A 55,393-nucleotide genomic window follows, 5' to 3' on the forward strand; every position below is an offset into this window, starting at 1 on the left:
CTACGTGGTCGCCGGGAACTTCAGCCTCCAGGAGATCGTGCAGGCACGCGCCAACGGCTCGCTGCACATGGCGACGAACACCGAACGCTGGCTGTTCCTCGGCTTCTTCTTCGCCTTCGCGGTGAAGGCGCCGCTGTGGCCGCTGCACACCTGGCTGCCCAACGCCATGCAGGAGGCCACCGCCCCGGTCGCCGTCCTCATCACCGCGGTCGTCGACAAGGTGGGCACCTTCGCGATGCTCCGCTTCTGCCTCCAGCTGTTCCCGGAGGCCAGCAAGTGGGCGACGCCCGTCATCCTCGTACTGGCGCTCATCAGCATCGTCTACGGCGCCCTGCTCGCCGTCGGGCAGCGGGACATCAAGCGGCTGGTCGCCTACGCGTCGATCTCGCACTTCGGCTTCATCATCATGGGCATCTTCGCGATGACCACCCAGGGCCAGTCCGGCGCCACGCTCTACATGGTCAACCACGGCATCTCCACGGCCGCGCTGATGCTGGTCGCCGGATTCCTGATCTCCCGGCGCGGCTCGCGCCTCATCGCCGACTACGGCGGTGTGCAGAAGGTCGCCCCGGTGCTCGCAGGCACCTTCCTCATCGGCGGCCTCGCCACTCTCTCGCTGCCCGGACTCGCGCCGTTCGTGAGCGAGTTCCTGGTCCTGGTCGGCACGTTCACGCGGTACCCGGCGATCGGCATCATCGCCACCTTCGGCATCGTGCTCGCCGCGCTCTACACCCTCGTGCTGTACCAGCGCACGATGACGGGCCCGGTCAAGCCCGAGGTCTCGGCGATGCCCGACCTCCGCGCGCGCGAGCTGGTGGTCGTCGCCCCGCTGATCGTGCTGCTGATCTTCCTGGGCGTCTACCCGAAGCCCGTCACGGACATCGTCAACCCGGCGGTCAAGCAGACCATGTCCGACGTACACAAGACCGATCCCAAGCCCTCGGTGGAGGCGGCCAAGTGAGCGCAACAGCCGTCCACAGCCTGTGGACAAACGCGGCCGAGCCGATCTCGAAGATCCCCACGCCGAAGATCGAGTACGGGCAATTGTCGCCGACCTTGATCGTCGTCGGTGCGGCACTGGTCGGCGTGCTGATCGAGGCGTTCGTCCCGCGCAGGTCCCGCTACTACGCCCAGGTGTTCGTGTCCGTCGTGGCCCTCTGTGCCGCGTTCGCCGCGGTGGTCGCCCTGGCGGCCGACGGCTACGGCACCACCAAGGCGCACGTCGCGGCCATGGGAGCGATCGCGGTCGACGGTCCGGCCCTGTTCCTGCAGGGCACGATCCTGCTGGCCGGTCTGGTCGCCCTGTTCACCTTCGCCGAACGGCGTCTGGACCCGGCGGCGCACGGCAACCGGGTCGACTCGTTCGCGGCGCAGGCCGCGTCCGTGCCGGGAAGCGACAGCGAGAAGGCCGCCGTGAAGGCCGGGTTCACCACCACCGAGGTCTTCCCGCTGCTGCTCTTCGCGATCGCCGGCATGTTGATCTTCCCCTCGGCCAACGACCTGCTGACGCTGTTCGTGGCCCTGGAGGTCTTCTCCCTGCCGCTGTACCTGCTGTGCGCGCTGGCCCGCCGCAAGCGGCTCATGTCGCAGGAGGCCGCGGTCAAGTACTTCCTGCTCGGCGCGTTCGCCTCGGCGTTCACGCTGTTCGGCATCGCCCTGCTGTACGGCTACGCGGGCTCGGTGTCGTACGCGCGCATCGCGCAGGTCGTCGACGGCACGGTCACCAACGTCGACCCGGCGCTCGCGGGCACCATGGGCAACGACGCGCTGCTGCTGCTCGGCAGCGCCCTGATCGTGATGGGCCTGCTCTTCAAGGTGGGCGCGGTGCCGTTCCACATGTGGACGCCCGACGTCTACCAGGGCGCGCCGACCCCGGTGACCGGCTTCATGGCGGCGGCGACGAAGGTGGCGGCGTTCGGCGCGCTGCTGCGCCTGCTGTACGTCGTCCTGCCCGGCATGCGCTGGGACTGGCGGCCGGTCATGTGGGCGGTGGCGGTCGTCACCATGCTGGGCGGCGCGATCATCGCGATCACGCAGACCGACATCAAGCGGCTGCTGGCGTACTCGTCGATCGCGCACGCCGGATTCATCCTCGCGGGTGTCATCGCGACCTCGAAGGACGGCGTGTCGTCCGTGCTGTTCTACCTGGCCGGGTACTCGTTCGTGACGATCGGTGCCTTCGCGGTGGTCACGCTGGTGCGCGACGCGGGCGGCGAGGCGACGCACCTGTCCAAGTGGGCCGGGCTCGGACGCCGGTCGCCGCTGGTGGCGGCCGTGTTCGCGGTGTTCCTGCTGGCCTTCGCCGGTATCCCGCTGACCTCCGGTTTCGCCGGGAAGTTCGCCGTGTTCAAGGCGGCGGCGGACGGCGGTGCGGCCCCGCTGGTCGTGATCGGTGTGATCTCCTCGGCGATTGCCGCCTTCTTCTACATCCGGGTGATCGTGCTGATGTTCTTCAGTGAGCCGAGGCCCGAGGGTCCGACCGTGGCCGTGCCGTCACCGCTGACCATGGCGGCGATCGGGGTGGGTGTGGCGGTCACGGTGGTGCTCGGTGTGGCGCCGCAGTACTTCCTGAACCTGGCGAGCCAGGCGGGAGTGTTCGTGCGCTGAGGCCCGCGCCACGCCCCTGCGGCCCCGGTTCCTCCGAGCGAGGAGCCGGGGCCGTCGTCTGTCAGTGGCCCGGCATTTTCGACATGCCCGGTGTTGCCGACGAAGGGCACTTCACGGTCGGGTTCCACTGGGAGAAGAGACCGCGGGGGTTCTTCTTGTAGAGCCACACGTGCAGGTCGTAGTGGGTGGGCATGCCCGGGTAGTGGCCGGCCATCGGGCCCTGGAAGTCCTGCCCGAACAGGCGGGGCCGCTTCATGTTCTTGCCGGTGACCGGGACCACCCACTCCACACCCACGAGCCGGCGCCCGCCGTTGGCGTTCTCGTAGAGCAGGCCGGCCGGCTTCTCCGGGTCGAGGGAGCCGAAGCGGGACTCGTTGAAGTAGTGGAAGCCCATGGCGCCCTCGGCGCGGGCGAGACACACGTGCGGCTCGTAGCCGGCGGCGGTCGCGAACGGCTCGTAGCGGTACAGCGCCGTCGCCGTGTACGCCGCGGTCAGCTGCGGGTCGGTGAAAGTGTCCTGGTCGGCGGCGTGGGCGGGCACGGAGGCGGGCACGGCGAGGGCCGAGACAAGGGCGAGCGCGGTTCCGGCGAGGCGAGCGATCATGAGGCGGGGCTCCTAGGGGCAGACGCGGGTGTACCGGGTGGGAAGCGTGATCCGGCGGCGAGCGGGCCTCCCCGGCCCGCTCCAGCAGCCTGTCCTCGGGCGAGGGGAGCGGCCATCCAGAGGCGCCCAATGGGTTGAGCGGTGGCCTTTCGGCGGTATCCGGCGCACCCGATGGGGTGCGGGATCGGCTGTCCGGAAACAGTCGGTGGGTTGATATGACAAGTCACTCGCACCTGTGGACAACTTCCGACGCTGCCGGCGCGGGCGCCTATCGTGGACGCAGTGGTCGAGGGACGACGCACGGGGGACGGACTCGGGGGACAGGACGATGGGCGCGACGGGCGGGATCAGCGAGATGCCAAGGACGACCGAGGGGCCGGGCGCGGCCGCGAGCGAGGCGCTGGCCACGCTGCACCGGGTCTTCGGATACGAGGCCTTCCGCGGTGAGCAGGAAGCGATCATCGAGCATGTGGTGGCGGGCGGAGACGCCCTCGTCCTCATGCCGACCGGCGGCGGCAAGTCGCTGTGCTACCAGATCCCGGCCCTGGTCAGACCCGGTACGGGCGTGGTGATTTCGCCGCTGATCGCGCTGATGCAGGACCAGGTGGACGCCCTGCGAGCCCTCGGCGTGCGGGCCGGCTTCATCAACTCCACGCAGGACTTCGACGAGCGGCGCGTGGTCGAGGCCGAGTTCCTCGCCGGTGAACTGGACCTGCTGTACCTGGCCCCGGAGCGGTTGCGGGTCGAGGCCACACGCGACCTGCTCTCCCGCGGCAAGATCTCCGTCTTCGCCATCGACGAGGCGCACTGTGTGTCCCAGTGGGGCCACGACTTCCGCCCCGACTACCTGGCCCTCTCCCTGCTCGGCGAGCGCTGGCCGGACGTCCCGCGGATCGCCCTCACCGCCACGGCCACACGCGCCACCCACCAGGAGATCACCCAGCGGCTGGACCTGCCGAGGGCCCGGCACTTCGTCGCCAGCTTCGACCGGCCCAACATCCAGTACCGGATCGTGCCCAAGGCCGACCCCAGGAAGCAGCTGCTCGCCTTCCTCAGGGAGGAGCACGCGGGCGACGCCGGCATCGTGTACTGCCTCTCCCGCAACTCGGTGGAGCGGACGGCCGAGTTCCTGAGCAGCAACGGCATCGAGGCGGTGCCCTACCACGCGGGCCTGGACGCGGGCATGCGCGCGGCCCACCAGTCCCGGTTCCTGCGCGAGGAGGGCCTGGTCGTGGTCGCGACCATCGCCTTCGGCATGGGCATCGACAAGCCGGACGTGCGCTTCGTCGCCCACCTGGACCTGCCCAAGTCGATCGAGGGCTACTACCAGGAGACGGGCCGTGCGGGCCGCGACGGACTGTCCTCCACCGCCTGGATGGCCTACGGCCTCAACGACGTCATCCAGCAGCGCAAACTGATCCAGTCCGGCGAGGGCGACGAGGCGTTCCGCCGCCGGGCCTCCGCTCACCTCGACGCCATGCTCGCCCTGTGCGAGACCGCCCAGTGCCGGCGCGGCCAGCTGCTGGCCTACTTCGGCCAGGAGCCCTCCGCCACGGGGTGCGGCAACTGCGACACCTGCCTGTTCCCGCCGGAGACCTGGGACGGCACGATCGCCGCGCAGAAGGTGCTGTCGACGGTGGTGCGGCTGCAGCGGGAGCGTGGGCAGAAGTTCGGCGCGGTCCAGATCGTCGACATCCTGCTCGGCAAGCGCACCGGCAAGGTGATCCAGTTCGACCACGACCAGCTGTCCGTGTTCGGCATCGGCCAGGACCTCGCCGAGGCCGAGTGGCGGGGTGTCGTCCGGCAGCTGCTGGCGCAGGGGCTGCTCGCGGTCGAGGGGGAGTACGGCACGCTGGTGCTCACCGAGGCGAGCGGTTCGGTGCTGCGACGGGACCGGGAGGTGCCGCTGCGCAAGGAGCCGAAGAAGCCGGCCACGTCGCGGTCGGGTTCGGGCGCCTCCTCCGGCCGGGGCGACCGCAAGGCCAAGGCCGCCGCGGTCGAGCTGCCCGACTCGCTGCTCCCCGCCTTCGAGGCCCTGCGCGCCTGGCGCGCCGAACAGGCCCGCGAGCAGGGCGTCCCGGCGTACGTCATCTTCCACGACGCCACCCTCCGGGAGATCGTCATCTCTTGGCCCGGCTCGGTGCGGGAGTTGGGCACGGTGAGCGGGGTCGGCGAGAAGAAGCTGGCGACGTACGGGGAAGGAGTGCTCGAGGTGCTGAACTCCCTGGACGCACCGGGCACGGCTGCCGGTGGCACGGCCGCGGGCGGTGCCACCCCTGCGAGCGGCGCTTCGCCGGCGCCCGGCGACTCCCCGGACGACTACTGGCCCGAGCCGGGGGACGAGCCGGAACCGGACGACTGGATATAGCGCGCCGGATGCCCTGGGAGGCCGTCCTTCTCTTCGGTACTGCCTCTTCGGAACTGCGCCCGAGACGAAGCCAGGGATTCACAACCCCCGTGCCGCGTACGCCCTGACATCCGCGTCCGAATCGGTCGTGGCGGTGGCCAGAGCCGCGCGGGCCTGCTCGGTGGCGTTGTGCCGGGTCAGGGCCAGGACCGCCGCCTTGCGCACATCGGGGTTCGGGTCGGCCAGGGCCTTGGCGAGGGCGGGGACAGCGGAGTCGGCGGGTGCGACCGACAGCGCGGTGGCGGCACCGGAGCGGACCTGCCAGGCCGGGTCGGAAAGGGCGGCCACGGCACGTGCGACGAGCGGCGCCGGGCAGCCAGGAGTGGCCAGCGCACCCAGCGCGGCACCGCGCACCAGCGGGTCGGCGTCCTCGGTGAGCCGGTCCAGGGCGCCGGTGAGCAACTCCCGGGCCTGCCGGTCCAAGGGCGCCGGGCTGACGGCGGCCAGCGCCTTGGCCACGGTCACGCGGACCTCCCGGGAGGGATCGTTCGCGGCGCCCGCCAGTGGTTCGGCCGCGTCGACCGAGACGAGGGCACGCACGGCCTCGATACGGACCGGGATGTCGGGGTCGTCCAGCGCGGCGGCGAACACGGCGGCTTCGCCCAGCCTCAGGGCGCGCAGGACATCGAGGGCTGCGGCGCGGACCACGGGGTCCGCCTCGGCGAGCGCGCCGATGAGGGCGGTGCCGAGGGCGGGTTCGGACGGCAGGGTCTCGACGAGTTCGCGCATCGAGGCCGCGGCGGCCGCACGGACCTCGGCGTCGGGGTCGGCGAGGGCACCGGCCAGGGCCTGCCCGGTACCGGTCGGCACGGTCTCGGTGAGGACGGAGACGGCCGTACGCCGGACCGCGCGATCGGGGTCGGACAAGTAGGGCTCCAGGGAAGCGAGTTCGGGCCCTTCCTCGGCCAGCCGCAGCAGCTCCAGGAGCCGGGGCGAGGCGGTGGCGGGGGCGCCGCTCGGGTCCGCTGACCCGGTGGCGCGGGTGGACGCCGGTCCGGTGGCGACCGGTGCTGCATCGCGCGGTCCGGCCGTGGCGATGTCCTCGGGCCGGACCTCGCCCAGATGCCGGGAGGGGCCGCCGACCGGGGCGAAACCCTCGACCGGGACCAGATACGGAGCCACGGGTCGGGCCGTGAACTCCATCGCACCAGAGGGGGACTTGTGCAGATCGAGGTGGTGGAACCAGGAGGCGTCGTCGCGCCGGGGGTGGTCGATCCGGTCGTGATAGAGCCCCCAGCGGGACTCGGTACGGGCGAGGGAGGCGCGGGCGGCCATCTCCGCGCAGTCGCGGATGAAGGCGACCTCGGCGCAGCGCATCAGCTCGTGCGGGGTGCGGGCGCCCAACGCGGCGATGTCGGCGCGCATCCGCTCGAAGGCGTCCAGGGCGAGGGAGAGGCGGACGCCGGACTTGGGCGGTGCCACGTAGTCGTTCACGAAGCGGCGCAGCTTGTACTCGACCTGGGTCTGCGGCGGGCCGTCCGGGTTGCGCAGCGGGCGGTAGATCAGCTCGTGCGCCTCGCGGACCTGGTCCGCGGGAAGCTCTCCCGCGTACGCCGTGTACTGGGCGGCGTCCGCACCCGCGAGGTCGCCGAAGACGAAAGCGCCGATCATGTAGTTGTGCGGGACGCAGGCGAGGTCGCCCGCGGCGTACAGGCGGGGGACGGTCGTACGGGCGTGGTCGTCGACGCGGACGCCGGAGGCGGAGTGGCCGCCGCACAGGCCGATCTCGGAGATGTGCATCTCGACGTCGTGGGTGCGGTAGTCGTGCCCGCGCCCGGCGTGGAAGGTGCCGCGGGTGGGCCGCTCGGTGGAGTGCAGGATGGACTCCAGGGCGGAGATCGACTCCTCGGGCAGATGGCTCAGCTTCAGGTAGACCGGGCCGCGATCACTGGCGACCTCCGCCGCGAACTCGGCCATCATCTGCCCCGACCAGTAGTCGGAGTCGACGAACCGCTCGCCGTGCCGGTTGACCTGGTAGCCGCCGAAGGGGTTGGCGACGTAGGCGCAGGCCGGACCGTTGTAGTCCTTGATCAGCGGGTTGATCTGGAAGCACTCGATCCCGGTCAGCTCGGCGCCCGCGTGGTAGGCCATGGCGTAGCCGTCGCCGGCGTTGGTGGGGTTCTCGTAGGTGCCGTAGAGGTAGCCGGAGGCGGGCAGACCGAGACGGCCGCAGGCGCCGGTGGCGAGGATCACCGCGCCCGCGCGGACGGTGACGAAGGCACCGGTGCGGGTGTGGAAGCCGACGGCGCCGATGGCCCGCCCGTCGTCCGGCGCGGTCAGCACACGGACCGGCATCAACCGGTTCTCGATGCGGATCCGCTCCCGCATCTCCCGCCGTCGCAACTGCCGGTACAGGACCTTCTTGACGTCCTTGCCCTCCGGCATCGGCAGCACGTACGAGCCCGAGCGGTGAACCTGCCGGACCGCGTAGTCCCCGTGCTCGTCCTTCTCGAACTTGACTCCGTACGACTCCAGCCGCTGGACCATCGCGAAGCCGCGGGTGGCGGTCTGGCGGACGCTGGACTGGTCGACGATGCCGTCGTTGGCGCGGGTGATCTCGGCGACGTAGTCGTCGGGCTCGGCGCGGCCGGGGACGACCGCGTTGTTGACGCCGTCCATGCCCATGGCGAGCGCGCCGGAGTGGCGGACGTGGGCCTTCTCCAGGAGCAGGACGTCCGCGCCGCGCTCGGCGGCGGTCAGGGCGGCCATGGTGCCGGCGGTGCCGCCGCCGATGACGAGGACATCGCAGGTCAGCTCCTCGGCGTCGGTGACGGCGGGGATCTCCATGGGGGTCTGCGCGGGGGCGTTGGCGGGGGTGGTCACCGGGGTGCCTTTCAGGTGCCGAGCGAGGAGAGGACGGCGCGGCGCAGGATCGCGCGGGCCGGGTCGTCGAGGGCGCCGCGGTCGCGCGGATGCGGCACGTCGCGTACGGAGGCCGCGCGACCGGCCCCGAGGAGGGCGACGCGGTCGCCGAGGAAGAGCGCCTCGTCCACGTCGTGCGTGACGAAGACGACGGTCGCACCCGTGCCGCGCAAGACCTCCACCAGCAGGTCCTGCATGCCCGAGCGGTTCTGGGCGTCGAGGGCTCCGAAGGGTTCGTCCATGAGGACCGCGCGCGGGCTGTCGGCCAGGGCGCGGGCCAACTGGGCACGCTGGCGCTGCCCGCCGGAGACGCGGTGCGGCAACTGCCCCGCCTGTGCGCTGAGTCCGACGCGTCCGAGCCAGGACTCGGCCCGGGAACGGCGCTCGGTGCGCGGTACGCCGCTGATGGCGAGGGGGAGTTCGACGTTTCCACGCAGGGTGCGCCAGGGCAGCAGCGCGTCCTCCTGGAAGACCAGTGCACGGTCGGCGGACGGCCCGGTGAGCGGGCTGCCGTCCTGCTCCACCGCCCCGGCCAGCGGTGACAGCAGCCCGGCGAGCGTGCGCAGCAGCGTCGACTTGCCGCAGCCGGAGGGGCCGACGACGGTGAGGATCTCGCCTGGCGCGACGTCCAGGTCGACGTCGTGCAGGACCGGGGCATCCGGTCGGCCGAGGACGGCGGCACGGAAGGTGAGCCGGGTGCCGCGTATGGCCTCCCGTGAGGTCGCCGCAGGAGCGGCGCCGGTCACGACCGTCTCAGACGAGGTGCTCATCGCGCGCCCCCTGCTCGCGTTCGTCGTGGCCCTGGTGCTGGGCCTCGGGCTGGTTCTCGGGGTTGCCCTCTGCCTTCACTGCGACCGGGGCGGCGAAGCGGGGCACCGGAGTGCGGGCCCGGCCGCCGGGGACGTACGAGGTGCGGGGCAGCCAGCGGGTCAGGCGCCGGCCCAGGAGTTCCACGGCCGTGGAGGTGACCCAGCCGAGGAGGCCGATCGTGACCATGCCGACGAAGACGCCCGGGTAGTTCACGACCGTGTAGTCCTGCCAGGTGCGGTAACCGACGCCGTACTGGCCGGAGATCATCTCGGCGGAGATCACGCAGATCCACGAGACGCCGATGCCGACCGACAGGCCGCCGAAGATGCCGGGCAGCGCGCCTGGCAGCACGACCGAGCCGAGGATCCGCAGCCGGCCGCCGCCGAGGGTGCGCACCGCCTCCTCCCAGACGGGGGTGAGCGCACGGACCGCGTGCCGGGTGGAGACCAGCACAGGGAAGAAGGCGGCGGTGCACGTGATGAAGACGATTCCCTGTTCGTTCGAGGGGAAGAGGAGGATCGCGACGGGGACGAGAGCGATGGCCGGGATCGGGCGGACGACTTCCAGGACCGGGCCGAGCAGGTCCTCGGCGAGGCGCGAGCGGGCCACGAGCACGCCCGTCGCCACGCCCAGGACGGCTGCCAGCGCGAAGCCGGTGAGGATGCGGGTGAGGCTGTCGGTGAGATCGGTCCAGTAGTCGGCGCCGGAGACCCGGTCGGCGAAGGCCCGGGCCACGTCGGTGACTGTCGGGAACTGCGAGAAGCGCAGCCACAGGTCGACGTCCAGGCTGGTCAGCAGCTGCCAGAGCCCGAGGGCGGAGGCCAGGGACACCGCCCGCAACGCATAGCGGGCGAGCGGCCGCCGGGTCATGAGGACCGTCCGAGTGCGGCGGTGTACGAGACGGTACGGGCGCCGCCGTGAGCCGTGATGTACGCCTGCGCTGTCGCCGGGGCCACGAACGGCAGCAGCTGGTCACCGTCGGCCACCCAGACCGCCTTGTCGGCGAACCAGAGGGTGCCGGTGGTGGCGTCGGGGACGTAGGCAGCGCGGATGCCGTCCCGATGCCCGGCCACGTAGGCCAGCAGCTCCTTCGGTGACTTGAAGGAGACGGTCTTCTCGCTGCCCTTGGGCCATGCCTCGCTCGCGGCCGGTGCGGGTGTGGCGGCGAGCCGCTCGGCGTAGGAGGCGCCGAGTGCCTTCTTCACGTACCGGTCGTCGATGAAGGAGTCCACGTCTATGTCGCCGGTGAGCTTGGCGGCCTTGAGGACGGAGACGTCCTGCTTCAGCGCGGAGACGAGCTGGGGTTTGACGGCCGGATCGAAGGTGGCGATGCCGTGGGCGCCGTTGTAGAGGTAGACGACCTCGGCGGGCAGACCGGTGGCTCCGGCGACATTCTCCGCGGCGGTCACCGGGTGGTCGTCGAGATAGTCCGAGGCCTGTGCCTGGGCCCTCAGAAAGGCCTCCAGAACGGCCGGGTGCTGTTTGGCGAAGTCCTCGCGGGCGGTGACACCGTGGAAGGTCGGGAGGTTCAGCTCGGCGCCGTCGTACAGGGCCTTCGCCTTGCCCTGGTAGGTGAGCAGGCCCGGCCATGCGACGAACTGTGACAGTGCGTCCACGCTGCCGGCGGAGAGGGCCGACGCGCCTACGGCGGGCTGCTGGTTGAGCTTCGAGACACCGGTGTTCGGATCGATGCCTGCGCGCTGCAGGGCCCGTACGAGGGTGCCGTCGGCCGCGGAGCCGACGCTCGTGGAGACCTTCTTGCCCCTGAGGTCCTTCAGGGAGGCGAGCTTGGAGTCCGGGGCGGTGACCACGGTGTTGAGGCCGCCGCGCAGGTTGTAGCCGGTGACCGACACCAGGTGTGTGGGGCGGCCGAGCTGCTTGCCGCGGGCCGCGTTGAGCAGCAGGGGGAAGTCGCCCATCGACCCGATGTCGATCTTCCCGGCGGTCATCTGGGCGGTGATCGGGGCGCCGGTGGCGTAGTCCTGCCAGTCGACCTTGTAGGTGTGGCCGTCGTGCAGGGCGTTCAGCTGCTTCTCGAAGTAGCCGAGGGAGCGGAGCAGGGTCCCTGCGGTGACGGTGTTGATGGTCTTGGACTGGTAGCCGACGGTCACGGTGATCGTGGAGCCGCTGCCCGCTTCGGCGCTGCCGGCACATCCGGACAGGGGCAGGAGGAGCACGACGGCTGACAGGGCGACTGCCTTGCGTTTCATGGTTGTTCGGCCTCTCGCCGGAGCGGGTCGGAAGGGTCAGCGGAGCAGGTAGGGCATGTTGACCGTGACGGCTCCGGTGGGGCAGCGGGCCGCGCACGGGCCGCAGTACCAGCACTCGTCGACGTGCATGTACGCCTTGCCGTTGCTCTCGTCGATGGCGAGGGAGTCCAGCGGGCACATGTCCACGCAGAGCGTGCAGCCGTCGATGCACTTCGACTCGTCGATGGTCACGGGCACGTCGGCCCGCTGGGGCGCCAAGGGCATGGCTGTCTCCAGGGAACGGGTCAGGCAGGGTGGTTACAGCGACCGGTGGAGCAGGCCGCTCATGGTGATGCGGTCGCCGCGGAAGCGGATGAACTCCAGGTCGACGGGGCGGCCGTCGGCGAGGTGCGTGAGGCGTTCCAGCATCAGCACGGCTGCGCCGCGCGGGGCCTGGAGCACGGCGGCGGAGTGGGCGTCCGCGTTCACCGCCTCCAGGGTGATCTCGGCGTGGCCGAGGCGCTGGCCGGTGATGGCTTCCAGCAGGCGGAAGACATCGGTGTTCTCCAGGTCGGCGCCGAGCAGGGCGGTTCCGATGTCGAGCGGGATGTAGGTGAGGTCGAGGGAGAGAGGGAGGCCGTTCAAACGGCGGAGGCGTTCGATGTAGAGGACGTCGGCGCCGGCCGGGACACGGAGGCGTTCGGCCACCGGGGCGGGCGCGGGGGCGGGGCCCAGGGTGCGGACCTCGTTGGTGACGCGGCCGTGTTCGCGCAGGGTTTCCGCGAGGCCCATCAGGCGGTCGAGGCCGTGCGGGTACTTCTCGGCGACGACGACGGTGCCGACCCCGGGCAACCGCTCCACCAGGCCTTCCGCCCGAAGCAGGTCCAGGGCCTGGCGGACGGTGTTGCGGGAGGCGCGGTAGTCGGTGGCGAGGGTGGACTCGTGGGGGAGGGTGCCGTCCTCGAAGGCGCCGGTGAGGAGCTGGTGGCGCAGGAGGTCGGCGAGCTGCCGGGCCCGGTCCGCGCGCAGCCGGCGACGCACGCGGTGGGCGGCGACGGTGGTCGCGGCGCCCTGACCGGTGTGGTCTCGGGAGCGGTCGGTGGGTGGCATGGCTGGAACCATACCGAGGGGGTAGGGAATGAGGTGTTTCTGGAGTGTTGCGCCAGGTGAGGACGCGTCGGATGGGCCGCTGAGCTGCGGTTTTCCGAGTAGACGGGCCAGAACTGCCACTCGGCTGCTCTTCGGTTCACGTTGACCAGGGCCGGGTGGGGCGCACCCCCGCACCGGCGGGGGGGCTCGCCGGATGTATGACGGTCCAGGGGTGGAAGCCGAAAGCCCCCAGTGGGGTCAGGACAGTGCCGTGAGCCCCGGTGCGAACATGATCAGCAGCGGCAGCAGCGGGACCAGTGCCGCGACCGTCGTCGTCAGGGCCCGGTGTCGGCGGAGCAGGCGCGGCGGGGGCTCCAGGAGGCGGTCCACGCGTTCGCCCAGGAGACGGCGGCTGGAGGCGCAGGACAGGACGCCGCGGTGCTGGTTCAGCTCGATCAGGGCCAGGGCGGTGGTGAGGTGGCCGCAGCGGCGGGATGCCGTGTCGTCGGCGGCCAGTTCGACCAGCCGGTGCGTCTGGTCGCAGAAGTGGGCGAAGAGCGGGACGTGCGGAAAGCCGGTGGCGAGCGCGGTGGACAGGTGGAGCAGCCAGTCGTGGTGGGCTCGGGCGTGGCCGCGCTCGTGGGTGAGGACCGCGTCCAGCTGATGGTCGGTCAGGCGGTGCAGCGCCCCGGTGGTCACGACCAGCTGGGGCGGATGGCCCGGCATCCACCAGGCGTCCGGGTACTCGTCCTCCAGCACCAGCATCGGTCCGCGTGCCGCCGGTAGTCCCGCGGGCAGGTCGGGGGCGCGTTCGCGCAGGTGCGCCCGGGTCTGGCCGCGGCGGCGGCGGGCCTCGGCGATCTCCCGGCCGAGCATCGCGGTCGTCCAAGCGGCCCCGCAGGCCAGCAGCAGGGTGAGGGCGACGGCCCAGACCGGGGCGGTGGAGAGGTCGTACGCGGCGGTGACGGCGGGCGGCGCGGGGGCGAAGACATGGTCGCGGACGGTGTGGAAGACGGCCGCCGCGCCCAGCACGAGCGCGGTCAGACAACACAGCAGGACCGTGGCGACCAGGCACTGCCACACCCACAACGCGACCACGGGTTCCCGCTCGGGCCAGGCGGCCCGGGTCAGCGCGCGCGGCGCCGGTACGGCGGCCGTCAGGGCGACGACGCTCAGCAGGAGCAGGCAGACGGTCATGCCGGGGCTCCGGTTCCTGGTCGGAGACGGGTGCGGGTGCCGGGTGGTGCGGGGCGGTGCACGGGAGCGCATCGCCGGGTGCGTGTCCCGTCAGTATGACGGGACAGGCGGCACGAGTGTCAGGGTCGAGCAGCGATCGTCTCTTCCCCGGCGCTAGTGGCGTGCTCCCGCCGGGCCTTTTCCCGGCCCCCGAACGCACCTCCTACTCCCGGAACGCCGCCCGGACCGCCGCGGTCACCTGCTCCTCCGTCGCCCCGAGCGCCCGCGCCTGTCCCACGAACCCACGGGCCAGTGCTGCGAGTTCGGCTGCCGGGTCCGGGCGGTCGGCCCGGGCCGGCACCGGGGCCACGCGGGTGCCCGCGCCGCGCCGTGTCCGGATCAGGGAGGCCGCCTCCAGCTCGCGGTAGGCGCGGGCCACCGTCCCCGCCGCCAGGCCCAGGTCGGCCGCCAGCTGCCGTACCGTCGGCAGCCGTTCGCCCTCGGGCAGGCGGCCGGCGGTGATCAGGGCGGCGAGCTGGGCGCGGATCTGTTCGTACGGCGGGACGGGACTGGTGGTGTCGACCCGCACGACCGCGCCGCTCACCGGCGTTCACCCGAGGCCGGCCGGCGAACCGCCCACCGGCGGTCGCCGGAGGCGGACCGGCGCCCCCACGACGCCCGCGGCGAGCACACGGTGACCAGCGTCCACGGCACGATCACGAGCGCGAGCGCGGCCAGTGGCCACAGCACCGCGTCGGCCACCGTCCCGGCGGTCCCGTCGCAGCTGATGTCCATCAGCGCGCCGGACGCCGTCGAGGCCGCGCCCAGCAGGGAGGCAGACACGACCAGCCCCCAGACGGCGACGACGGCCAGGCTGCGGTCGCGGCGGGACTGCTCGTCGCCGGGCCGTGCCGCGATCCGCCGCAGGGACCAGCCGCAGGCGGCGGTGGCGACGGCCAGGGAGGCCAGCATCGGCAGGCCGTAATGGAAGCCGGGCCAGGGTGTGGCCGACTGGGTCTCGCCCCGGCAGGTGGCGGTGAGGGCGCGCCCCGCATGCCCCAGGTCGTCCGGTGAGGCGATCGCGCCCGCCACCACGAGCAGCACCTCCAGCGCTCCCGCGAGGGCCAGGAGCAGCCAGGTCATGCGCGGTGGCACGTAGGCCCGGACGCGGCGCGGAGCGAGCCCCGCCGTGCGGACGGCGCCCTGCGCCGGTGGGGTCAGCGCGTCGCCCGCCAGGACGCCGGCCACCGCGCACAGCCCGAACGCCGGGATGGCGTACAGGATCCCGTCGCCGTGGTCGAGCGAGGACACCCAGCGTCCGGCGAGCGCGCCGATGATCAGGCCCGTCCAGCGGGCGTAGCGGTCGACGGGCGCGCGGGACGCCGGAGCGGTCCTATCAAGGTCCGTGTCAGCCATGACAAACCCCCGTGAAAAGCGAGCATCTTGTACTCACCGCTTGTATCAAGCGGTGAGTACAAGATGGCGTCACGGCGGGCTTGTGTCAAATGCTTGCTACAAGCCTGGACCTGTCCGACGCAAGGCTCAGCCCGACACGACGCGCCCGCTGACCTCCCCCAGTCCCACTCGGCCCCCGTCCGCGCCCGGCGCCCACGCCGACAGCGTCACGACGTCGCCGTCCTCCAGGAACGTCCGCTTGCCGTCCGGGAGTTCGAGCGGGTCGCGGCCGTTCCAGGTCAGCTCCAGCAGTGAGCCGCGCTGGTTCTCCGCGGGGCCGCTCACCGTGCCCGAGCCGTACAGGTCGCCGGTGCGCAGGGAGGCCCCGTTCACCGTCATGTGGGCGAGTTGCTGGGCCGCGGTCCAGTACATGCTGGAGAACGGCGGCTCGGACACCACATGGCCGTTGATCGCGACGGAGATCCGCAGGTCGTAGCCGCCGGGCTCGATGTCCGGCGCGGAGTCGTCCAGGTAGGGCAGCAGCGGGTGCGTGCGCTCCGGAGGGGCCACGCGCGCGTGCTCCAGCGCCTCCAGCGGGGTGATCCACGCCGACACCGAGGTCGCGAAGGACTTGCCGAGGAACGGGCCGAGCGGGACGTACTCCCAGGCCTGGACGTCCCGCGCCGACCAGTCGTTCAGCAGGCACAGTCCGAAGACGTGCTCCCGGAAGTCGCCGAGCGCGACCGGCCTGCCCAGCTCGGAGGGCACACCCACCACGAAGCCGACCTCGGCCTCGATGTCCAGCCGGATCGAGGGGCCGAAGACGGGTGCCGGGTCGGCGGGGCCCTTGCGCTGCCCGGACGGACGTACGACGTCCGTGTCCGACACCACCACCGTGCCGGAGCGGCCGTGGTAGCCGATCGGCAGGTGCTTCCAGTTGGGGGTCAGGGAGTCCTCGGCGTCCGGGCGGAAGATCTGGCCGACGTTCCGGGCGTGGTTCTCGGAGGCGTAGAAGTCGACGTAGTCCGCGACCTCGAAGGGCAGGTGGAGGGTCACCGACGACAGGGGGTGGAACAGCGGTTCGATCGTGGACCGGTGCGAGGGCACGGTCACCCACGCCGTCAGCGCGCGCCGCACGTCCGACCAGGCCGTGCGCCCGGCCGCCAGCAGGGGGGTGAGGGTGGGCTGCGCGAGCAGGGAGACATACGGCGAGCCGAGGGCGGCGGCCGCGGCGCCCGCGTCGAGGACGTGGTCACCGAGCCGGACGCCGACCCTCCGCTCCGTGCTGCCGGAGGGCGAAAACACGCCATAGGGAAGGTTGTGCGGACCGAAGGGGTCGCCCTCGGGGACGTCGAAGGGGGGCATGGGGTACTGCCTCGCTCTCATCCGGGCCATGCATGGCGGTGCGTTCCATGTGGTCGCGGCACACGTTACGGCTGAGTCGCGCGTCTTGGGCAGTGCCCCATGCGTTGCTCGAAAGGTTGCTCGGACAGTGTCTAAAGAGTTCGTAATGCCCGAAAAGGTCTTGTGGGAGGGGGCAATTCCGGCTTAGCGTCCTTTGGGGGACACGGACGGGGTGGGTCCGGTCCGTAGGGGGGACACGTGGGGGGACCCGTGGCCAGAAGCACCGTCGGCGTGCCTTTCGACGCGGACCGTGACGTGCCGGGACTGATCGTCAAGTTCGGCGACTACCCGCTGCACCACGGCGGTGTCGGCGCGATCCGCAGCCTGGGCCGCCTCGGCGTCCCGATGTATGCGATCACCGAGGACGCCTACACGCCCGCGTCCGCGTCTCGCTATCTCAAACGGGCGTTCGTGTGGCCGACGACCGGCGCCGAGGACCCGGGCCGGCTGGTCGAGGGCCTGCTGCGCATCGGCCGCCGGATCGGCCGTCCGACCGTCCTGGTTCCGACGGACGAGGAGGCCGCCGTCCTGATCGCCGAGCACCAGGACGATCTGGCCGGTCCTTTTCTCTTCCCACGCGTCGACCCCGCGCTGCCGCGCCGGCTGGCCAGCAAGCAGGGCCTGCACGAGCTGTGCGTGGAACACGGCATCGCGAGCCCGTCGGCCGCGTTCCCGGAGTCGTACGACGAGATCGTCGCCTTCGCCGACACGGCCCGCTTCCCGGTGGTGGCCAAGAACCGCGAGGCGTTCGTACGGCGCAGCCACCCCGCCGTCAACGGCACCACGAGGATCGCCACCCGCGAGGGCCTGCTCGCCCTCGCCCGGGACTGGGGCGAGCAGCCCGGCGTGATCCTCCAGGAGTACCTGCCGAGGGAGGAGGCCGAGGACTGGATCGTGCACGCCTGCTTCGACGCCGACTCCAACCCGCTCGCGCTCTTCACCGGCGTCAAGGTCCGCTCCTGGCCGCCGCACGCGGGCATGACGGCGAACGCGTACGTCGTGGACAACCCGGAGCTCGCCGACCTCGCCGCGCGCTTCGTCAAACAGATCGGCTTCACCGGCATCATCGACCTCGACCTGCGCTTCGACCGGCGCGACGGACAGTACAAGCTCCTCGACTTCAACCCGCGCATGGGCGCCCAGTTCCGGCTCTTCGAGAACGAGTCGGGCGTGGACGTCGTACGCGCGATGCACCTGAATCTGACCGGCCGTGCCGTACCGGAGGGGGAACAGCGCGCCGGTCACCGTCTCGTCGTGGAGAACATCGACCTGCCCGCCCTCCTCGCCTACCGCCGCAGCGGCTACACGACGCCGCACGTGCCGGCGAAGGCGAGCGGGACGGAGCTGGCCTGGCTCGCGGGTGACGACCCGATGCCGTTCCTCACGATGCTCGCCCGCTTCGTGCGCCCGGGCGCGAAGCACCTGTATCAGCTGTGGCGCACCAATCGCCGCGGCAGCAGCACCACTCCCACCACGAAGTAGGCAAGGCCACGAAGGTGGCGCACCGCGTCCTGGGGAGGGACTTCGTGATTCGACCGGTTGCAGTCATCGGGGCCGGGCCGTACGGCCTGTCCACCGCCGCCCACCTGCGGGCGCGCGGCATCCCCGTCCGCGTCTTCGGCGACCCCATGGTCAGCTGGCGCGCCCACATGCCCGAGGGCATGCTCCTCAAGTCGACCCCCGCCGCCTCCAACCTCGACTGCCCGCAGCCCGGCCACACCCTCGCCGACTACTGCGATGCGGCCGGTGTCCGCCGGCTGGTGACCGACGAGGACATCGTCCCGGTGGAGACCTTCATCGCCTACGGCGAGTGGTTCCAGGAGAAGCTGCTGCCCGACCTGGAGCAGGTCCGGGTGGTCTCCGTGGACCGCGACAAGAGCGGCGGGTTCGAACTCAAGCTGGACTCGGGGGAGATGTTCACCGCCCGCGCGGTCGTGGTCGCCACCGGCCTGTCCGGGCTCGCCCACCTCCCGGCGGAGCTGGCGCCGGCGGCGGCCGACGGCCCGGCGCCCACGGGTCCGGTCTCCCACAGCTCCCAGCACCACGACCTCACCCGCTTCGCCGGCAAGGAGCTGATCGTCGTCGGCGCCGGCCAGTCCGCGCTGGAGACGGCCGCCCTCGCGGCCGAGGCCGGCGCCCAGGTGCGTGTGGTCTCGCGCGGCCGCGGCCGGGTCGCCTTCGGCGCCCCGCCCTGGGGCCAGCCGAGGCTGCGCCCCGAGTCGCCCTTCGGCCGTGCCTGGTCCCTGTGGGCGCTCAGCCACTACCCCCACCCGTACCGCTTCCTGCCCGCCCGCACCCGCCACTACCTGGTCCGCCGGGTCCTCGGCCCGCTCGGTGCCTGGTGGCTGCGTGACCGCTTCGAGGGCAAGGTGCAGGTCCAGGAGGTCGAGCGGGTGGTGGGCGCCGAGGCCCCGGACGGCAGCCCGGTCCTCACCGTCAGCACCCACGGCAAGCGCACCGAGCGGTTCTCGGCCGACCACGTCATCGCGGCCACCGGCTACCGCGTGAACATCGCCGCGATGGACTTCCTCGGTCATGAGCTGCGCACCCGGCTGGCGGTGAGCCGGGGCACGCCCAGGCTCGGACCGGGGTACGTCTCCTCCGTCCCCGGCCTGTACTTCACCGGCCTCCCGGCGGCGTCCTCGTACGGCCCGGTGATGCGCTTCGTCTGCGGCACGGAGTTCGCCTCGCCGCGCCTGGCCGGGCACCTGGCGGCGGCACACGGCTGAGCCGTGCAGGACGCCGTCTCGCTCACCGGCATGTCCGATCACGTCGACGCCACCACCATCAGGTGGCCCGCAGGCGCCAATTGGAGTCGAGGAGCACACAAGTCCGGCAACTTCAGGGTGAGTCGGCGGGGCGTGCGATCCGTATTCTCTGATCATGGCCGCACCCCCCGCATACTCACTGATCGCCACCGACCTGGACGGGACGCTGCTGCGCGGCGACGACACCGTCTCCGACCGGTCGCGCGCCGCGCTCGAGCGGGTGGCGCGGGCCGGCGCCCGGCACCTGGTGGTGACGGGCCGCCCGGCTCCTCGGGTACGGCCCCTCCTGGAGGGCCTCGGCAGCACGGGGCTCGCGGTGTGCGGGCAGGGCGCGCAGGTCTACGACGCCGGCGCCGACCGTCTGCTGTGGTCGGTCCGGCTGGACCGGGAACTGGCCGAGACCGCGCTCGGCAAGATCGAGGCCGAGGTGGGGCAGGTCTACGCGGCCGTCGACCAGGACGGTGTGGAAGGGCTCACCCTGATCGAACCCGGGTATCTGATGCCGCACCCGACCCTGCCCGCCGTGCAGGTCGGCCGCCGCGACGACCTGTGGTGCGAGCCCATCAGCAAGGTGCTGCTGCGCCACCACACGCTGTCCGACGACGAGTTGGCGGCGATCGCTCGCTCGGCGGTGGGCTCGCTGGCGACGGTCACGATGTCGGGGCCCGGGACCGTGGAACTGCAGCCGTGCGGGGTCACCAAGGCGACGGGGCTGGCGCTGGCCGCCGAGTACCTGGGGATCGCCGCCGACCGGGCGCTCGCCTTCGGCGACATGCCCAACGACATCCCCATGTTCGACTGGGCCGGACGGGGTGTCGCCATGGCCAACGCCCACCCCGAACTCAAGGCCGTCGCCGATGAGATCACCACGTCGAACGAGGACGACGGCATCGCCGTCGTCCTCGAAAGACTGTTCCCGACCGACTGACCGGGATATCAGTAGTGGCCCGCCGTGGGCGCCGGTCAGTAGGCGCCGAAGACGTTGTCGATCGACCCGTAGCGCGCGGCCGCGTAGTTGCAGGCGGCCGTGATGTTCGCGACCGGGTCGTAGATGTCGTAGGACGTTCCGGCCACGTGGTACGCGTTGAACGTCGGGTCGATGACCTGGAGCAGGCCCTTGGACGGGATGCCCTTGGCCGCGTTGGAGTCCCAGAGGTTGATGGCCGCCGGGTTGCCCGACGACTCGCGGATGACGTTGCGGTAGATGCCGTTGTACGTCCCCGGGATGCCCTTCTGAGCCATGATCGCGAGCGACTCACGGATCCAGCCGTCGAGGTTGTTCGGGTACCCGGCGAGCGTGGTGGACGCCGTGGCGGCCGTGGGGGTGGCGGCGGAGGCGCTGGTCGCGCCGATGAGCGGAAGGGCGAGCACGGCGGCGCCGGTGCCGATGACGGCGAACTTGCGGACGAGGCGGTTGGTGCGGGTGCGGCGGGGCTGAGCGGCAACAGGCATGGGGACGTTCCTCTCCGTCGCCTGCGAGGTGAGCTGTCGGGTTCGGGCGGGGAGGTGCCCGGCCGTTCCTCTGGGGGGAGGCACGACTTCACCCCTAGCCGTCCCGGCGCGACGTGCGTCGTCCGGTCAGGCGGCTTACCTGGGTCCCCCGCTCCTGCCGTACGAATGAGTTCGTCGATGGGTGGTGTCAGACGCGGCAGGATTCGGCGTTCGTCTGACTGGCCCGGAAGCTATGCGACAGCACATGTCAGGAACAAGTACTGGATTCACCCAAAGAGGCATTTGACCTTGATCTGTTCCGAATGGGGCACTTGATCCTTTGCGGTTGCCAACGCTCAACTGGCCAATGCGGCAAGGGGAGAACGGGGGTGGTGCCGAGTGGCCGATTCATGGGCGCGCGTGACCCAATTCACGAAATGGCAAAGAGTATCAAATCAGACATGGGGGATTCGGGAGATTCGCCGGGTGTGGCGCAAAAGGAGTACCTCGCCCGCCGCGCGGTTCGCGACAAATCGGGCGAGATCCTGTTAAGTCGTTGTGTACCCACACTTATCAGATGATCAAAAACATACCGGCCGTGATCCGATACCGCCCGGGCTGGACCGGTGGGCGCTATCGGTGATCGAAACAGGACCGGATACGCTGACTTGAGTGATGGCAACGACCTATCGACAAACCGTGTAATCGCCAGCAGACACCAGCAGACAGGAGACCCCTCGTGACCGTCGTCGGGCCGTTCGGGCTGAGCGTGCGGGACCAGGCTCTGGAAGCCGATGTCCAGGCCGGATTGGCGGCTGTCGAGGAAGGCTTGCTCGAAGCCACCAAGAGCGAGGTCCCGTTCATCACGGAGGCCGCGCAGCACCTCGTACGGGCCGGTGGGAAGCGGTTCAGGCCGCTGCTCGTGATGCTCGCGGCGCAGTTCGGCGATCCGTACGCGCCGGGCGTCGTGCCGTCGGCCGTCGTCGTGGAGCTGACCCACCTCGCCACGCTGTACCACGACGACGTCATGGACGAGGCGTCCGTGCGGCGCGGCGTGGACAGCGCCAACACCCGCTGGGGCAACTCGGTCGCGGTCCTCACCGGCGACTTCCTCTTCGCCCGCGCCTCCCAGATCCTCGCCGACCTCGGCCCCGAGGCGGTCCGGGTCCAGGCCCTCGCGTTCGAGCGGCTGGTCACCGGGCAGATCCTGGAGACCGCGGGCCCCTCGGACGGCCGTGACCCGGTCGACCACTACCTGGACGTGCTCGGCGGCAAGACGGGCTCCCTGGTGGCCGTGTCGTGCCGGTTCGGCGCGATGATGTCCGGCGCCGACGAGACGGTCGTCGACGTCCTCACCCAGTACGGCGAACGGCTCGGAGTCGCCTTCCAGCTCGCGGACGACGTCCTGGACATCGCCTCCGACTCGCACGAGTCCGGCAAGACCCCGGGCACCGACCTGCGTGAGGGCATCCCGACGCTGCCCGTGCTCCGGCTGCGCGAGCGGGCCGCCCGCCTCGGCCTGGCCGAGGACATCGCGCTGTGCGAGCTGCTGGACTCCGACCTCAGCGACGACGCCCGGCACGCCGAGGCGCTGACCGCGCTGCGCGCGCACCCCGCGCTGGAGCAGGCCCGCCGGGACACCGTCCGGTACGCGGAGGAGGCGCGGGCGGCGCTGGCCCCGCTGCCGGACTGCGACGCCAAGGCGGCGCTGCTCGAGCTGTGCGACGCGGTGGTGCACCGGGCCGGCTGACCCGTCGCGCACCTGGCTCGACGGCGGTGTCTCCCGCACGACCCCTACGGGTCGGGGGAGGCACCGCCCTCGTGTGTCATACCGCAGGCGTACACGGAGTTGGCTCCGTGGTCTGACGCTTCCTCACGGCCGATTTGGTCAGATGGAAACCACGGAAATCACCACTCCTCACCGATTCGGGTGAGAATGGCGGCTCAGGTGGACCAGTGTGGGGACAGCCGCCGCCGACGACGGAGGTAAGGCACAGATGGCACCGTACGAATCCGACGAGGCAATGGGCGCCGGGCAGGGCGAGGACCTGCCCAACGGGCGCCGCAAAGCCGCCCGGTACGTGGTCCCGGTCGCGGTGGTGGGGGTGGCGGCGGCCACGATCGGGCTGGTCCCGGCTCTCGCCGACTCCGGTTCCCCCGATCTGCCGAAGATCACCGCGCAGCAGCTCATCGAGAAGATCGCCAAGTCGGACGTGCAGCAGCTGTCCGGCACGGTGAAGGTCAGCACCGACCTCGGCCTGCCGAACCTCGGCGGCCTGGAGAGCAGCCTGGCGTCCGGGGCGGCCCGGGGCGGCGACGGCTCCTCCGCCGACCCGAAGTCCAAGCTCACCGAGCTGGTCTCCGGGACGCACACCCTGCGTGTGGCGACCGACGGCCCGGACCGGCAGAAGCTGTCGCTGCTGGAGAGCGGTGCCGAGTACAGCCTCATCCACGAAGGCAAGGACGTCTGGGGCTACGACAGCAAGAGCAACGAGGTCTTCCACGGCACCGCCGCCGACTCCGGCAAGGGGCACCGGGCCGAGCCGCCGGCCACGCCCAAGGACTTCGCCGACGAGGCCCTGAAGTCGGTCGACGACACCACGTCCGTGACCGTCGACGGCACCGCGCAGGTCGCCGGACGCGATGCCTACAAGCTGGTGATCAAGCCCAAGCAGTCCGGCACCACGGTCGGCGCGATCAGCATCGCCGTGGACGCGAAGACGGGTATGCCGCTCAAGTTCACGCTCACCCCGAAGAGCGGCGGCGCCGCCGTGCTCGACGCGGGCTTCACCCAGGTCTCCTTCGCCAAGCCGGCCCCCTCCACCTTCGACTTCACCCCGCCCAAGGGCGCGAAGGTCACCGAGGAGAAGAAGGAGTCCAAGGCACCCGAGCACGCCCCGAAGTCCGGTGAGGACTTCGCCCAGGGCCTGAAGGGGGCCAACGTGCTGGGCAAGGGCTGGACGTCCGTCGCCACCTTCGACACCGGCGCCAAGGGCGGCATGCCGTCCGGCTCCGAGGGCGGCGCCTTCGGCGGCTTCCTCGGCTCGCTCGGCGACCATGTCTCCGGGAAGTTCGGCAAGGGCACGGTCTTCTCCACCCGCCTGGTCAACGCCCTGATCACCGACGACGGCAAGGTGTACGCCGGAGCGGTCACCAAGGACACGCTGGTCAAGGCGGCCAACGAAGGGAAGTAACCCTTCCGGGGTACGGGACACGACGAATCGAGGGAGCCGATGGACGAACCGTCCGCCACGGAGCAGGACTCGGGGGACGCGCCGGCGCACGTCATCGCGACGCGCGGCCTCACCAAGCGCTACCGCGGCGGACAGCTCGCCGTCGACGGTCTCGACCTGACCGTCCCGGCGGGCAGCGTCTTCGGCTTCCTCGGCCCCAACGGCTCGGGCAAGACCACCACCATCCGCATGCTGATGGGCCTGATCGAGCCGACCTCGGGCACGGCCCGCGTCCTGGGCCGCCCCATGCCCCGCGCCGGCCGAGCCGTCCTCCCGCAGGTCGGCGCGCTGATCGAGGGCCCCGCCCTGTACGGCTTCCTCTCCGGCCGGGACAACCTGCTGCGCTACGACGCCGCCGACCCCACCGCCGACCCGCGCACCCGGCGGACCCGTGTCGCGGGCGCCCTGGACCGGGTGGGCCTCACGGCCGCCGCGGGCAAGAAGGCCAGGGCGTACTCGCTCGGCATGAAGCAGCGCCTGGGCCTGGCCGCGGCCCTGCTCCAGCCGCGCAAGCTGCTCGTCCTGGACGAGCCCACCAACGGCCTCGACCCGCAGGGCATGCGGGAAATCCGCGCCCTGATCCGGGAGTTGGCGTCCGACGGCACGACCGTCTTCCTCTCCTCCCACCTCCTCGACGAGATCGAGCAGGTGTGCACGCACGCGGCGGTGATGGCACAGGGGCGCCTGATCACGCAGGGCGCGGTGGCCGACCTGGCGGCCGGGGCGCGCGGCCGGCTGGTGGTGACCACACCGGACGCCGGCGAGGCGGCCCGGCTGCTGAAGGAGCAGGGCGTCGGGGACGTCACCGTGGACGGCGACCGGGTGACCGGCGAGCCGCCCGAGCGGGACCTCGCCGAGGTCAACGCCGCACTGGTCACGGCGGGCGTCCGGGTCCGGGGCTTCACACTCGAACGGGCCTCCTTGGAGGACGCGTTCGTGGCACTGACGGGAGAGGGATTCGATGTCGCGGGCTGAGGCCGAGGCACTCCAGGCACCGGCCGCCGCGGCCGGCCCCGGCCGCCCGAACCCCCTGTGGACCTTCGGGCTGCTGCGCAGCGAGCTGGTCACCACCGTCCGCCGCTGGCGCACTCTCGCGCTGCTCGGGGTGCTGGCGGCGGTGCCGGTGCTGGTCGGGATCGCGGTGCGGATCGAGACGCGAGGCGGCTCGACGGCGGGCCCGGGCGGCGGCAACGGGCCGGCGTTCATCGCGCAGATCACCAACAACGGCCTGTTCCTGGTGTTCACGGCACTGGCCGCGACCCTGCCGTTCTTCCTGCCGATGGCGGTCGGCGTGATCGCGGGCGACGCGATAGCCGGCGAGGCGGGCGGCGGCACCCTGCGCTATCTGCTGGTCGCCCCGGCCGGCCGCACCCGACTGCTGCTCACCAAGTACACGACGGTCATGGCCTTCTGTGTGCTGGCCACCCTGGTCGTGGCCGTCTCCGCACTGATCGTCGGCGCGCTGCTGTTCCCGCTCGGTGACCTCACCACCATCTCCGGCACCCGGATCGGCTTCGCCGAGGGCCTCGGCCGGGCGCTGCTGATAGCCCTGGTCGTGGCCGCCTCGCTGGTCGGCGTCGCAGCCCTCGGCCTGTTCGTGTCGACGCTGACCAGCAGTGGCATCGCGGCGATGGCGACCACCGTGGGCCTGCTCATCACGGTCCAGATCCTCGATCAGATACCTCAGCTGCACGCGCTGCAGCCGTACTTCTTCTCCCACTACTGGCTGTCCTTCGCCGACCTGATGCGCGACCCCGTCTACTGGGACGACCTGGTCAGGAACCTCGGCCTCCAGGCGCTGTACGCGGCCGTGTTCGGCTCGGCGGCCTGGGCACGGTTCACGACGAAGGACATCAACACGTAGGCGCAGTGAGCCGCGCGGGACGGCTCAGGCGTCCTGGTGCGGGAAGCGGGCGAGGGGCGCCTCCTGCGCGAAGAACGTCTTGGCGCGCGTCAGCGCGTCGGTGTCCTTCCGTACGTCCCCGGGCGCGCTGCCGTTGCCGAGCAGCACCCCGCCGAAGTGCATCTTCAGATACGCGGCCGAGTTGTTGAGGGTGCCGACGAGGGGTTCGGCGACCGACGGCTCCAGGTCGGCGAGCGCCGCGACACCCCACAGCGTGCGCCCGGCCATGGCCGCCCTGAAGTCGATGCCCGGGGTGCGCAGCCAGCCCGACCAGTAGTCCAGGTACCGCTTGGTGAGACCGGAGACCGAGTACCAGTACAGCGGCGAGGCGATCACGATGTCCGTGGCCGCGAGCGTGGCGTCCAGCAGCAGGCCGGTCTCGGTGTCCGCGGGCGGTCGTACGTGGTCGCTGTCGTGCCGCACGTCCACGAAGTCGGGCAGCGGGTGCTCGGCCAGGCGGATCCACCGCTGCTCGACGTCTCCGGGCAGCTGCGCGGCGGCCTCGCGGGCCAGCAGTTCGGTGTTGCCGTCGAGGCGGGCACTGCCCAGGACGAACAGGAAGCGGCGGCTCATGGGTCCCCCAAAGCGAGATGTCAATCCGCGAATACCAGCGCCTGCATTATATGCATGCGCAAGCAGTCGGCTTCAAGGGGCGTCAGGGCTGCGGCTGGTGCGAGGCTGTGACGTCGCGGTGACGCGGGAACCGAGCTGAGCCGACAGACTGGTTGGTAGGACGCGTACGACCGGGGTGCGACGCCGGGGGAGTGAGGGAACCGATGTCTCGACTCAGCTTCGAGAAGAAGCGGGTGCAGCAGCCCGTGGCACACCCTGCGGTGGTGCAGGTCCGGGTGTCCGGCGCGGGCAGTGCCTCGGTGGGCGGGGCGCCGGTCGCCGCGGCACCGGGCGAGGAGATCCAGCACGCGGTGCTGAACCACCTCCAGCGCCTGGCCATCAGCCTGGGCACCCCCATACGAGCGATGATCCACGACGACCGCGCCGGCTGCGTGGTCCCCCTCGAGGTCTCGGCGGACGGCTCCAGCAGGGTGGCGGGAGACCCGGTCCGGGTCGCTCCGCGGGGCCCGCAGCCGGTTTCCGCGCAGCCGGTCTCCCGGGCCGCGTCGGGTGCGGTCCAGGCGCCCACCGGACAGTTCGGCCCGCCGCCGGTCATGGACGCGCCCTCGGCCCGCGTCGCCGTACCGGACGCCGTGGATGAGCTCCCCGTCCGGGCCGTCGTACCGGACACCGTGGACACACCCCCCGCCTCCGTCGCCGTACCCGAGAGCGCCTCCGCTCCGAAGTCCGACCTCGTGTCCGCGCCCGCTCCGAAGTCCGACCTCGTGTCCGCCCCCGCCCTGAAGCCCGCCCCCGTGACCGCGCTCACTCCTGCCGCCGTCCCGCTGCTCGACCCCGAGCCCGCCCCGGTCGCGTCCCCGACCCCAACCCCCGCCCGCGGCTTCGACGCCGTGGCCGAGGAGGTGCTCGGGGACGAGCCCGTGACCGAGACCGCGGAGGGAGCCGAGTTGCTGACCGAACCGATGGCGCGGATCAACGAGGCTGTCCGGAGCGGCCGTATCGAGGTCGCGGCGGAACTCGCCGACCGCACGGTCGTCGAGGCCTCCGGGGTGCTGGGCCCCCGCCACCCCGAGGTGCTGCACCTGCGCGAACTGACCGCCTACATCGCCTATCTGGCGGGCGACCCGGTCCGCTCCTTCGACCTCTCCCTGCACCTCGCCCGGATGCGCCGGCAGGCCGCGGACGCCGAGGGCGCCTACGGCAACGTGCGGAGCGCGGCCACCGCCTGGCGGGCCGTGCGGGACCCGGAGGAGGGCCTGCGCATGGGCCGCGACCTGATCGACCTGTGGACGGACCTCACGGCGGAGCCGGGCCCCGCGGCCGAGGACCCGCAGCCCCTGGAGTCGGCCCGCGCCCGCATGGTCCGCCTGACCGACCGCGCGGCCAAGGCGGCGCAGGCGCAGGCGTAACCGGCCGGCGCGCCCCCTGCTCGCACGCCCCCGGGCTACTGCATGCAGAACTCGTTGCCCTCCGGGTCCGCCATCACCGTCCACGCGCCGGCGGGCTCCTGTACCTCGCGAAGGACCTGTGCGCCGAGGGCCGTCAGTCGCGCCACCTCGTCCGCGCGCCGCTCGGTGCCGGGGTGCAGGTCGAGGTGGAGCCGGTTCTTGCCGGTCTTCGCCTCCGGGACGCGCTGGAACAGCAGCCGCCGCCCCAGCCCGGTGCCGGAGTCCGGGTCGTAGGGGTCGTCGGGGTGTCGTACCGCGATCAGGTCACGGAAGGCGGCGCGGCCGTGGTACTCGACGGTGGCCTCCTCGGGCAGCGCGCCGAGCGACAACAGCCGTTCGACGAGCGCGCTGTTGTCCTCGGCCGTGTAGTGCAGCGCGGCGGCCCAGAAGTCGGCCTGTGCGTGCGGGTCGGCCGCGTCGATGACGAGCTTCCAGTGCAGTGGTGCGGGCGTCTGCGTCGACATGGGCACCACTTATAGCGCCCGCCACTGACAGCCGGCCCCTGCGTCAGGCGTCCACCGCGGCGGAGCTGGGCTTCTCGGCGCGAGGCGGCACGACCATCGCCCGCGGCCTCCTCGCGGCACGCAGCGCGTCCGTGGTGAGCAGGATCAGCGCCAGCCAGACCAGCGCGAAGCCGGCCCAGCGCGCAACCGGCATCTCCTCGTGGAAGTAGAGGACGCCGAGCAGGAACTGGAAGACGGGGGCCAGGTACTGCAGCAGCCCCAGCGTGGACAGGGGCACGCGGATCGCCGCCGCGCCGAAGCAGACCAGCGGCAGCGCGGTGACGATGCCGGTCGAGGCGAGCAGGGCCGTGTGCCCCGCTCCCTCGCTCGCGAAGGTGGACCGGCCGTGCGCGGTCAGCCAGAGCAGAAAGGCGAGCGCGGGCAGGAACTGGATCGCGGTCTCGGCGGCCAGCGACTCGATGCCGCCGAGGGCGACCTTCTTCTTCACCAGTCCGTAGGTGGCGAACGAGAAGGCGAGACAGAGGGAGATCCACGGCGGACGGCCATAGCCGACCGTCAGGACGACCACGGCGGCGACGCCGACCCCGACCGCGGCCCACTGCACGGGCCGCAGCCGCTCCTTCAGGATCAGCACGCCCATCGCTATGGTCACCAGCGGGTTGATGAAGTACCCGAGGGATGTCTCGACCACATGGCCGGCGTTCACGGCCCAGATGTAGACGCCCCAGTTCACGGTGATGACGGCAGCGGCGAGCGCGATGAGGCCGAGACGGCGCGGCTGCCGCAGCAGTTCCCCGGCCCAGGCCCAGCGCCGTACGACGAGCAGGGCGACGGCGACGAAGACGAGGGACCACACCATCCGGTGAGCCAGGATCTCCAGGGCTCCGGCGGGCTTCATCAGCGGCCAGAACAGGGGGACCAGCCCCCACATGCCGTACGCGGCGAAGCCGTTCAGCAGGCCTGCCCGGTGTTCTCCCTTGGACGTCCCGGCCACGGGCCCCTCCTTCTCGCCTCACTCACGCACGCGAGAACGAAGGTAGCGCCGAGCACCCCCGTCTGTCATGCCCGTATCGGCATACGGTCATGACAGGCGCGGGTGCGGGTCGGGCTCCTGAGCCGTCAGCCCTTGAGTGCGGCGGCGACCGCCTCGGCGAGCGGGGTGCTCGGGCGGCCGGCCAGGCGGGACAGATCGCCGGTGGAGACGACGAGTTCGCCCTTCTCGATGGACGCGTCGACGCCGACGAGGATCCCGACGAACGGCGCGGGCACCCCGGCGCCCGCCAGGATGCCCTTCAGGACCTCACCGGTGACGGCGTTGTAGGCGATCTCCTTGCCGGTCTGCCGGCTCAGCTCGGCCGCGTACTCGGCGAAGCTCCACGCCACGTCGCCGCCCAGCTCGTACGTCGTGTTCTCGTGGCCCTCGCCGGTCAGTACGGCGACCGCGGCGGCCGCGTAGTCGGCGCGGGAGGCCGAGGAGACCCGGCCCTCGCCGGCCGCCGAGACGACCGCGTCGTGCTCCAGCACCGGTGCCAGGTTCTCGGTGTAGTTCTCGTGGTACCAGCCGTTGCGCAGCAGGCTGTAGGGCAGGCCGGAGGCGAGCAGGGCCTCCTCGGTGGCCCGGTGGTCGTCGGCGAGCGCGGCCTTGAGGCTGCCCGGGGCGCTGGTGTACGCGAGCAGCGCCACGCCGGCCGCCTTGGCGGCGTCGATGACGACCTGGTGCTGCCGGACCCGGCCCTTGTCGAACTCGTTGCCGGAGATCAGCAGGACCTTGTCACCGGCCGCGAACAGGCTGTCGAAGGTCTCGGGCGCGTTGTAGTCGGCGACCGCGAGCTTCACCCCGCGGGCCGCGAAGTCGGCGGCCTTCGCCCTGTCGCGGACGACGGCGGTGATCTGCTCCGCCGGAACCTTCTCCAGCAGCTGCTCCACGACGTGACGGCCGAGGTGTCCGGTGGCTCCGGTGACGACGATGCTCATGGTTCACAAACTCCTTGTGGGGTGGCTATGGCACTCACCCTAGGAGGTGCACTAACCAAGCGAAAGTACCAACTTTGAAGTAAGGTACTGGCATGGCAGTAAGTAACACGCGTGCGCGCACCGGAGCCGAGGCCGAGGCCATGTGCCCCTACCGGCTCGTCCTGGAGCACGTCACCAGCCGCTGGGGCGTGCTCGTCCTGATCGAGCTGATGGAGGGCTCGCGGCGGTTCAGCGAGCTGCGGCGGGCGATCGACCAGGTGGGCCGCATCAGCGAGAAGATGCTCACCCAGACCCTGCAGACCCTGGAGCGCGACGGCCTGGTCCACCGGGACGCCAAGCCGGTCATCCCGCCCCGCGTCGACTACTCGCTCACCGGCCTCGGCCGGGAGGCGGCGGAGCAGGTGCGGTCCCTGGCGCAGTGGACGCACGACCGCATGGGCGAGGTGGAGAAGGCCCGCCGGACGTACGACGAGGCCCGGGAACTCCGCTCCCGGGCCTCGTGATCACAGAGCGGCGAGATCAGCCGACGACCGTCCAGGTGTCCCCGCCGGCCAGCAGCGCGGCCAGGTCGCCCTTCCCGTGCTGCTCGATGGCCGTGTCCAGCTGCTCGGACATCTGGACGTCGTACACCGGCCGCTCGACGGAGCGGAACACACCGATCGGCGTGTGGTGCAGCGTGTCGGGGTCGGCCAGCCGGGAGAGGGCGAAGGCGGTGGTGGGGGACGCGGACTTCGCGTCGTGCACCAGGATGTCCGCCTCGTTCTCCGGAGTCACCGTCACCACCCTCAGGTCGCCGGTCTGCCGGTCCCGTACGACACCACGCGTGCCGTCGGTGCCGAACCGGATCGGCTGCCCGTGCTCCAGGCGGATCAGCGCCTCGTCCGCCTGCTGCTTGTCCTTGAGGGCGTCGAAGGCACCGTCGTTGAAGATGTTGCAGTTCTGGTAGATCTCGATCAGGGCCGTGCCCGGGTGGTCGGCGGCCGCGCGCAGCACCTCGGTCAGGTGCTTGCGGTCGGAGTCGATCGTGCGCGCGACGAAGGACGCCTCCGCGCCGATCGCCAGCGACACCGGGTTGAACGGCGCGTCCAGCGAGCCCATCGGGGTCGACTTGGTGATCTTGCCGACCTCGGAGGTCGGGCTGTACTGGCCCTTGGTCAGGCCGTAGATACGGTTGTTGAACAGCAGGATCTTGAGATTGACGTTGCGGCGCAGGGCGTGGATCAGATGGTTGCCGCCGATGGACAGGGCGTCGCCGTCACCGGTGACCACCCACACGCTCAGGTCCCGGCGGGAGGACGCCAGGCCCGTCGCGATGGCCGGGGCGCGGCCGTGGATGGAGTGCATCCCGTAGGTGTTCATGTAGTACGGGAAACGGGACGAGCAGCCGATGCCCGAGACGAAGACGATGTTCTCCTTCGCCAGGCCCAGCTCCGGCATGAACCCCTGGACGGCGGCCAGGATCGCGTAGTCACCGCAGCCCGGGCACCATCGCACCTCCTGGTCGGACTTGAAGTCCTTCATGGACTGCTTGGCCTCGGCCTTGGGGACCAGCTGCAGCAGCGAGTGGGTGGCGTCAGTCATCGATGGCCTCCTTCAGCGCGGCGGCGAGCTGTTCCGCCTTGAACGGCATGCCGTTGACCTGGTTGTGCGAGTGTGCGTCGACCAGGTACTTCGCCCGGATCAAGGTGGCGAGCTGCCCGAGGTTCATCTCGGGGATCACCACCTTGTCGTACGAGGTGACCACCGCTCCGAGATTGCGCGGGAACGGGTTGAGATGGCGCAGATGGGCCTGTGCGATCGACTCGCCGGCCTTGCGCAGCCGCCGTACCGCGGCCGTGATCGGCCCGTACGTCGAGCCCCAGCCCAGGACCAGCGTCTTCGCCCCGTGCGGGTCGTCGACCTCGATGTCCGGCACGTCGATGCCGTCGATCTTGGCCTGGCGGGTGCGGACCATGAATTCGTGGTTGGCCGGGTCGTAGGAGATGTTGCCCGTGCCGTCCTGCTTCTCGATGCCGCCGATGCGGTGCTCCAGGCCCGGTGTGCCCGGGATCGCCCACGGGCGGGCCAGGGACTGCGGGTCGCGCTTGTACGGCCAGAAGACCTCGGTGCCGTCCTCCAGCGTGTGGTTCGGGCCGGACGCGAACTGCACCCGCAGGTCCGGCAGCTCGTCCAGGTCCGGGATCCGCCACGGCTCGGAGCCGTTGGCCAGATAGCCGTCGGAGAGCAGGAACACCGGGGTGCGGTAGGTCAGCGCGATCCGGGCGGCCTCCAGGGCCGCGTCGAAGCAGTCGCCCGGGGTCTTCGGGGCGACGACCGGGACGGGGGCCTCGCCGTTGCGGCCGAACATCGCCTGCAGCAGGTCCGCCTGCTCGGTCTTGGTCGGCAGACCGGTCGAGGGGCCGCCGCGCTGGATGTCCACGATCAGCAGCGGCAGCTCCAGGGAGACCGCAAGGCCGATCGTCTCGCTCTTGAGCGACACACCGGGACCGCTCGTCGTCGTCACCGCGAGCGAGCCGCCGAAGGCCGCCCCCAGCGACGCGCCGATGCCGGCGATCTCGTCCTCCGCCTGGAAGGTCCGCACGCCGAAGTTCTTGTGCCGGCTCAGCTCGTGCAGGATGTCCGACGCCGGTGTGATCGGGTACGAGCCCAGGAACAGCGGCAGATCAGCCTGCTGCGACGCCGTGATCAGGCCGTAGGCCAGGGCCAGGTTGCCGGAGATGTTGCGGTAGGTGCCGACCGGGAAGGCCTCGGTGGCCGGGGCGACCTCGTAGGAGACCGCGAAGTCCTCGGTCGTCTCGCCGAAGTTCACGCCCGCCCGGAACGCGGCGATGTTGGCGGCCGCGATGTCGGGCTTCTTGGCGAACTTGGTCCGCAGGAACTTCTCGGTGCCCTCGGTGGGCCGGTGGTACATCCAGCTCAGCAGGCCGAGGGCGAACATGTTCTTGCTGCGTTCGGCCTCCTTGCGGGAGAGGTCGAACTCCTTCAGCGCCTCGACGGTGAGGGTGGTCAGCGGCACGGGGTGCAGGCTGTAGCCGTCCAGCGAGCCGTCCTCCAGCGGGGAGGCGGTGTAGCCGACCTTCTGCAGGGCACGCTTGGTGAACTCGTCCGTGTTGACGATGATCTCGGCGCCGCGCGGCAGGTCGCCGATGTTGGCCTTCAGCGCGGCCGGGTTCATCGCGACCAGCACGTTCGGCGCGTCACCCGGAGTGAGGATGTCGTGGTCGGCGAAGTGGAGCTGGAACGAGGAGACGCCGGGCAGGGTGCCGGCGGGGGCGCGGATCTCGGCGGGGAAGTTCGGCAGGGTGGAGAGGTCGTTACCGAAGGACGCGGTCTCCGAGGTGAACCGGTCACCGGTGAGCTGCATGCCGTCACCCGAGTCCCCCGCGAACCGGATGATCACCCGATCCAGGCGCCGCACGTCCTTGGCTCCGCCCGGTTTGCGCTGCTCTCCCACGACGGTTCCGTCGGCCTGCTCCGCTGGGCTGCTGACCTGGCTGGTCACTGAACTGGACCTCCTTCGAGGCGGCTGTCCGGGGATGGTCGTCCCAGGGACCATCCCGGTATCAACCCTACGTCGGTTAGGGTCGCCTTCCCGTGGCCATCCGCGGACGGGTGGCTTTTCGAGACGGCTGGTCGCGCTGACTTCTCATGATTTCCCGCATCGCTGGAGCATCGATCAAGACGCTTCCCGCGTGTTTCCCGGTTGTCTCCTGCGGCCTCCCACCCGGACGTCCGGTCTCCACAGAAGCCGGACGGACTGACACGCTGCTGACACAGTGTCAGCCCGTTACGAGTTCAGGTAGGTGAGAACGGCCAGAACACGCCGGTGATCGCCATCACTCTGGGAGAGCCCGAGCTTCAGGAAGATGTTGCTGACGTGCTTCTCCACGGCCCCGTCGCTGACCACCAGCTGCCGGGCGATCGCCGAGTTCGTCCGGCCCTCCGCCATCAGCCCCAGCACCTCGCGCTCACGCGGGGTGAGCCCCGCCAGCACGTCCTGCTTGCGGCTGCGCCCGAGCAGCTGCGCGACCACCTCCGGGTCCAGCGCCGTACCGCCCTCGGCCACCCGCACCACGGCGTCCACGAACTCCCGCACCTCGGCGACCCGGTCCTTGAGCAGATAGCCCACGCCCCGGCTGGAACCGGCCAGCAGTTCGGTGGCGTAGCGCTCCTCCACGTACTGCGACAGCACCAGCACCCCGAGCCCCGGGTGCGCCTTGCGCAGCCGTACGGCCGCCCGCACGCCCTCGTCGGTGTGCGTCGGCGGCATCCGTACGTCCGCCACCACCACATCGGGCAGCGTGCCCTGCGCGTCCAGGTCGGCGATGGTCTTGACCAACGCCTCCGCGTCCCCGACGCCCGCCACGACATCGTGCCCGCGGTCGGTCAGCAACCGGGTCAGGCCCTCCCTGAGCAGCACCGAGTCCTCGGCGATGACGACCCGCACCCTGTCCTCCACGATCTCCCGGCCCCCCACAGCCCGACCTTCCGACGGTGTCCTGTACGAAGGTCCAGCATTCCAGCATTCGGGCCGTCGTGCCCAGGAGCCGGGGAATCACAGGGGGTGTCGCAGGAGGCCGTACCGCGGTCGATGTGCGCCTTTCAGGCCCGCCAGGGCAGCTCGGCGATCACCCGGGTGGGGCCGCCGGCCGGTGAGTCCACCACCAGGACTCCGTCCACCGCGTCCAGGCGGCCGGCCAGGCCCGCCAGGCCCGAGCCGCGGGTCGCGTCCGCGCCGCCCACCCCGTCGTCCATGACCTGGAGCATCAGCCGGTCCTCCGCGTGCCAAACGTCGACCGAGGCGGAGCGCGCCTGGCTGTGCTTGCTGATGTTCTGCAGCAGTTCGGAGACGGTGAAGTAGGCGATGCCCTCGATGGCGGGGGCCGGCCGGGCCGGCAGGTCGACCTCCACCCGCACCGGGACTGTGCAGCGGGAGGCGACCGAGGAGAGGGCCGCGTCCAGGCCCCGGTCGGTCAGCACGGCCGGATGGATGCCCCGCGCGAGGTCGCGCAGCTCCTGCAGGGCAGTCTTCACCTCGCCGTGGGCCTCCGCCACCATCCGGGCCGCCGCCTGCGGGTCCTCCCGCAGCTTCTCCTTGGCCAGGCCGAGGCCCATGGCCAGGTTCACCAGCCGGGCCTGCGCCCCGTCGTGCAGGTCCCGCTCGATGCGGCGCAGATCGGCGGCCGCGGTGTCCACCACGACCCCGCGGTCCGACTCCAGCTCCACGACCCGCGCCGACAGCCGCGACGGCCCGAGCAGCCCGCGCACCAGCAGCCCGTCCACCGTGGTCAGGCCCCGCACGATCCAGGGCGTGGCCAGGGTGAACAGCAGGCCGACCAGCGCGGTCACGGTGATCTCGAAGGGGTTGTCCAGATAGACGCTGTGCTGCGCGTCGCCGTACAGCTGCAGGCCGCCCTGGCCGCCGTACATCGGGAACACCCAGAACCACAGCGGGTACGTCAGCAGCGCCCAGCCGTACGCCCAGAAGTTCACCGCCACGACGAACGAAAACAGCGACCAGGGGAACTGCAGCAGCGCGTACAACAGATGCCGCCACGACGTGCCGCTCTTCAGCACCGCACCCATCCACGCGAACGCGCCCGGCCGGCGTGCCCGCAGCGGCTCCGGGTCGGCCACCTCCAGGCGCAGCAGCGCACGCGCGCGCGTGCGCTCCAGCGCGCCGAAGCCGCGGCAGCTCGCGAGTGCTGCCGCCAGCACGGGGATCCCGAGGAAGGTCACCAGCAGGCCCGCGCCGAGCGCCACCATGGTGACCGTCCAGCTGAACAGCACGATCGCGATCGGCAGGCTCAGCAGCACGTAGCCGAACTCGCGCCAGCTGCGCGCCTCGAACGGCGCCCGCAGCGCGGCGGGCAGCAGGTGGCGCCGCTCCCCGTCGGGGGCGGGGAAGCCGGATCCGGCCGGGTGCCCGTGTCCCTGCCCGTACTCCTGTCCGTACTCCGTGGCCATGGGTGTCGTCCCGTTCTCCTCGTCCTGGCGGCGTGCTGCCGTGTCTCCCAGCCTGGTGCGCGGCGCCTTCCCGGGCCATGGAGGCCGTCGGCCTCTTGGGCCGGGGGTTTTCCCCACCCTCCGAGGGCGTGCGGGGTGCGCCGGGGGTGCGGCTACTCCTTGCGGTCCCGCCAGGGCAGCTCCGCCGTGACGACCGTCGGGCCGCCGACCGGCGAGTCGACCACGAACAGGCCGTCCACCGCGCCCAGCCGCTCCGCCAGCCCCCGCATCCCGCTGCCGCCCTCCAGGCCGGCGCCGCCGCGGCCGTCGTCCCGGACCTGGATGAGCAGCCGGTCGTCCGAGCGCCACACCTCCACCGAGGCGGAGCGCGCCTGGCTGTGCTTGCTGATGTTCTGCAGCAGTTCGGAGACGGTGAAGTAGGCGATGCCCTCGATGGCGGGGGCCGGCCGGGCCGGCAGGTCCGCCGTCACCTTCACCGGGACCGTGCAGCGGGAGGCGACCGAGGAGAGGGCCGCGTCCAGGCCCCGGTCGGTCAGCACGGCCGGATGGATGCCCCGGGCGAGATCCCGCAGCTCCTGCAGCGCGAGCTTCACCTCGCCGTGCGCCTCCGCCACCATCGCGGCGACGTACTCGTCGGCCTGGCCCTCCAGCAGCTTCTCCTTGGCCAGGCCGAGGCCCATGGCCAGGTTCACCAGCCGGGCCTGCGCCCCGTCGTGCAGGTCCCGCTCGATGCGGCGCAGATCGGCGGCCGCCGTGTCGACCACGACCCCGCGGTCCGACTCCAGCTCGGCGATGCGGCGTTCCAGCTCGTCGGAGGGCGACAGCAGCCCGCGCACCATCGCCCGGTCCACGTTGGAAAGTCCTCGCGTGATGAACGGCAGCACCGGCCACAGCACGAACAGCGAGGTGAGCACGAGGGCGAAGGTGAGGATCCCCCAGGGCAGCCGGATCAGGTCGTACAGCAGCGTCCGCCAGCCCACCGGGTCCTTCAGCGCCAGCCACAGCCGCTGCATCGGCCCCCCGCCCCTGGCGATCGGCAGCGGCGTCGGTTCCTCGACCCGCACCCCGAGCAGCGCCCGGGACCGGATCCGCTCCAGCTTGCCCAGTTGCCGGGCGCCCAGCAGGCAGACGGCCAGCAGCGGGAGCCCGATCACCGTGAGGGTGAGGACTCCGCTGACGAACACCACGGTGAACACGTAGGTGAAGCCGAGCAGCGCCACCGGCAGGTTCAGCAGGAGATGCGCGATCTCCTTCCAGGTGCAAGCGTCGAGGGCGAACCGGGCCGGAGGCAGACGGTCGGAGCCGTCGGTCCGGTCGGCGGCGGAGGCGGGAGCGGTCATACCGGCCAGCCTGCCGTGCCCGGCACCCCTTGCGCCATGCGGTCCACCGCCCCTGTTCCCGGGGGAAAACCCCACCCTCCGCACGGTCCCCACATCTCACGGTGTGACGGGCTGCTTACCGCGTCTTTATCAGGGCCTAGACTCCGGTGCGTACAGATCCTCGAATCACGTTGCATCACAGGGTTCACCAAGTCACGAGGTCAGGGAGCGAGGGCGGACGGTGCGGGAGACGTTGGGGCACTCGACGATCGCCGCGGCGGACGTCGCGGCCGGCTACTTCCGGTCCTACTCGGTCGTGGGACTGCTCGCCCTCATCGGCGTGCTCTTCGTCGCGGTCGCGTTCGGCGCCGGCCGGCTGCTGCGCCCGGTCGTGCCCACTCCCGAGAAACTCCTGACCTACGAGTGCGGCGTCGACCCCGTCGGCGAGGGCTGGGCCCACACCCAGGTCCGCTACTACGTCTACGCCTTCCTCTACGTGATCTTCGCGGTCGACTCGATCTTCCTGTTCCCCTGGGCGACGGTCTTCGCCGCCCCCGGCTACGGCGCGACGACCCTGGTGGAGATGTTCATCTTCCTCGGCTTCCTCGCCGTGGGCCTGCTGTACGCCTACAAGAAGGGGGTCCTGACATGGGCGTGAACCCGTCCGGTGACGTGAACCCGTCCGGTGCGGAGCCTCTCCTGCTTCCCGAGCCGAAGCGGCTGGGCGCGCTCGCCCGGCTGGCGCCCGAGCCCATGAAGGTGGTCCTGAACTGGGGCCGCCGCTACTCGCTGTGGGTGTTCAACTTCGGCCTCGCCTGCTGTGCGATCGAGTTCATCGCCGCGTCGATGGCCCGCCACGACTTCATCCGTCTCGGCGTCATCCCCTTCGCGCCGGGCCCCCGCCAGGCCGACCTGATGGTCGTCTCCGGCACGGTCACGGACAAGATGGCCCCGGCCGTGAAGCGCCTGTACGAGCAGATGCCGGAACCCAAGTACGTCATCTCCTTCGGCGCCTGCTCCAACTGCGGCGGCCCGTACTGGGACTCCTACTCCGTCACCAAGGGCGTCGACCAGATCATCCCGGTGGACGTGTACGTCCCCGGCTGCCCGCCGCGGCCCGAGGCGCTGCTCCAGGGCATCCTCAAGCTCCAGGAGAAGATCGCCCGCGAGTCGCTGGAGGAGCGGTACGCCTCCCACCGGCCGTCCGTCGCCGCTCTGCAGAGCGGCCTGGTGAAGCCTCCGGCGCCCGCCTCGGCTTCGGCCTCGGCCTCGCCCGAGGAGGACGCGCGATGAGCACGGCCGGCTGGCTGCCCGCCCCCGCCGAGGAACTCTTCGGTCCGCAGGCCACGGCCGAGGAGTCGTACGAGGTCCTGACGGTGGACGTCCCGCCGTCCTCCTGGCTCACCGCCCTGGAGACGGCCCGTACGACCCTGTCCTGCACCTACTTCGACTGGCTGAGCGCCGTCGACGAACCGGGCACGGGCTTCCGTGTCTGCGCCCACGTCGTCGCCCTCGCGCCGGTCCGCCGGCTGCTCCTGCGGACGACGGTCCCGCACGAGGCGCCGAAGCTGCCTTCCGCCGTCGGTGTCTATGCGGGCGCGGCCTGGCACGAGCGCGAGACCCACGAGATGTTCGGGGTCGACTTCGAGGACCACCCGGGCCTGGAGCACCTCCTCCTCCCGGAGAACTTCGAAGGCCACCCCCTGCGCAAGGACTTCGTCCTCGCCGCCCGCGTGGCCAAGGCCTGGCCCGGCGCCAAGGAGCCGGGCGAGTCCGAGCACGGCGGCCCCAAGCGCCGCCAGATGCTGCCGCCGGGCGTCCCGGACCCGAACGAATGGGGCCCGCTGAAGGGCCAGCTGCCCCCTGCCCCGGCCCGTCCGGCCCGTCCGGCCCGCGCGGCGGGGGAGCGGCCGGCGCGTGCCGCCGGGGAGCGCGCCGCGGCCGGCGAGCGTCCGGTACGGCGGACGCGTACTGCGGCGGAGGGCTCGGCCAGCCAGGCGGCCGGCCAGGCCGAGGAGACTGCGGCTGGAGCGGCTGGAGCGGCTGGAGCGGCTGGAGCGGCTGGAGCGGCTGGAGCGGCTGGAGCGGCTGGAGCGACCGGGGCGGCTGGAGCGGCCGGGACCGGCGGTGCTGCCGCGCGGCCGCGTCGGACGAGGAGTGCGAGCGAGGGCTCGGTGAGCCAGGCGGCTGCCGGGGGCGCGGCGGAGGCACCCGCAGGTCCGCGCCGCGCGCGCAGCGCCTCGGAAGGCTCGGCCTCCCAGCGCGCCCCGCGCAGCTCGGACGCCCCCTGGCACCACGCGCGCCCGGCGTTCGAGGAGCAACAGAAGCCGGAGCAGGCACCGGAGCGAGAGCAGGTGTCGGAGCCGCAGCAGACCCCGCAGCCGGAGCAGGCCCCGCAGCCGGAGCAGGCCCCGCAGCCGCAGCAGGCGGCGGAGCGCGAGCAGGCACCGGAGGAAAACCGGGCGCCCGAGCCGCAAGCCGAAGCACCCGAGGCACCTGAAGCACCCCAGGCCCCCGAAGCCCCCAAGGCGCCCGAGGACCAGAGCACCTCCGACAGTCCTGACAGCCCTGACAGCCCCGACAGCCCCGACAGCCCCGACAGCCCCGACGACCCCACAGGAGGCCCGCAGTGAACGACGCGCTGGACGTCGGCCTGCGACTCGTGGCCGTGTTCGTCGTCTTCCTGACCTTCCCCCTCATCGTCGGTCAGACCGAGCACAAGGTGATGGCCCACATGCAGGGCCGCCTCGGCCCGATGTACGCGGGCGGCTTCCACGGCTGGGCCCAGCTCATCGCCGACGGCGTGAAGTTCGCGCAGAAGGAGGACGTGGTCCCGGCGGGCGCCGACCGCCGCGTCTTCCAGCTGGCCCCCGCCGTGGCCCTGCTGCCGTACCTGCTCGTGCTGCTCGTCATCCCGATCGGGCCGAGCGAGGGAGCGGTCGGCCAGGTCCTGGACGCGGGCGTCTTCTTCGTGCTCGCGGTGATGGGCGTGGGTGTCCTCGGCTCGCTCATGGCCGGCTGGGCCAGCGCGAACAAGTTCTCCCTGCTCGGCGGCCTGCGCACGGCCGCCCAGCTGCTCGCCTACGAACTCCCGATGCTGCTCGCCGCGGCCTCCGTGGCCATGGCGGCCGGCACCGTCTCCCTGCCGGGCATCCTGCACGCCTTCCACTGGTGGTGGCTGCCCTGGCAGATCGTGGGCGCCGTGGTGTTCTTCGTGGCCGGCCTCGCCGAACTGCAGCGCCCGCCCTTCGACATGCCCGTCGCCGACTCGGAGATCATCTTCGGCGCGTACACCGAGTACACCGGCCTGCGCTTCGCGCTGTTCCTGCTCGCCGAGTACGCCGGAATCATCGTCCTGTGCGGTCTGACCACCGTCCTCTTCCTGGGCGGCTGGCACGGCCCCTGGGGCGCCGACGGCCTGGGCTGGCTGTGGACCCTGTTGAAGACCGCGATCCTCGCCTTCGTCGTCATCTGGCTCCGCGTCACCTACCCCCGCCTGCGCGAGGACCAGCTCCAGAAGCTCTCCTGGACCCTCCTCGTCCCCCTCTCCCTCGCCCAGATCGCCCTCACCGGCATCGTCAAGGTGGTGATCTCGTAATGTCCCGCCCGTCGCCCGACCACCGCCCCGCAACGACGCCCTCCGGGCGGCCCCGCCTGTCGATCCCTGGCTCCGGCCTCGCCAAGGGCCTGGCCGTCACCCTCCGCACGATGACGAGGAAGTCGGTCACCGAGCAGTACCCGGACGCCCTGCCCGAGCTGCCGCCCCGCACCCGCGGCGTGATCGGCCTGTTCGAGGAGAACTGCACGGTCTGCATGCTGTGCGCCCGTGAGTGCCCGGACTGGTGCATCTACATCGACTCCCACAAGGAGACGGTCCCGCCGGCCGCCCCCGGTGGCCGCGAGCGCAGCCGCAACGTCCTCGACCGGTTCGCCATCGACTTCTCCCTGTGCATGTACTGCGGCATCTGCATCGAGGTCTGTCCCTTCGACGCGCTGTTCTGGTCCCCGGAGTTCGAGTACGCCGAGACCGACATCCGCGAACTCACCCACGAGCGCGACAAGCTCCGCGAGTGGATGTGGACCGTCCCGGCCCCGCCCGCCCTGGACGCAGGCGCGGAGGAGCCGAAGGAGATCGCCGCCGCCCGCAAGACCGCCGAGAAGCTCGCCGCCGCGCAGGCCGAGCCGCAGGAGGGGGAGTCGTGAGCCTCGCCGCAGCCCAGCACGGCTTCCTGTCCCCGACCGGTGTCGAGATCGCCTTCCTGCTCGTCGGCCTGGTCACCTTCGGCGCGGCCCTCGTCACCGTCACCACCCGGCAACTGGTGCACGCCGCCCTGTGGCTGGTGGTCACGCTCGGCGGCCTCGCCGTCGAGTACCTCCTGCTCACCGCCGAGTTCATCGCCTGGGTGCAGGTCCTCATCTACGTCGGCTCCGTCGTCGTCCTCCTCCTGTTCGGTCTGATGCTCACCAAGGCCCCCATCGGCCGCTCCCCGGATGCCGACTCCGGCAACCGCTGGATCGCCCTCGCCGTCGCGGTGGCCGCCGCCGGCGCCCTGGTGTGGGTGGTCGTCGACGCGTTCCGCACGACCTGGATCGACCTGACCGGCCCGGCCGCCGGCACCACCCGGGTCACCGGCGAGAGCCTCTTCCAGAACTGGGTCCTGCCCTTCGAGGCCCTCTCCGTCCTCCTCCTCGCGGCCCTGGTCGGCGCGATCGTCCTGTCCCGCAAGGCGACGGCGGACGCGGCCTCCGGCACGGCGGACAAGGCCTCCGGCGCACCGGACACGGCCTCCGGCACCCCGGCCACCCCCGTGACCGTCCCCGGCGAGAAGGAAGGCGCCCGCTGATGCACCTCGTCTACCCCGCCGTCCTGTCCGCCCTCCTCTTCTGCACCGGCCTGTACGGCGTCCTCGCCCGCCGCAACGCGATCCTGGTCCTGATGTCGGTCGAGCTGATGCTCAACGCCGTCAACCTCAACCTGGTCGCCTTCGACGTCTGGCTCAGCCGGGCCGCCGAGGAGACCCTGCACTCCGGTCAGGCGCTGACCCTGTTCACCATCGCCATCGCCGCAGCCGAGATCGGCATCGGCCTGGCGATCGTGCTTGCCGTGTACCGCAACCGCGGCACCTCCGACATCGACAAGCTCCGCGACACCGCCGAGGGCCACGGCGACGACACCGACGGCCCCGGCACCGACACCCCCGCGGCCGAGAAGGCTGAGGCCACCGCGTGACCACGACCACCCTCGCCGTCCTCGTCCCCCTCCTGCCGTTCCTGGGCGCCGCGGCCGGCCTGCTGCTGGGCCGCACCGCCCCCGGTTTCGTCCGCCCGCTCGCCGTACTGCCGGCCCTGGCCGCGCTCGTGCTGGCCGCGCTGGTCGCCGTACGCCAGGGCGGCGGCCAGCCCATCGTGGCCCACACCGAGCTGACCCCGACCGGTTCGGTGCCGATCGAGCTGTCCCTGGACATCGACGGCTTCGCCGCGCTCGTCGCCGTCCTGGTCGCCTTCGTCGCGACCTGCGTGCAGATCTACTCGACGGGTTACCTGCGCGACGACCCGCGCTACCCCTCGTACGCGGCCCTCGTCTCCCTGTTCACCTCCGCGATGCTCGTGGTCGTCTACTCCGGCGACCTGATCGTGCTGCTGGTCGGCTGGGAAGTCATGGGCATCTGCTCCTACTTCCTGGTCGGCCACTACTGGGAGACCCCCGAGGCCCGCGCCGCCTCCCTGAAGGCCTTCCTGGTCACCAAGCTCGGTGACGTGCCGTTCCTCATCGGCCTGTTCGCCCTGGGCACGGACGCCGGCTCGTTCCAGATCACCCGCGTCCTGGGCGTCGCGGCGAGCGGTGGCATCGACCACCCGACCCTGATCGCCCTGCTGCTGCTCGCGGGGGTGGCCGGCAAGTCGGCCCAGTTCCCGCTGCACACCTGGCTCCCCGACGCGATGGCGGGCCCGACGCCCGTCTCGGCGCTGATCCACGCCGCGACGATGGTCGCCGCCGGTGTCTACTTCGTCGCCCGTCTCCTCCCGGTGTTCGAGGCGTCCCAGGCCGCGATGGTGGTCCTCGCCGTCATGGCCGCCGTCACGATGACCGGCTCCGGCCTCGCCGCTCTCGCCCAGGACGACATCAAGCGCGTCCTCGCCTACTCGACGATCGGCCAGCTCGGCTACATGACCGGTGCCCTGGCCGTCGGCGACCGCGGTGCCGCCGTCTTCCACCTCCTGTCGCACGGCGCCTTCAAGGCGCTGCTGTTCCTCGCGGCCGGCGTGATCATCCACGCCGCCGGCACCAACTCCCTCGCCTCCATGTCCCGCATGAGCCATCTGCGCGACCGTGTCCCGGACGCCTACTGGACGATGACCGTGGCGCTTCTCGCGCTCGCCGCAGTCCCTCCCTTCAGCGGATTCTTCTCCAAGGAGTCCGTCCTGGGCGCCGCCGAGCACGTGGCCACCGGCCACACCGACCAAGCCCCCGGCTCGGCGGGCTGGATCGTCCTCGTCGCCGGTCTGCTCACGGCTCTGCTCACCGCCGCCTACGCCACGCGCCTGTGGCTGCTGGCCTTCCGCGGCAAGGGCGCCGAAGCCCCCGACCACGGCCGCCAGCCGCTCACGATGACCGTCGTGCTGTGGGTCCTGGCCGTGCCGTCCCTGGCCTTCGGCGGTCTCGCCTACCGCTCGCTGCCCGCCTGGTTCGACGGCCGCGACCTGACCCCGACGCTCCTCACCTCCGTCCTCGGCACCGGTCTCGCGCTGGTCGGCGGGCTCCTCACCTACGGCACCTGGCAGCGCACCCGCGCGCTCGCCGCCCGCGTCCCGGCGGCGCCCACGCCCTCCTTCGAGTGGGAGAGCCTCCAGGGCGAGGCCGCCGCCCACCCGGAGGGCGACGCGAGCCTGGTCGAGGCCCACGCCCTCGGCGATCACGGGCCGGCCTACGGTGAGCTCGCCCACGCGCCCGACCCCGGGCGGCTGCTGCTCGGCCCGCTCTACCGGCACGCGGCCGTCGGCTTCCACCTGGACGCCGTCTACTCGGCGCTGTTCGTCCGCCCGGTACAGGCCGGAGCGAGCCTCGTGCGGTTCCTCGACAGCGCGGTCGTGGACACCTACGTACGCGGCGCGGCCGCCCTGCCCCGGCTGCTCGGGGCCGCGGTGCGGCGCGCGCAGACCGGCAATGTGCAGACCTATGTGAGCGCGCTGCTCGCCGGTGCCGTCGTCCTGACGGTGACCGTCCTCCTCGTCGCCACGGGAGCGTGAGCAGGCGTGATCGATATCAACGAGTCCGTGATGCAGTTCCTTCTGGCATTCGTCGTCGTCGGCCCGCTCCTCGGCGCGGTCGCCGCTCTGCTGCCGGCCCCGCCCGGACTGAAGGGGAAGTCGCCCGAGCAGGCCGTGCTGCGGCACGGCGTGACCGTGACCGGCGCGATCCTCGTCGCCGCGATCGTCCTCGCGCTCGGCTTCGACCACGACCAGCCGTCGAAGATGCAGGCCACGACCGACATCAGCTGGATCCCCGCACTCGACGTGCGGATCCACCTCGGCATCGACGGCATCTCCCTCCCCCTTCTGGTCCTGACCGCGCTGCTGACCTTCCTCTGCGCGCTCTACTCGTACTTCAAGCCGCCGGCGGGCCCGTCCCCGAAGGCGTTCGTCGCGCTGGTGCTCCTGCTCGAGTCCGGCACCCTCGCGACCTTCGCCGTCCTCGACCTGCTGCTGTTCTTCCTCGCGTTCGAGACGGTGCTCATCCCGATGTACTTCCTCATCGCCCGCTGGGGCGGCGAGAGCCGGACCCGGGCCGCGTGGAAGTTCATCCTGTTCACGCTGCTCGGCTCCGTCGTCATGCTGCTCGGCCTGCTCCTGATCGGAATCAAGGCGGGCACGTTCGACATGGTGGCACTCGCCACTGACAACGGCCGCTCGCTGACCACGTCCGTGCAGGTCATCGCTGTTCTGGCGATCGGGATCGGGCTCGCGGTCAAGACGCCGATGTGGCCGCTGCACAGCTGGCTGCCCGACGCCCACACCGCCGCCCCGACCGTCGGCTCGGTCCTGCTGGCCGGCGTCCTGCTGAAGATGGGTACGTACGGATTCGTCCGGATCCTGCTGCCGATCGCGCCGGACGGCTTCCGCACCTTCGCGCCCTATCTCGCCGCGTTCGCGGTCGTCGGGATCATCTACGGGTCCCTGGCCTGCCTGGCCCTCGCCAAGCAGGGCGCGAAGGGCGACCTGAAGCGGCTGATCGCCTACTCCTCCGTCGGTCACATGGGCTTCGTCCTGCTGGGCATCGCCACGATGACCCCGACCGGCGTGAACGGCGCCCTCTTCGCCAACATCGCCCACGGCCTCATCACCGGCCTGCTGTTCTTCCTGGTCGGCGCGCTCAAGGACCGCACCGGCAGCACCGACCTCGACACCCTGGCCGAGGAGACCGGCGCCGCGCTCTACGGCAAGGCCCCGCGCCTCGGCGGACTGCTCGCCTTCGCCGCCGTCGCGTCGCTCGGCCTGCCCGGACTCGCCGGGTTCTGGGGCGAGATGCTGGCCCTGTTCGGCGCGTTCAACCCGGCCGCCGCCCTCAGCCGGCCCGCGTTCCTCACCTTCATGGCGATCGGCGCGTTCGGCACCCTGCTGACGGCCGCGTACATGCTGATCGTGGTCCGCCGGGTCTGCATGGGCGCCACCCCGCAGGACATGCCGAAGCTCGCGGACGTCCACGGCTACGAGTTCGCGGCCTGGACCCCGCTCGTCGCCCTCACCGTCATCGCCGGACTGTGGCCGAGGGTCCTGCTCGGCCTGACCGACCCGGCCGTGCAGCAGCTCCTGGCAGGAGGCACCCGATGAGCGCCCTGGCCCAGTCCGCGGTCCAGTCCGTCGACTGGCTCGCGATCGCGCCGCCCACCATCGCCGCGGTGGTCGGGCTCGCCGTCCTCGTCGCCGACCTGTTCGTCCCCGAGGCGCGCAAGCCCCTCCTCGGCTGGCTCTCCGTCGCGGGCCTCGCCGCCGCCACGCTGATGCTGCTGCCGCTGCTGGACGGCGACCGCAGCACCTTCTGCCTGCCCGGCGACGCGAGCGTGTGCAGCTACACCGCAGACCACTTCACCCTCGTCATCCAGTTCCTCGCCCTCGGCGGCGCCCTGCTGGCCGCGCTGATGTCGGTGACGAACCTCAGGGACGATCACCAGCGCGTCCCGGCCGGGGAGTTCTGGTTCCTGCTGCTGTCCTCCGCGGCCGGCGCCGCCCTGCTGCCCGCCTCCCGCGACCTGGCCACGCTCGTCGTCGCCCTGGAGGTCGCCTCCCTGCCGGCCTTCGCCCTCGTCGGCATCCGGCACGGCGACAAGAGGTCCTCCGAGGCGGCCCTGAAGTTCTTCCTGTCCTCGGTCACCGCCACCGCGGTCAGCCTGATGGGCATCAGCTTCGTCTACGCCTCCACCGGCACCCTCTACCTCACCCAGCTCGCCCAGCGGATCCAGCACGTCGACGGCCGGCTCGACACCCTCGCCCAGACGGGCGTCGTCCTCACCCTCGTCGGCTTCGCCTTCAAGACGGCCGCCGTCCCGTTCCACTTCTGGGTGCCCGACACCTACGTGGGTGCGCCGCTGCCCGTCGCCGCCTATCTGTCGGTCGTCGGCAAGGCCGTCGGCTTCTCCGGCCTGATCCTCGTCACCGTCGTCGCCCTCCCGTCCTACGCCGACGTCTGGGGGCCCGCGCTCGCCGCGCTGGCCGCCCTCACCATGACCGTCGGCAACGTCGGCGCCCTGCGCCAGCAGGCCACGCGCGCGTACAGCGCCGTACGGCTGCTCGCCTGGTCCTCGGTCGGCCAGGCCGGCTACCTCCTGGTGCCGATCGCCGCCGCCGCGTACGTCAAGGACGGCCAGAAGGCGATCGGCTCCACGGTGGCGTACGCCCTCATGTACGGCGCCGTGAACCTCGGCGCCTTCGCGGTCGCCGCCCTGGTGGGCCGCACGAAGTCCCTGAACCGGATCAGCGACTACCGGGGCCTGTACGCGTCCAACCCGGCCGCTGCCCTCCTCCTGGCGTTCTTCCTGCTCTGCCTCGCCGGGCTGCCACCGGGCGTCATCGGCCTGTTCGCGAAGGTCACCGTGTTCGCGTCGGCCGTCGACGCGGGCCTCGGCTGGCTCGCCGTGGTCATGGCCGTCAACGTGGTGATCGCCCTCTTCTACTACCTCCAGTGGACGGCTCTGCTGTTCCGCGCCCCCGAGGGCGCCCCCGCGCGGCACCGGGTCCCGGCCCCCCTCACCGCCGCGCTCGCCCTCACCGGAGTGCTCGGCGTGGTCCTCTCCGGCGCACCCCAGCTGGTCCTGCGTTTCGCGTCCACCGGACTGTTCTGAGGGCACGCCGCGCGCGCGTGGGGCACCCGTGGTCCCCCGCGCGCGGCGAGGCGCAAGAGGCGCACGGAAGGACGTAAGAGCACGTCACCCGTACGGCCGACGTGCGCCGACGCCCGCTCAAGGGAACTTGCCGCCGCCGCCTGGCGTTGACCAGAGCGGGAGGGTCCACTGGACCAAAGGGTTCCCCTGCTGCACGACTTGGAGGGCGTACCGTGCACCGCCGGCACAACGGGCTCAGGACCGCCGTACTCCTCGGGGGACTGTCCGCACTCATCATCGTCATCGGCAGCTTCTTCGGCCGTACGGGACTGATCGTGGCGGTCCTGGTCGCGCTGGGCACGAACGCCTACGCGTACTGGAACAGCGACAAGCTGGCGCTCCGCGCGATGCGTGCCCGCCCGGTGAGCGAGTTCGAGGCCCCCGCGCTGTACCGGATGGTCCGCGAGCTGTCCACGCAGGCCCGCCAGCCCATGCCCCGCCTGTACATCTCCCCGACGGAGGCACCCAACGCCTTCGCGACCGGCCGCAACCCGCGCAACGCGGCCGTGTGCTGCACCGAGGGCATCCTGCGCCTGCTCGACGAACGCGAGCTGCGCGGCGTGATCGGCCACGAGCTGAGCCACGTCTACAACCGCGACATCCTGATCTCCTCCGTGGCCGGCGCTCTCGCCTCGGTGATCATGTTCCTGGTCAACTTCGCCTGGCTGATCCCGGTCGGCCGCTCGGACGACGACGACGGCCCCGGCCTGCTCGGCCTGCTGCTGATCATGATCCTGGGCCCCATCGCCGCCTCCCTCATCCAGCTGGCCATCAGCCGCTCCAGGGAGTACGAGGCGGACGCCTCGGGCGCCCAGATCACCGGTGACCCGCTGGCCCTCGCCAGCGCCCTGCGCAAGCTGGAGGTCGGCACCCAGCAGCTCCCGCTGCCCCCTGAGCCCCGCATCGAGACCGCGAGCCACATGATGATCGCGAACCCCTTCCGCGCGGGCCAGGGACTGTCCAAGATGTTCTCCACGCACCCGCCGATGGCGGAACGCATCGCCCGGCTCGAGAAGATGGCAGGTCGTTACCGGTGAAGACCATCCTGAACGTCATTTGGCTCGTTCTGAGCGGCTTCTGGCTGTTCCTCGCCTACCTGCTCGCCGGCGTGCTGCTGTGCATCACGATCATCGGCATCCCGTTCGGAGTCGCCGCGTTCCGCATCGGCGTCTACGCCCTGTGGCCCTTCGGGTACACCACGGTCGAGCGTCGGGACGCGGGCGCGCCCTCGTGCATCGGCAACGTGCTGTGGCTGATCCTGGCCGGCTGGTGGCTGGCTCTCGCCCACATCACCACCGGCATCGCCCTGTGCCTGACGATCATCGGCATCCCGTTCGGCATCGCCAACTTCAAGATGATCCCGGTCTCCCTGCTGCCGCTGGGCCGCGAGATCGTCCGCACGGACCAGCCGTTCGCGACCCGCTGACCTACGGCCCGGAAGCCTCGTCGGGCGCGTCGGCCGTGCCGGGGCGGCGTCCCGCCCACCACCGCCGTACGCCGTAGGCCACCACGCCCAAGGCCAGCACGCCCGCCCCGACGGCGACCGAGGCCGCCGGGAGGGCGAACGCCAGCGTCGCGCAGCCCAGCAGCCCCACGGCCGGCACGAGGCGTGCCGACAGGGCCGGACTCAGCGTCCAGGCGGATGCGTTGGCCACGGCGTAGTAGACCAGCACGCCGAACGAGGAGAAGCCGATCGCGCCGCGCACGTCCACCGTCGCGGCCAGCACGGCGACCACCGCGCCCACGGCCAGCTCCGCCCGGTGCGGGACCTGGAACCGCGGATGCACGGCGGCCAGCGCCCGGGGCAGATGACGGTCGCGAGCCATGGCGAGCGTCGTCCGGGACACCCCGAGGATCAGTGCGAGCAGCGACCCCAGCGCGGCCACCGCGGCCCCCACCCGCACCACGGGCGCGAGACCCGGCGCCCCGGCCGCCCGCACCGCTTCGGCCAGCGGCGCCGCCGCGTGCCCCAGCCGGTCCGCGCCGAGGACGGCGAGCACGGCCACCGCCACGGCCACGTACACGACCAGCGCGATCCCGAGCGCCAGCGGGATGGCGCGCGGGATGGTGCGTGCGGGATCCCGCACCTCCTCGCCCAGGGTCGCGATGCGCGCGTACCCGGCGAACGCGAAGAACAGCAGACCGGCCGCCTGCAGCACCCCGCCCACACCCGAGGACACTCCGATACCGAGGTGCCCGGTATCGGCCTCTGCGGAGGTCAGGCACCCGACCACCACACACGCGAGGACGGCCAGCACCACGGCCACGATCACCCGCGTCAGCCACGCGGACTTCTGGATGCCCCCGTAGTTCACCGCGGTCAGAGCCACTACGGCCGCCACCGCCACCGCGTGCGCCTGTCCCGGCCATACGTACGCCCCCACGGTGAGCGCCATGGCCGCGCAGGAGGCCGTCTTGCCGACCACGAACGCCCAGCCGGCGAGATAGCCCCAGAACGCGCCCAGCCGCTCCCTGCCGTACACGTACGTGCCGCCGGAGGCCGGATAGAGGGCGGCCAGGCGGGCCGAGGACATGGCGTTGCAGTAGGCCACCACGGCCGCGACGGCCAGCCCGATCAGCAGCCCCGGCCCGGCGGCGCGCGCGGCCGGGCCCAGGGCGGAGAAGACGCCGGCCCCGACCATCGAGCCGAGGCCGACGACCACGGCGTCCCGCACGCCAAGGGTGCGGCGCAGGCCGGTGCCGGAGGGTGTCATGTGCCGCACCCTACTGATCGCCGCAACCGTGTGGTGGACCGGTGACGTCCTCTTCATCGACACGGCACGAACACGCGCGCGACGGACAGCCGATCCTCACCGGATTCTCAAGGGCCGGACAGTGCGGACACAGCGCGGGAGGGCAGGTTCACGGCATGAGCATCATCGGTTGGATCATCCTGGGGCTTCTGGCCGGAGCCATCGCCAAGGTCCTGCTGCCGGGCCGGGACCCGGGCGGCTTCATCGGCACGACCCTCATCGGCGTCGCGGGCGCGTTCATCGGCGGCTGGATATCGGCGCGCTGGCTGGACCATCCGATCAGCAAGCACTTCTACGACGGCGCGACCTGGGCCGCAGCGATCGGCGGCTCGCTCGTGCTGCTGATCCTCTACCGCATCCTGTTCGGCAACTCGCGCGACTGACGGACGCACACGACATGCGAAGGAAGGGTGGGCACCGCACGGTGCCCAGCCTTCCTTTCGTCTACCCCCGGTGTCCTACCGGTAGTTCACGAACTGCAGCGCGAAGTCGAAGTCCTTGCCCTTGAGCAGCGAGATCACGGCCTGCAGGTCGTCGCGGCTCTTGGAGGTGACCCGGAGCTCGTCGCCCTGGACCTGGGCCTTCACACCCTTCGGACCCTCGTCGCGGATGATCTTCGCCACCTTCTTCGCGTTCTCCTGGGAGATGCCCTCCTCGATGGACGCGAAGATCTTGTACTCCTTGCCGGAGAGCTGGGGCTCGCCCGCGTCCAGCGCCTTGAGCGAGATGCCACGCTTGATCAGCTTGGACTGGAAGACGTCGAGGACAGCGTTGACCCGGTCCTCGGAGTTCGCCTCCATGAGGATCTTGTCACCGGACCACGAGATCGAGGCACCCACGCCCTTGAAGTCGTAGCGCTGCGAGATCTCCTTGGCGGCCTGGTTGAGGGCGTTGTCGACCTCCTGCCGCTCGACCTTCGAGACGATGTCGAAACTGGAGTCGGCCATGTCCTGTGGCTCCTTGTATCGGGGTGCGAATCGGGTGCGTGGCGGCGGCCGCCTGGCCCGGCGTTGCACCGGGCTGCATCCGCACCAGCCTAGCCACCCTGCGACCCGAGAGGCGCAGATGAATCGGGTGGCGAAGCACCCCTCGGCATCGGGTATTGTTTACGTCGTTGCCAGGGAGCACCGCCGAAAAGCGGTTCGAACGGCAGCAACCCCGGCGGTGTGCCCGAGCGGCCAAAGGGAGCAGACTGTAAATCTGCCGGCTCAGCCTTCCCAGGTTCGAATCCTGGCGCCGCCACACTGGGGATGACCCCCTCCACTCTGCGGAAACGCGGAGTGGAGGGGGTCTCTTCGTTGTGCAGCGGGCACACTGGCGGCATGGCCTCCCGTCGCAGAACCTGTCCCGTGTGCCGTCGCGAGATCGCCGTCGTCGCGGGGCGCTTCGCGCGGCACGACCCGCCCGGGGCGCGGGAGGGCGGGGAACTCGTCTCGTGTTCCGGATCCCGACGGCAGGCCCAACTCGGGGCGATCCAGCCGGCGTTGGACGGGTACGCCGTGCCGGACTTTCCCGGGCAGATGTCTCTCTTCTGACGGTCTGGCAGTCTGACGGGTCAACGCCCGACGGCCGGCCTCAGTTCCCCGCGACCGACTTCACCGCGACCGACACCGGCGTCGACCCGGCGATCAGCTCCAGCGTCAGGCCGGCCGTCGCCGAGGTGTCCACCAGCTCCGCCAGCACGGCCGCCACGTCGTCCCGGGGGATCGCGCCGCGCCCGGTATGGGCCTCCAGGCGGACCTGGCCGGTGCCCGCGTCGTTCGTCAGCGCCCCCGGGCGCAGGATCGTCCAGTCGAGGGCCTCCTGACGGGTGACGTACGCGTCGGCCACGCCCTTGGCGCGCAGGTACACGTCGAACACGTCGTCGCCCTCGTGTGCGGGGTCCGCGCCCATCGAGGAGACCACCACGAAACGGCGTACGCCCGCGCGCACGGCCGCGTCCGCGAACAGCACCGCGGCACCCTTGTCCACCGTGTCCTTGCGGGCCGTACCGCTGCCCGGGCCCGCGCCCGCCGCGAACACCGCCGCGTCCGCGCCCTGCAGATGTGCCGCGACCTCCTCGACCGAGGCGGACTCCAGGTCGAGCAGGACCGGTTCGGCGCCGGCCGCCCGCAGATCGTCGCCCTGCTCCGCGTTGCGGATGATCCCCGCGACCTCGTCCCCGCGCGCGGAGAGCACTCGCTCCAGCCGCAGCGCGATCTGACCATGACCACCAGCGATGACAATGCGCATGATTCCGACCGTACGCCCGAAGAAGCGCGTCCGCCGCACGGGTTCACGCCGGGGCGCGCCGTGGCTGAGGGGCGCGCCTGGGCATGGTCAGGGGCGTGCGGCGACTTGAGAGCGCCTGGGCGCACGATCCGGGCGGGCAGTACGGAATGCGCGCCCCTCAATGTGAACATGCGCCCCCGAGTCGTACGGGCGACCCGGACGCCGACGAGTGTTCCGACGCGGTCGGCGCCACCTCACGACAACTCCTTCCGCCCCTGCCGCGGCAGCCCCAGTTCCGCCGCTGCCGCCGAGTTGCAGTACTCGCGCACCGCGCTCGTGCGCGCCACCACCCGCCCCCGGTGCACCACGATCCGGCTGTAGGCGAGGGAGAGGGCGCCGGACAGGTGGTCGCCGCGCACGGCGAGGAGTTCGGCGGGAAAGCCGGCCTCCACGCGGACCTCGGGCAGGCCCAGGACCGCGCGCGCCGAGGCGCTCACCGCGTCGTAGGCGTCCTCGGGGCGCAGGCCGTGGGCGGAGGCGAGGAGATAGGCGGCCTCCAGGGGGTCACCGCGGCCGACGGGGTTGGAGACGTCCCGCAGGGCGCCGCTGCCGGCCGCCACCCGCACCCCGGCCGCGCGCAGCAGCCGTACCGGGGCCGCGCCCCGCCGGTCCACGCCCCCGCAACCGCCCTGGGGCAGGCACACCACCGTCACGCCGGCCGCCGCGAGCTGGTCCGCGAGCCGGGAGGCGGCCGCGGTGTTCAGGCGCGCAAGACCGGCGCAGGGGCCGATCGTCACGCCGGGGCGCAGGCCACCCGCCATGGCCGCGAGCCGGGACAGCCGGGCCGGGTCCGCCGCGTCCGTGTGCAGGTCCACCGGGCAGCCGTGCTCCGAGGCCACCTCCAGCACGGCCTCCACGTAGCCCGTGGGGTCCGGGTCCAGGTCCGGGCAGCCGCCCACCACGGAGGCGCCCATCTTGAGCGCGTCCCGCAGCATCGCGAGCCCTTCGGCCCCGGCCACCCCGGTCAGCAGGCGCGGCATCGCCACCGTGGTCAGTTCCGCGAGCCCCCTCAGGGAGCGCCGTGCCTGCAGTACGGCGCCGAGCGAGCCCAGGCCCTGGACATCGCCCACGCGCACGTGTGCGCGCAACGCCGTCGCCCCGTGCCCGAGTTGGAGCAGGGCCGCCTCCGTGGCCCGGCGCTGGACGTCCTCGGGGGCGTACGAGACCGGTCCCGGCTGCTCGGCGGAGAGGGCGGTGTCGCTGTGGGCGTGCGGTTCGGCCGGGGCCGCGAGGAGCAGGTAGCCGCCGAGGTCCACGCGCGCGGCGCCCTTCCGGGCCGGCCCCAGGGTCAGGCTGCCGGCCGTGCCGACCGCCTCGATGCGCCCGCCGCCCAGCCGTACGTCCACGGTCCGGCCGTCGGTGAGCCGAGCCCCGCACAGCAGCAGGGCGGCCGGGTCGGGCTGCCCGGAGGACCCGGACGGGTTCGACGACGAGGGCGGCTGCGGCTGACTGTCGGGCATCGGACTCCATGGGTCGGGCCGGGGGCTCGGAGCAGGGCCGCGACGGACCCAAGATCACGCAGAGTGAGTCGAGCCTAGGGTGGCGAGCGGTGTGCGGCGCGGAGGAGCGCAATAGTCGTACCGGCGTGGTCCGCCCCTGGCGGTACGGGCTTCGCCCGCCCGTGTGACCAGCGCTCATGCCTGCGCGCGCTGCGCACCGCGGCCGTTCATGACCCGTGTTTCACGCGCGCGCGACCGCGCCGCAAGGGGACTTGTGAGGTCTCCGGGAGGCCCGGGAACTGCCCGCGAACGAGCCTGTGGCGGGCGGCCGGATACGGATTTGGGTGAACGGCGGCGGACCGTGTAATGTCTTCATCGCTCGCCCCAATAGCTCAGTCGGCAGAGCGTCTCCATGGTAAGGAGAAGGTCAACGGTTCGATTCCGTTTTGGGGCTCTGGTGTGAGAGGTTCCCGCCGCGAGGCGGGGGCTGATCTCATCAAAGCGGTGTAGCTCAGTCGGTAGAGCAAGCGGCTCATAATCGCTGTGTCACCGGTTCAAGTCCGGTCACCGCTACTGACAGTAGCCGATTGTGGGGTCGGTCCTTCGATCGGCTACTCTTTATGCGTTAAACCAGTCCATCCGTTCGTCTTAGGAGCACTCACGTGGCTGCCACCGACGTCCGCCCGAAGATCACGCTGGCCTGCGTGGAGTGCAAGGAGCGGAACTACATCACCAAGAAGAACCGGCGTAACAACCCGGACCGTCTTGAGATGAAGAAGCACTGCCCGCGTTGCAACGCGCACACCGCGCACCGCGAGACGCGATAAATCAGGCTCGTACGTAAGGCCGCCCCCGCAAGCAGGGGGGCGGCCTTACGTCGTTTCACACGCTGCCGAGACCAGGAGGTGCCGGGCCATGGCGCTCGACCAGT

The 55,393-nt window shown here is 71.6% G+C and carries 53 protein-coding genes, 3 tRNA genes and 1 riboswitch (2 of these 57 only partly in view); of the genes, 31 read left to right on the forward strand and 25 right to left on the reverse strand.

The features are described 5' to 3' along the window. Positions 1 to 961 carry the 3' portion of an NADH-quinone oxidoreductase subunit M gene (locus ACIF83_RS25750; protein WP_399730337.1) on the forward strand. The gene continues 611 nt to the left of window position 1, outside the view, so only the last 961 of its 1,572 coding nucleotides appear in the window; its start codon lies beyond the left edge, outside the window; it ends in the stop codon at positions 959 to 961. Then, positions 958 to 2,607: an NADH-quinone oxidoreductase subunit NuoN gene (gene nuoN, locus ACIF83_RS25755; protein WP_393467422.1), complete on the forward strand. Its 1,650-nt coding sequence runs from the start codon at positions 958 to 960 to the stop codon at positions 2,605 to 2,607. The genes ACIF83_RS25750 and nuoN overlap by 4 nt, the downstream gene beginning before the upstream one ends. A 61-nt stretch (positions 2,608 to 2,668) precedes the next feature. Here the strand turns inward: nuoN and ACIF83_RS25760 are convergent, their stop codons facing one another. Then, positions 2,669 to 3,211, reverse strand: coding sequence for a hypothetical protein (locus ACIF83_RS25760; RefSeq protein ID WP_399730340.1), 543 nt, complete (start codon positions 3,209 to 3,211; stop codon positions 2,669 to 2,671). 328 nt (positions 3,212 to 3,539) lie between these two features. On the opposite strand from ACIF83_RS25760, the gene recQ reads away from it, so the two are divergent. Beyond that, complete coding sequence (recQ, locus tag ACIF83_RS25765) at positions 3,540 to 5,579, forward strand: DNA helicase RecQ (protein ID WP_399730343.1); 2,040 nt, start codon at positions 3,540 to 3,542, stop codon at positions 5,577 to 5,579. A 78-nt stretch (positions 5,580 to 5,657) separates the two neighbouring features. Here the strand turns inward: recQ and ACIF83_RS25770 are convergent, their stop codons facing one another. The 10 genes from ACIF83_RS25770 to fahA all read right to left on the reverse strand — a co-directional run bounded on the left by ACIF83_RS25770 (position 5,658) and on the right by fahA (position 16,504). Beyond that, positions 5,658 to 8,405, reverse strand: a complete 2,748-nt coding sequence (locus ACIF83_RS25770) for a fumarate reductase/succinate dehydrogenase flavoprotein subunit (protein WP_399730720.1) — start codon at positions 8,403 to 8,405, stop codon at positions 5,658 to 5,660. 47 nt (positions 8,406 to 8,452) lie between these two features. Beyond that, entirely contained in the window at positions 8,453 to 9,250 is a 798-nt protein-coding gene (locus ACIF83_RS25775; protein WP_399730346.1) for an ABC transporter ATP-binding protein, read from the reverse strand. Next, positions 9,234 to 10,160 (reverse strand): ABC transporter permease, encoded by a 927-nt coding sequence (locus tag ACIF83_RS25780; protein WP_399730349.1) that lies wholly within the window; start codon positions 10,158 to 10,160, stop codon positions 9,234 to 9,236. The genes ACIF83_RS25775 and ACIF83_RS25780 overlap by 17 nt, the downstream gene beginning before the upstream one ends. Beyond that, positions 10,157 to 11,500 carry an ABC transporter substrate-binding protein gene (locus ACIF83_RS25785; protein WP_399730352.1) on the reverse strand — a complete coding sequence of 448 codons (1,344 nt, stop codon included), beginning with the start codon at positions 11,498 to 11,500 and terminating at the stop codon, positions 10,157 to 10,159. The genes ACIF83_RS25780 and ACIF83_RS25785 overlap by 4 nt, the downstream gene beginning before the upstream one ends. Positions 11,501 to 11,536: 36 nt before the next feature. Continuing rightward, positions 11,537 to 11,764, reverse strand: a complete 228-nt coding sequence (locus ACIF83_RS25790) for a ferredoxin family protein (protein WP_010986276.1) — start codon at positions 11,762 to 11,764, stop codon at positions 11,537 to 11,539. 33 nt (positions 11,765 to 11,797) lie between these two features. Further along, positions 11,798 to 12,589 (reverse strand): GntR family transcriptional regulator, encoded by a 792-nt coding sequence (locus ACIF83_RS25795; protein WP_399730355.1) that lies wholly within the window; start codon positions 12,587 to 12,589, stop codon positions 11,798 to 11,800. Between the two features lie 237 nt (positions 12,590 to 12,826). Continuing rightward, on the reverse strand, positions 12,827 to 13,765 hold the full coding sequence (locus ACIF83_RS25800; protein ID WP_399730358.1) for a M56 family metallopeptidase: 939 nt from the start codon (positions 13,763 to 13,765) through the stop codon (positions 12,827 to 12,829). Positions 13,766 to 13,967: 202 nt separating this feature from the next. Further along, positions 13,968 to 14,348 (reverse strand): GntR family transcriptional regulator, encoded by a 381-nt coding sequence (locus ACIF83_RS25805; RefSeq protein ID WP_399730361.1) that lies wholly within the window; start codon positions 14,346 to 14,348, stop codon positions 13,968 to 13,970. After that, positions 14,345 to 15,160 (reverse strand): hypothetical protein, encoded by an 816-nt coding sequence (locus tag ACIF83_RS25810; RefSeq protein ID WP_399730364.1) that lies wholly within the window; start codon positions 15,158 to 15,160, stop codon positions 14,345 to 14,347. Before ACIF83_RS25810 ends, ACIF83_RS25805 begins: the two co-directional genes overlap by 4 nt. 126 nt (positions 15,161 to 15,286) lie before the next feature. Then, positions 15,287 to 16,504 carry a fumarylacetoacetase gene (fahA, locus tag ACIF83_RS25815; RefSeq protein WP_393467452.1) on the reverse strand — a complete coding sequence of 406 codons (1,218 nt, stop codon included), beginning with the start codon at positions 16,502 to 16,504 and terminating at the stop codon, positions 15,287 to 15,289. 270 nt (positions 16,505 to 16,774) lie between these two features. Between fahA and ACIF83_RS25820 the strand changes: the two genes are divergently transcribed. The 3 genes from ACIF83_RS25820 (at position 16,775) to ACIF83_RS25830 (ending at position 20,239) form a co-directional block, all read left to right on the forward strand. After that, positions 16,775 to 18,025, forward strand: a complete 1,251-nt coding sequence (locus ACIF83_RS25820) for an ATP-grasp domain-containing protein (protein WP_399730723.1) — start codon at positions 16,775 to 16,777, stop codon at positions 18,023 to 18,025. A 44-nt stretch (positions 18,026 to 18,069) separates the two neighbouring features. Further along, positions 18,070 to 19,272 (forward strand): FAD-dependent oxidoreductase, encoded by a 1,203-nt coding sequence (locus ACIF83_RS25825; RefSeq protein ID WP_393467455.1) that lies wholly within the window; start codon positions 18,070 to 18,072, stop codon positions 19,270 to 19,272. 154 nt (positions 19,273 to 19,426) lie between these two features. Then, positions 19,427 to 20,239 (forward strand): HAD family hydrolase, encoded by an 813-nt coding sequence (locus ACIF83_RS25830; protein WP_393467458.1) that lies wholly within the window; start codon positions 19,427 to 19,429, stop codon positions 20,237 to 20,239. Between the two features lie 35 nt (positions 20,240 to 20,274). Here the strand turns inward: ACIF83_RS25830 and ACIF83_RS25835 are convergent, their stop codons facing one another. Beyond that, positions 20,275 to 20,763 carry a transglycosylase SLT domain-containing protein gene (locus ACIF83_RS25835; RefSeq protein ID WP_393467461.1) on the reverse strand — a complete coding sequence of 163 codons (489 nt, stop codon included), beginning with the start codon at positions 20,761 to 20,763 and terminating at the stop codon, positions 20,275 to 20,277. Positions 20,764 to 20,766: 3 nt separating this feature from the next. Continuing rightward, positions 20,767 to 20,982: riboswitch (cyclic di-AMP (ydaO/yuaA leader) on the reverse strand. A 499-nt stretch (positions 20,983 to 21,481) separates the two neighbouring features. Here ACIF83_RS25835 and ACIF83_RS25840 point away from each other — a divergent pair. From ACIF83_RS25840 to ACIF83_RS25855, 4 genes are all read left to right on the forward strand, one after another. After that, positions 21,482 to 22,492 (forward strand): polyprenyl synthetase family protein, encoded by a 1,011-nt coding sequence (locus ACIF83_RS25840; protein WP_393467463.1) that lies wholly within the window; start codon positions 21,482 to 21,484, stop codon positions 22,490 to 22,492. Between the two features lie 247 nt (positions 22,493 to 22,739). Continuing rightward, the gene (locus tag ACIF83_RS25845) at positions 22,740 to 23,936 is read left to right on the forward strand and encodes an outer membrane lipoprotein carrier protein LolA (RefSeq protein WP_399730370.1); all 1,197 of its coding nucleotides are present in this window, start codon (positions 22,740 to 22,742) and stop codon (positions 23,934 to 23,936) included. A 39-nt stretch (positions 23,937 to 23,975) separates the two neighbouring features. After that, on the forward strand, positions 23,976 to 24,950 hold the full coding sequence (locus tag ACIF83_RS25850; RefSeq protein ID WP_399730373.1) for an ABC transporter ATP-binding protein: 975 nt from the start codon (positions 23,976 to 23,978) through the stop codon (positions 24,948 to 24,950). Next, positions 24,937 to 25,839 carry an ABC transporter permease gene (locus tag ACIF83_RS25855; RefSeq protein WP_399730376.1) on the forward strand — a complete coding sequence of 301 codons (903 nt, stop codon included), beginning with the start codon at positions 24,937 to 24,939 and terminating at the stop codon, positions 25,837 to 25,839. The genes ACIF83_RS25850 and ACIF83_RS25855 overlap by 14 nt, the downstream gene beginning before the upstream one ends. A gap of 24 nt (positions 25,840 to 25,863) precedes the next feature. Here the strand turns inward: ACIF83_RS25855 and ACIF83_RS25860 are convergent, their stop codons facing one another. Beyond that, positions 25,864 to 26,451 carry a flavodoxin family protein gene (locus tag ACIF83_RS25860; protein ID WP_399730379.1) on the reverse strand — a complete coding sequence of 196 codons (588 nt, stop codon included), beginning with the start codon at positions 26,449 to 26,451 and terminating at the stop codon, positions 25,864 to 25,866. A gap of 203 nt (positions 26,452 to 26,654) precedes the next feature. Between ACIF83_RS25860 and ACIF83_RS25865 the strand changes: the two genes are divergently transcribed. Beyond that, on the forward strand, positions 26,655 to 27,860 hold the full coding sequence (locus ACIF83_RS25865; protein WP_399730381.1) for a hypothetical protein: 1,206 nt from the start codon (positions 26,655 to 26,657) through the stop codon (positions 27,858 to 27,860). Between the two features lie 35 nt (positions 27,861 to 27,895). On the opposite strand, the gene ACIF83_RS25870 is transcribed toward ACIF83_RS25865, so the two are convergent. From ACIF83_RS25870 to ACIF83_RS25880, 3 genes are all read right to left on the reverse strand, one after another. Further along, complete coding sequence (locus ACIF83_RS25870; RefSeq protein WP_399730384.1) at positions 27,896 to 28,363, reverse strand: VOC family protein; 468 nt, start codon at positions 28,361 to 28,363, stop codon at positions 27,896 to 27,898. 43 nt (positions 28,364 to 28,406) lie between these two features. Next, positions 28,407 to 29,357, reverse strand: coding sequence for an EamA family transporter RarD (gene rarD / locus ACIF83_RS25875; protein WP_393467482.1), 951 nt, complete (start codon positions 29,355 to 29,357; stop codon positions 28,407 to 28,409). A 125-nt stretch (positions 29,358 to 29,482) separates the two neighbouring features. Beyond that, the gene (locus ACIF83_RS25880; RefSeq protein WP_393467484.1) at positions 29,483 to 30,337 is read right to left on the reverse strand and encodes an SDR family oxidoreductase; all 855 of its coding nucleotides are present in this window, start codon (positions 30,335 to 30,337) and stop codon (positions 29,483 to 29,485) included. A 92-nt stretch (positions 30,338 to 30,429) separates the two neighbouring features. Here ACIF83_RS25880 and ACIF83_RS25885 point away from each other — a divergent pair, with 92 nt between their 5' ends. Then, the gene (locus tag ACIF83_RS25885) at positions 30,430 to 30,840 is read left to right on the forward strand and encodes a winged helix-turn-helix transcriptional regulator (protein ID WP_393467486.1); all 411 of its coding nucleotides are present in this window, start codon (positions 30,430 to 30,432) and stop codon (positions 30,838 to 30,840) included. 16 nt (positions 30,841 to 30,856) lie between these two features. Here ACIF83_RS25885 and ACIF83_RS25890 read toward each other — a convergent pair whose 3' ends face one another. The 5 genes from ACIF83_RS25890 to ACIF83_RS25910 form a co-directional block, all read right to left on the reverse strand. Beyond that, positions 30,857 to 31,918 (reverse strand): 2-oxoacid:ferredoxin oxidoreductase subunit beta, encoded by a 1,062-nt coding sequence (locus tag ACIF83_RS25890; protein ID WP_393467487.1) that lies wholly within the window; start codon positions 31,916 to 31,918, stop codon positions 30,857 to 30,859. Then, a complete protein-coding gene (locus ACIF83_RS25895) occupies positions 31,911 to 33,839 on the reverse strand; it encodes a 2-oxoacid:acceptor oxidoreductase subunit alpha (RefSeq protein ID WP_398136931.1) in 1,929 nt (642 codons plus the stop codon). Before ACIF83_RS25895 ends, ACIF83_RS25890 begins: the two co-directional genes overlap by 8 nt. A 285-nt stretch (positions 33,840 to 34,124) precedes the next feature. Further along, positions 34,125 to 34,784: a LuxR C-terminal-related transcriptional regulator gene (locus ACIF83_RS25900; protein WP_393469739.1), complete on the reverse strand. Its 660-nt coding sequence runs from the start codon at positions 34,782 to 34,784 to the stop codon at positions 34,125 to 34,127. 155 nt (positions 34,785 to 34,939) lie between these two features. Then, a complete protein-coding gene (locus ACIF83_RS25905; protein ID WP_399730389.1) occupies positions 34,940 to 36,304 on the reverse strand; it encodes a sensor histidine kinase in 1,365 nt (454 codons plus the stop codon). 152 nt (positions 36,305 to 36,456) lie between these two features. Then, entirely contained in the window at positions 36,457 to 37,644 is a 1,188-nt protein-coding gene (locus ACIF83_RS25910) for a sensor histidine kinase (protein ID WP_393467495.1), read from the reverse strand. Positions 37,645 to 37,864: 220 nt separating this feature from the next. Between ACIF83_RS25910 and ACIF83_RS25915 the strand changes: the two genes are divergently transcribed. The 12 genes from ACIF83_RS25915 (at position 37,865) to ACIF83_RS25970 (ending at position 49,425) form a co-directional block, all read left to right on the forward strand. Beyond that, positions 37,865 to 38,281, forward strand: coding sequence for an NADH-quinone oxidoreductase subunit A (locus tag ACIF83_RS25915; protein ID WP_393467498.1), 417 nt, complete (start codon positions 37,865 to 37,867; stop codon positions 38,279 to 38,281). Further along, on the forward strand, positions 38,272 to 38,916 hold the full coding sequence (locus ACIF83_RS25920) for an NADH-quinone oxidoreductase subunit B (RefSeq protein ID WP_398136933.1): 645 nt from the start codon (positions 38,272 to 38,274) through the stop codon (positions 38,914 to 38,916). The genes ACIF83_RS25915 and ACIF83_RS25920 overlap by 10 nt, the downstream gene beginning before the upstream one ends. Continuing rightward, the gene (locus tag ACIF83_RS25925) at positions 38,913 to 40,256 is read left to right on the forward strand and encodes an NADH-quinone oxidoreductase subunit C (RefSeq protein WP_399730394.1); all 1,344 of its coding nucleotides are present in this window, start codon (positions 38,913 to 38,915) and stop codon (positions 40,254 to 40,256) included. The genes ACIF83_RS25920 and ACIF83_RS25925 overlap by 4 nt, the downstream gene beginning before the upstream one ends. Beyond that, positions 40,253 to 41,221, forward strand: a complete 969-nt coding sequence (locus ACIF83_RS25930; protein WP_398136935.1) for an NADH-quinone oxidoreductase subunit H — start codon at positions 40,253 to 40,255, stop codon at positions 41,219 to 41,221. Before ACIF83_RS25925 ends, ACIF83_RS25930 begins: the two co-directional genes overlap by 4 nt. Before the next feature lie 110 nt (positions 41,222 to 41,331). Continuing rightward, a complete protein-coding gene (locus tag ACIF83_RS25935) occupies positions 41,332 to 41,826 on the forward strand; it encodes a 4Fe-4S binding protein (RefSeq protein WP_393469742.1) in 495 nt (164 codons plus the stop codon). Next, positions 41,823 to 42,467 carry an NADH-quinone oxidoreductase subunit J gene (locus tag ACIF83_RS25940; RefSeq protein ID WP_393467510.1) on the forward strand — a complete coding sequence of 215 codons (645 nt, stop codon included), beginning with the start codon at positions 41,823 to 41,825 and terminating at the stop codon, positions 42,465 to 42,467. Before ACIF83_RS25935 ends, ACIF83_RS25940 begins: the two co-directional genes overlap by 4 nt. Beyond that, the gene (gene nuoK / locus ACIF83_RS25945; protein WP_393467512.1) at positions 42,467 to 42,853 is read left to right on the forward strand and encodes an NADH-quinone oxidoreductase subunit NuoK; all 387 of its coding nucleotides are present in this window, start codon (positions 42,467 to 42,469) and stop codon (positions 42,851 to 42,853) included. Before ACIF83_RS25940 ends, nuoK begins: the two co-directional genes overlap by 1 nt. After that, the gene (locus ACIF83_RS25950) at positions 42,850 to 44,871 is read left to right on the forward strand and encodes an NADH-quinone oxidoreductase subunit L (protein ID WP_393467514.1); all 2,022 of its coding nucleotides are present in this window, start codon (positions 42,850 to 42,852) and stop codon (positions 44,869 to 44,871) included. Before nuoK ends, ACIF83_RS25950 begins: the two co-directional genes overlap by 4 nt. A gap of 6 nt (positions 44,872 to 44,877) precedes the next feature. Continuing rightward, complete coding sequence (locus tag ACIF83_RS25955; RefSeq protein WP_399730399.1) at positions 44,878 to 46,452, forward strand: NADH-quinone oxidoreductase subunit M; 1,575 nt, start codon at positions 44,878 to 44,880, stop codon at positions 46,450 to 46,452. Continuing rightward, positions 46,449 to 47,960 carry an NADH-quinone oxidoreductase subunit N gene (locus ACIF83_RS25960; protein ID WP_399730402.1) on the forward strand — a complete coding sequence of 504 codons (1,512 nt, stop codon included), beginning with the start codon at positions 46,449 to 46,451 and terminating at the stop codon, positions 47,958 to 47,960. The genes ACIF83_RS25955 and ACIF83_RS25960 overlap by 4 nt, the downstream gene beginning before the upstream one ends. A gap of 212 nt (positions 47,961 to 48,172) precedes the next feature. Then, positions 48,173 to 49,036 carry a zinc metalloprotease HtpX gene (gene htpX, locus ACIF83_RS25965; protein WP_386577155.1) on the forward strand — a complete coding sequence of 288 codons (864 nt, stop codon included), beginning with the start codon at positions 48,173 to 48,175 and terminating at the stop codon, positions 49,034 to 49,036. Next, a complete protein-coding gene (locus ACIF83_RS25970) occupies positions 49,033 to 49,425 on the forward strand; it encodes a YccF domain-containing protein (protein WP_393467520.1) in 393 nt (130 codons plus the stop codon). The genes htpX and ACIF83_RS25970 overlap by 4 nt, the downstream gene beginning before the upstream one ends. Position 49,426: 1 nt before the next feature. Here ACIF83_RS25970 and ACIF83_RS25975 read toward each other — a convergent pair whose 3' ends face one another. Then, positions 49,427 to 50,713 (reverse strand): APC family permease, encoded by a 1,287-nt coding sequence (locus ACIF83_RS25975; protein WP_399730405.1) that lies wholly within the window; start codon positions 50,711 to 50,713, stop codon positions 49,427 to 49,429. A gap of 155 nt (positions 50,714 to 50,868) precedes the next feature. On the opposite strand from ACIF83_RS25975, the gene ACIF83_RS25980 reads away from it, so the two are divergent. Beyond that, positions 50,869 to 51,135 carry a GlsB/YeaQ/YmgE family stress response membrane protein gene (locus ACIF83_RS25980; RefSeq protein WP_386577158.1) on the forward strand — a complete coding sequence of 89 codons (267 nt, stop codon included), beginning with the start codon at positions 50,869 to 50,871 and terminating at the stop codon, positions 51,133 to 51,135. Between the two features lie 75 nt (positions 51,136 to 51,210). Here ACIF83_RS25980 and ACIF83_RS25985 read toward each other — a convergent pair whose 3' ends face one another. Then, on the reverse strand, positions 51,211 to 51,699 hold the full coding sequence (locus ACIF83_RS25985) for a YajQ family cyclic di-GMP-binding protein (protein ID WP_145886731.1): 489 nt from the start codon (positions 51,697 to 51,699) through the stop codon (positions 51,211 to 51,213). 213 nt (positions 51,700 to 51,912) lie between these two features. Here ACIF83_RS25985 and ACIF83_RS25990 point away from each other — a divergent pair. Continuing rightward, a tRNA-Tyr gene (locus tag ACIF83_RS25990) sits at positions 51,913 to 51,994 on the forward strand. A gap of 80 nt (positions 51,995 to 52,074) precedes the next feature. Beyond that, a complete protein-coding gene (locus ACIF83_RS25995; protein WP_398136941.1) occupies positions 52,075 to 52,287 on the forward strand; it encodes a hypothetical protein in 213 nt (70 codons plus the stop codon). Between the two features lie 40 nt (positions 52,288 to 52,327). On the opposite strand, the gene ACIF83_RS26000 is transcribed toward ACIF83_RS25995, so the two are convergent. Together ACIF83_RS26000 and ACIF83_RS26005 are read right to left on the reverse strand one after the other, a co-directional pair. Then, positions 52,328 to 52,984 (reverse strand): SDR family oxidoreductase, encoded by a 657-nt coding sequence (locus ACIF83_RS26000; RefSeq protein ID WP_393467526.1) that lies wholly within the window; start codon positions 52,982 to 52,984, stop codon positions 52,328 to 52,330. Between the two features lie 233 nt (positions 52,985 to 53,217). Next, positions 53,218 to 54,483, reverse strand: a complete 1,266-nt coding sequence (locus ACIF83_RS26005) for a hydrolase (RefSeq protein ID WP_399730410.1) — start codon at positions 54,481 to 54,483, stop codon at positions 53,218 to 53,220. A gap of 360 nt (positions 54,484 to 54,843) precedes the next feature. Between ACIF83_RS26005 and ACIF83_RS26010 the strand changes: the two genes are divergently transcribed. The 4 genes from ACIF83_RS26010 to ACIF83_RS26025 all read left to right on the forward strand — a co-directional run. Then, positions 54,844 to 54,916 (forward strand) — tRNA-Thr (locus ACIF83_RS26010). Positions 54,917 to 54,962: 46 nt separating this feature from the next. Continuing rightward, positions 54,963 to 55,035: transfer RNA gene (locus ACIF83_RS26015), tRNA-Met, on the forward strand. Positions 55,036 to 55,124: 89 nt separating this feature from the next. After that, positions 55,125 to 55,289, forward strand: coding sequence for a 50S ribosomal protein L33 (gene rpmG, locus ACIF83_RS26020; protein WP_003948671.1), 165 nt, complete (start codon positions 55,125 to 55,127; stop codon positions 55,287 to 55,289). A gap of 88 nt (positions 55,290 to 55,377) precedes the next feature. Next, positions 55,378 to 55,393: the 5' portion of a MaoC family dehydratase N-terminal domain-containing protein gene (locus tag ACIF83_RS26025; RefSeq protein WP_393467530.1), read on the forward strand. The gene runs 437 nt beyond the window's last position; 16 of the gene's 453 nt are visible here — the first part of the coding sequence; it begins with the start codon at positions 55,378 to 55,380; its stop codon lies off the right edge, out of view.

This window comes from Streptomyces sp. NPDC085866 (genome assembly GCF_044541035.1).
Taxonomy (GTDB): domain Bacteria; phylum Actinomycetota; class Actinomycetes; order Streptomycetales; family Streptomycetaceae; genus Streptomyces.

Coding starts and splice junctions, on each gene's coding strand:
- nuoK (WP_393467512.1), top strand. CDS start 42,467: ATGCACCTCGTCTACCCCGCCGTCCTGTCCGCCCTCCTCTTCTGCACC.
- ACIF83_RS25920 (WP_398136933.1), top strand. CDS start 38,272: ATGGGCGTGAACCCGTCCGGTGACGTGAACCCGTCCGGTGCGGAGCCT.
- ACIF83_RS25925 (WP_399730394.1), top strand. CDS start 38,913: ATGAGCACGGCCGGCTGGCTGCCCGCCCCCGCCGAGGAACTCTTCGGT.
- ACIF83_RS25905 (WP_399730389.1), bottom strand. CDS start 36,304: ATGGCCACGGAGTACGGACAGGAGTACGGGCAGGGACACGGGCACCCG.
- ACIF83_RS25785 (WP_399730352.1), bottom strand. CDS start 11,500: ATGAAACGCAAGGCAGTCGCCCTGTCAGCCGTCGTGCTCCTCCTGCCC.
- ACIF83_RS25775 (WP_399730346.1), bottom strand. CDS start 9,250: ATGAGCACCTCGTCTGAGACGGTCGTGACCGGCGCCGCTCCTGCGGCG.
- ACIF83_RS25795 (WP_399730355.1), bottom strand. CDS start 12,589: ATGCCACCCACCGACCGCTCCCGAGACCACACCGGTCAGGGCGCCGCG.
- ACIF83_RS25980 (WP_386577158.1), top strand. CDS start 50,869: ATGAGCATCATCGGTTGGATCATCCTGGGGCTTCTGGCCGGAGCCATC.
- ACIF83_RS26005 (WP_399730410.1), bottom strand. CDS start 54,483: ATGCCCGACAGTCAGCCGCAGCCGCCCTCGTCGTCGAACCCGTCCGGG.
- fahA (WP_393467452.1), bottom strand. CDS start 16,504: ATGCCCCCCTTCGACGTCCCCGAGGGCGACCCCTTCGGTCCGCACAAC.
- ACIF83_RS25935 (WP_393469742.1), top strand. CDS start 41,332: ATGACGAGGAAGTCGGTCACCGAGCAGTACCCGGACGCCCTGCCCGAG.
- ACIF83_RS25890 (WP_393467487.1), bottom strand. CDS start 31,918: ATGACTGACGCCACCCACTCGCTGCTGCAGCTGGTCCCCAAGGCCGAG.
- ACIF83_RS25790 (WP_010986276.1), bottom strand. CDS start 11,764: ATGCCCTTGGCGCCCCAGCGGGCCGACGTGCCCGTGACCATCGACGAG.
- ACIF83_RS25870 (WP_399730384.1), bottom strand. CDS start 28,363: ATGTCGACGCAGACGCCCGCACCACTGCACTGGAAGCTCGTCATCGAC.
- ACIF83_RS25850 (WP_399730373.1), top strand. CDS start 23,976: ATGGACGAACCGTCCGCCACGGAGCAGGACTCGGGGGACGCGCCGGCG.
- ACIF83_RS26000 (WP_393467526.1), bottom strand. CDS start 52,984: ATGCGCATTGTCATCGCTGGTGGTCATGGTCAGATCGCGCTGCGGCTG.
- ACIF83_RS25780 (WP_399730349.1), bottom strand. CDS start 10,160: ATGACCCGGCGGCCGCTCGCCCGCTATGCGTTGCGGGCGGTGTCCCTG.
- ACIF83_RS25880 (WP_393467484.1), bottom strand. CDS start 30,337: ATGAGCATCGTCGTCACCGGAGCCACCGGACACCTCGGCCGTCACGTC.
- ACIF83_RS25995 (WP_398136941.1), top strand. CDS start 52,075: ATGGCCTCCCGTCGCAGAACCTGTCCCGTGTGCCGTCGCGAGATCGCC.
- ACIF83_RS25860 (WP_399730379.1), bottom strand. CDS start 26,451: ATGAGCCGCCGCTTCCTGTTCGTCCTGGGCAGTGCCCGCCTCGACGGC.
- ACIF83_RS25855 (WP_399730376.1), top strand. CDS start 24,937: ATGTCGCGGGCTGAGGCCGAGGCACTCCAGGCACCGGCCGCCGCGGCC.
- ACIF83_RS25845 (WP_399730370.1), top strand. CDS start 22,740: ATGGCACCGTACGAATCCGACGAGGCAATGGGCGCCGGGCAGGGCGAG.
- ACIF83_RS25985 (WP_145886731.1), bottom strand. CDS start 51,699: ATGGCCGACTCCAGTTTCGACATCGTCTCGAAGGTCGAGCGGCAGGAG.
- ACIF83_RS25885 (WP_393467486.1), top strand. CDS start 30,430: ATGGCAGTAAGTAACACGCGTGCGCGCACCGGAGCCGAGGCCGAGGCC.
- ACIF83_RS25760 (WP_399730340.1), bottom strand. CDS start 3,211: ATGATCGCTCGCCTCGCCGGAACCGCGCTCGCCCTTGTCTCGGCCCTC.
- ACIF83_RS25960 (WP_399730402.1), top strand. CDS start 46,449: ATGAGCGCCCTGGCCCAGTCCGCGGTCCAGTCCGTCGACTGGCTCGCG.
- ACIF83_RS25830 (WP_393467458.1), top strand. CDS start 19,427: ATGGCCGCACCCCCCGCATACTCACTGATCGCCACCGACCTGGACGGG.
- ACIF83_RS25910 (WP_393467495.1), bottom strand. CDS start 37,644: ATGACCGCTCCCGCCTCCGCCGCCGACCGGACCGACGGCTCCGACCGT.
- recQ (WP_399730343.1), top strand. CDS start 3,540: ATGGGCGCGACGGGCGGGATCAGCGAGATGCCAAGGACGACCGAGGGG.
- ACIF83_RS25975 (WP_399730405.1), bottom strand. CDS start 50,713: ATGACACCCTCCGGCACCGGCCTGCGCCGCACCCTTGGCGTGCGGGAC.
- ACIF83_RS25770 (WP_399730720.1), bottom strand. CDS start 8,405: ATGGAGATCCCCGCCGTCACCGACGCCGAGGAGCTGACCTGCGATGTC.
- ACIF83_RS25835 (WP_393467461.1), bottom strand. CDS start 20,763: ATGCCTGTTGCCGCTCAGCCCCGCCGCACCCGCACCAACCGCCTCGTC.
- ACIF83_RS25800 (WP_399730358.1), bottom strand. CDS start 13,765: ATGACCGTCTGCCTGCTCCTGCTGAGCGTCGTCGCCCTGACGGCCGCC.
- ACIF83_RS25810 (WP_399730364.1), bottom strand. CDS start 15,160: ATGGCTGACACGGACCTTGATAGGACCGCTCCGGCGTCCCGCGCGCCC.
- ACIF83_RS25865 (WP_399730381.1), top strand. CDS start 26,655: ATGTCTCGACTCAGCTTCGAGAAGAAGCGGGTGCAGCAGCCCGTGGCA.